60 protein-coding genes (2 of these 60 running past the window's edge) are annotated in these 56,184 nt (G+C 67.9%); 28 read left to right on the top strand and 32 right to left on the bottom strand.

The features are described from left to right. The 4 genes from pstC to G154_RS14315 form a co-directional block, all read right to left on the bottom strand. On the bottom strand, positions 1-781 hold the 5' portion of the coding sequence (pstC, locus tag G154_RS14330; protein WP_019511117.1) for a phosphate ABC transporter permease subunit PstC. It extends 293 nt beyond the left edge of the window; the window shows 781 of its 1,074 coding nt (coding positions 1-781); its start codon is at positions 779-781; the stop codon falls past the left edge of the window. Between the two features lie 50 nt (positions 782-831). Then, on the bottom strand, positions 832-1,935 hold the full coding sequence (pstS, locus tag G154_RS14325) for a phosphate ABC transporter substrate-binding protein PstS (protein WP_110807093.1): 1,104 nt from the start codon (positions 1,933-1,935) through the stop codon (positions 832-834). 123 nt (positions 1,936-2,058) lie between these two features. Beyond that, positions 2,059-2,913, bottom strand: coding sequence for a mycothiol synthase (mshD, locus tag G154_RS14320; protein ID WP_023986280.1), 855 nt, complete (start codon positions 2,911-2,913; stop codon positions 2,059-2,061). After that, complete coding sequence (locus tag G154_RS14315) at positions 2,913-3,710, bottom strand: response regulator transcription factor (RefSeq protein WP_019511114.1); 798 nt, start codon at positions 3,708-3,710, stop codon at positions 2,913-2,915. Before G154_RS14315 ends, mshD begins: the two co-directional genes overlap by 1 nt. Positions 3,711-3,916: 206 nt before the next feature. Between G154_RS14315 and lmeA the strand changes: the two genes are divergently transcribed. The 7 genes from lmeA to G154_RS14280 all read left to right on the top strand — a co-directional run bounded on the left by lmeA (position 3,917) and on the right by G154_RS14280 (position 7,846). Beyond that, a complete protein-coding gene (gene lmeA / locus G154_RS14310; protein WP_031601691.1) occupies positions 3,917-4,699 on the top strand; it encodes a mannan chain length control protein LmeA in 783 nt (260 codons plus the stop codon). Next, positions 4,696-5,130 (top strand): co-chaperone YbbN, encoded by a 435-nt coding sequence (locus G154_RS14305; protein ID WP_019511112.1) that lies wholly within the window; start codon positions 4,696-4,698, stop codon positions 5,128-5,130. Before lmeA ends, G154_RS14305 begins: the two co-directional genes overlap by 4 nt. Positions 5,131-5,150: 20 nt before the next feature. Continuing rightward, a complete protein-coding gene (locus G154_RS27395; protein WP_353618511.1) occupies positions 5,151-5,252 on the top strand; it encodes an Ms5788A family Cys-rich leader peptide in 102 nt (33 codons plus the stop codon). A gap of 92 nt (positions 5,253-5,344) precedes the next feature. After that, entirely contained in the window at positions 5,345-5,821 is a 477-nt protein-coding gene (locus G154_RS14300) for a DUF4395 domain-containing protein (RefSeq protein ID WP_019511111.1), read from the top strand. Positions 5,822-5,862: 41 nt separating this feature from the next. After that, the gene (locus G154_RS14295) at positions 5,863-6,696 is read left to right on the top strand and encodes a sulfurtransferase (protein ID WP_019511110.1); all 834 of its coding nucleotides are present in this window, start codon (positions 5,863-5,865) and stop codon (positions 6,694-6,696) included. Position 6,697: 1 nt separating this feature from the next. Continuing rightward, entirely contained in the window at positions 6,698-7,000 is a 303-nt protein-coding gene (locus G154_RS14290) for a DUF1416 domain-containing protein (RefSeq protein ID WP_023986283.1), read from the top strand. Between the two features lie 177 nt (positions 7,001-7,177). Next, a complete protein-coding gene (locus G154_RS14280) occupies positions 7,178-7,846 on the top strand; it encodes an FABP family protein (protein WP_019511107.1) in 669 nt (222 codons plus the stop codon). 289 nt (positions 7,847-8,135) lie between these two features. Here the strand turns inward: G154_RS14280 and G154_RS14275 are convergent, their stop codons facing one another. Then, entirely contained in the window at positions 8,136-8,930 is a 795-nt protein-coding gene (locus G154_RS14275) for an aminodeoxychorismate lyase (RefSeq protein ID WP_031601692.1), read from the bottom strand. A gap of 31 nt (positions 8,931-8,961) precedes the next feature. Here G154_RS14275 and G154_RS14270 point away from each other — a divergent pair, with 31 nt between their 5' ends. Together G154_RS14270 and G154_RS14265 are read left to right on the top strand one after the other, a co-directional pair. Beyond that, positions 8,962-10,032, top strand: coding sequence for a folate-binding protein YgfZ (locus G154_RS14270; RefSeq protein WP_019511105.1), 1,071 nt, complete (start codon positions 8,962-8,964; stop codon positions 10,030-10,032). Positions 10,033-10,174: 142 nt separating this feature from the next. Continuing rightward, positions 10,175-10,381: a DUF3073 domain-containing protein gene (locus tag G154_RS14265; RefSeq protein ID WP_019511104.1), complete on the top strand. Its 207-nt coding sequence runs from the start codon at positions 10,175-10,177 to the stop codon at positions 10,379-10,381. A 42-nt stretch (positions 10,382-10,423) separates the two neighbouring features. On the opposite strand, the gene purM is transcribed toward G154_RS14265, so the two are convergent. After that, the gene (gene purM, locus G154_RS14260) at positions 10,424-11,500 is read right to left on the bottom strand and encodes a phosphoribosylformylglycinamidine cyclo-ligase (protein WP_019511103.1); all 1,077 of its coding nucleotides are present in this window, start codon (positions 11,498-11,500) and stop codon (positions 10,424-10,426) included. A 119-nt stretch (positions 11,501-11,619) separates the two neighbouring features. Here purM and G154_RS14255 point away from each other — a divergent pair, with 119 nt between their 5' ends. Continuing rightward, positions 11,620-12,042 (top strand): cupin domain-containing protein, encoded by a 423-nt coding sequence (locus tag G154_RS14255; protein ID WP_045546361.1) that lies wholly within the window; start codon positions 11,620-11,622, stop codon positions 12,040-12,042. A 21-nt stretch (positions 12,043-12,063) separates the two neighbouring features. Here the strand turns inward: G154_RS14255 and purF are convergent, their stop codons facing one another. After that, positions 12,064-13,614 carry an amidophosphoribosyltransferase gene (gene purF, locus G154_RS14250; protein WP_019511101.1) on the bottom strand — a complete coding sequence of 517 codons (1,551 nt, stop codon included), beginning with the start codon at positions 13,612-13,614 and terminating at the stop codon, positions 12,064-12,066. Between the two features lie 147 nt (positions 13,615-13,761). On the opposite strand from purF, the gene G154_RS14245 reads away from it, so the two are divergent. Continuing rightward, positions 13,762-15,078 (top strand): hypothetical protein, encoded by a 1,317-nt coding sequence (locus G154_RS14245; protein WP_031601694.1) that lies wholly within the window; start codon positions 13,762-13,764, stop codon positions 15,076-15,078. Here the strand turns inward: G154_RS14245 and G154_RS14240 are convergent. Continuing rightward, positions 15,075-15,455, bottom strand: coding sequence for a sterol carrier family protein (locus G154_RS14240; protein ID WP_019511099.1), 381 nt, complete (start codon positions 15,453-15,455; stop codon positions 15,075-15,077). The genes G154_RS14245 and G154_RS14240 overlap by 4 nt on opposite strands. Positions 15,456-15,472: 17 nt before the next feature. On the opposite strand from G154_RS14240, the gene G154_RS14235 reads away from it, so the two are divergent. Next, the gene (locus G154_RS14235; RefSeq protein WP_019511098.1) at positions 15,473-16,681 is read left to right on the top strand and encodes an MCE family protein; all 1,209 of its coding nucleotides are present in this window, start codon (positions 15,473-15,475) and stop codon (positions 16,679-16,681) included. A 10-nt stretch (positions 16,682-16,691) separates the two neighbouring features. Here the strand turns inward: G154_RS14235 and G154_RS14230 are convergent, their stop codons facing one another. From G154_RS14230 to G154_RS14220, 3 genes are all read right to left on the bottom strand, one after another. Further along, positions 16,692-18,404, bottom strand: coding sequence for an alpha/beta-hydrolase family protein (locus tag G154_RS14230; protein WP_019511097.1), 1,713 nt, complete (start codon positions 18,402-18,404; stop codon positions 16,692-16,694). Next, positions 18,401-20,674 carry a phosphoribosylformylglycinamidine synthase subunit PurL gene (gene purL, locus G154_RS14225; RefSeq protein WP_162269060.1) on the bottom strand — a complete coding sequence of 758 codons (2,274 nt, stop codon included), beginning with the start codon at positions 20,672-20,674 and terminating at the stop codon, positions 18,401-18,403. The genes G154_RS14230 and purL overlap by 4 nt, the downstream gene beginning before the upstream one ends. Before the next feature lie 94 nt (positions 20,675-20,768). Beyond that, positions 20,769-21,119, bottom strand: a complete 351-nt coding sequence (locus G154_RS14220; protein WP_023986285.1) for a VOC family protein — start codon at positions 21,117-21,119, stop codon at positions 20,769-20,771. Between the two features lie 85 nt (positions 21,120-21,204). Here G154_RS14220 and G154_RS14215 point away from each other — a divergent pair, with 85 nt between their 5' ends. Then, entirely contained in the window at positions 21,205-21,807 is a 603-nt protein-coding gene (locus G154_RS14215; protein WP_019511094.1) for a hypothetical protein, read from the top strand. Between the two features lie 24 nt (positions 21,808-21,831). Here G154_RS14215 and G154_RS14210 read toward each other — a convergent pair whose 3' ends face one another. Continuing rightward, positions 21,832-23,085 (bottom strand): M18 family aminopeptidase, encoded by a 1,254-nt coding sequence (locus tag G154_RS14210; protein ID WP_023986286.1) that lies wholly within the window; start codon positions 23,083-23,085, stop codon positions 21,832-21,834. Positions 23,086-23,136: 51 nt separating this feature from the next. Between G154_RS14210 and G154_RS14205 the strand changes: the two genes are divergently transcribed. Together G154_RS14205 and G154_RS14200 are read left to right on the top strand one after the other, a co-directional pair. Next, entirely contained in the window at positions 23,137-24,162 is a 1,026-nt protein-coding gene (locus G154_RS14205) for a Dyp-type peroxidase (RefSeq protein ID WP_019511092.1), read from the top strand. Continuing rightward, positions 24,159-24,956, top strand: a complete 798-nt coding sequence (locus tag G154_RS14200) for a family 1 encapsulin nanocompartment shell protein (protein WP_019511091.1) — start codon at positions 24,159-24,161, stop codon at positions 24,954-24,956. Before G154_RS14205 ends, G154_RS14200 begins: the two co-directional genes overlap by 4 nt. Before the next feature lie 15 nt (positions 24,957-24,971). On the opposite strand, the gene G154_RS14195 is transcribed toward G154_RS14200, so the two are convergent. Genes G154_RS14195 through purS form a run of 3 tightly spaced genes read right to left on the bottom strand, consistent with a single transcriptional unit; the run spans position 24,972 to position 26,772 of the window. Continuing rightward, positions 24,972-25,820, bottom strand: a complete 849-nt coding sequence (locus G154_RS14195) for a DUF4436 domain-containing protein (protein WP_019511090.1) — start codon at positions 25,818-25,820, stop codon at positions 24,972-24,974. A gap of 26 nt (positions 25,821-25,846) precedes the next feature. Further along, positions 25,847-26,536: a phosphoribosylformylglycinamidine synthase subunit PurQ gene (purQ, locus tag G154_RS14190; RefSeq protein ID WP_019511089.1), complete on the bottom strand. Its 690-nt coding sequence runs from the start codon at positions 26,534-26,536 to the stop codon at positions 25,847-25,849. Further along, positions 26,533-26,772, bottom strand: a complete 240-nt coding sequence (purS, locus tag G154_RS14185) for a phosphoribosylformylglycinamidine synthase subunit PurS (RefSeq protein WP_023986287.1) — start codon at positions 26,770-26,772, stop codon at positions 26,533-26,535. Before purS ends, purQ begins: the two co-directional genes overlap by 4 nt. A 78-nt stretch (positions 26,773-26,850) precedes the next feature. Between purS and G154_RS14180 the strand changes: the two genes are divergently transcribed. After that, positions 26,851-27,504: an MBL fold metallo-hydrolase gene (locus G154_RS14180; RefSeq protein WP_019511087.1), complete on the top strand. Its 654-nt coding sequence runs from the start codon at positions 26,851-26,853 to the stop codon at positions 27,502-27,504. Positions 27,505-27,551: 47 nt separating this feature from the next. Beyond that, on the top strand, positions 27,552-28,133 hold the full coding sequence (locus G154_RS26020; protein ID WP_023986288.1) for a hypothetical protein: 582 nt from the start codon (positions 27,552-27,554) through the stop codon (positions 28,131-28,133). Here the strand turns inward: G154_RS26020 and G154_RS14175 are convergent. Genes G154_RS14175 through G154_RS14155 form a run of 5 tightly spaced genes read right to left on the bottom strand, consistent with a single transcriptional unit; the run spans position 28,046 to position 34,125 of the window. Next, positions 28,046-29,689: an FAD-binding dehydrogenase gene (locus G154_RS14175; RefSeq protein ID WP_019511085.1), complete on the bottom strand. Its 1,644-nt coding sequence runs from the start codon at positions 29,687-29,689 to the stop codon at positions 28,046-28,048. The genes G154_RS26020 and G154_RS14175 overlap by 88 nt on opposite strands. A gap of 16 nt (positions 29,690-29,705) precedes the next feature. Beyond that, the gene (locus tag G154_RS14170; protein WP_019511084.1) at positions 29,706-30,410 is read right to left on the bottom strand and encodes a DUF2334 domain-containing protein; all 705 of its coding nucleotides are present in this window, start codon (positions 30,408-30,410) and stop codon (positions 29,706-29,708) included. Between the two features lie 59 nt (positions 30,411-30,469). After that, positions 30,470-30,958, bottom strand: coding sequence for a glutathione peroxidase (locus tag G154_RS14165; protein ID WP_023986289.1), 489 nt, complete (start codon positions 30,956-30,958; stop codon positions 30,470-30,472). Positions 30,959-30,991: 33 nt separating this feature from the next. Continuing rightward, positions 30,992-33,196 (bottom strand): S9 family peptidase, encoded by a 2,205-nt coding sequence (locus tag G154_RS14160; RefSeq protein ID WP_023986290.1) that lies wholly within the window; start codon positions 33,194-33,196, stop codon positions 30,992-30,994. Positions 33,197-33,225: 29 nt separating this feature from the next. Then, positions 33,226-34,125, bottom strand: a complete 900-nt coding sequence (locus tag G154_RS14155; protein WP_019511081.1) for a phosphoribosylaminoimidazolesuccinocarboxamide synthase — start codon at positions 34,123-34,125, stop codon at positions 33,226-33,228. Positions 34,126-34,155: 30 nt separating this feature from the next. On the opposite strand from G154_RS14155, the gene G154_RS14150 reads away from it, so the two are divergent. Genes G154_RS14150 through G154_RS14135 form a run of 4 tightly spaced genes read left to right on the top strand, consistent with a single transcriptional unit; the run spans position 34,156 to position 37,684 of the window. Then, entirely contained in the window at positions 34,156-34,767 is a 612-nt protein-coding gene (locus G154_RS14150) for a hypothetical protein (RefSeq protein ID WP_019511080.1), read from the top strand. 46 nt (positions 34,768-34,813) lie between these two features. Beyond that, positions 34,814-35,833 carry an iron ABC transporter permease gene (locus G154_RS14145; protein WP_019511079.1) on the top strand — a complete coding sequence of 340 codons (1,020 nt, stop codon included), beginning with the start codon at positions 34,814-34,816 and terminating at the stop codon, positions 35,831-35,833. Continuing rightward, positions 35,830-36,873 carry an iron chelate uptake ABC transporter family permease subunit gene (locus G154_RS14140; protein ID WP_019511078.1) on the top strand — a complete coding sequence of 348 codons (1,044 nt, stop codon included), beginning with the start codon at positions 35,830-35,832 and terminating at the stop codon, positions 36,871-36,873. The genes G154_RS14145 and G154_RS14140 overlap by 4 nt, the downstream gene beginning before the upstream one ends. Positions 36,874-36,880: 7 nt before the next feature. Further along, positions 36,881-37,684 (top strand): ABC transporter ATP-binding protein, encoded by an 804-nt coding sequence (locus tag G154_RS14135; protein ID WP_019511077.1) that lies wholly within the window; start codon positions 36,881-36,883, stop codon positions 37,682-37,684. Here the strand turns inward: G154_RS14135 and G154_RS14130 are convergent. From G154_RS14130 to G154_RS14105, 6 genes are read right to left on the bottom strand one after another with little or no spacing between them, the layout of a single operon-like run. Continuing rightward, a complete protein-coding gene (locus tag G154_RS14130) occupies positions 37,681-38,646 on the bottom strand; it encodes an ABC transporter substrate-binding protein (RefSeq protein WP_019511076.1) in 966 nt (321 codons plus the stop codon). The genes G154_RS14135 and G154_RS14130 overlap by 4 nt on opposite strands. Before the next feature lie 23 nt (positions 38,647-38,669). After that, positions 38,670-39,260: a DUF1707 domain-containing protein gene (locus G154_RS14125; RefSeq protein ID WP_019511075.1), complete on the bottom strand. Its 591-nt coding sequence runs from the start codon at positions 39,258-39,260 to the stop codon at positions 38,670-38,672. Between the two features lie 17 nt (positions 39,261-39,277). Next, positions 39,278-40,495, bottom strand: coding sequence for a cytochrome P450 (locus G154_RS14120; protein WP_019511074.1), 1,218 nt, complete (start codon positions 40,493-40,495; stop codon positions 39,278-39,280). Further along, positions 40,492-41,910: an adenylosuccinate lyase gene (gene purB, locus G154_RS14115; RefSeq protein ID WP_023986295.1), complete on the bottom strand. Its 1,419-nt coding sequence runs from the start codon at positions 41,908-41,910 to the stop codon at positions 40,492-40,494. The genes G154_RS14120 and purB overlap by 4 nt, the downstream gene beginning before the upstream one ends. An 11-nt stretch (positions 41,911-41,921) precedes the next feature. Beyond that, the gene (locus G154_RS14110) at positions 41,922-43,340 is read right to left on the bottom strand and encodes an APC family permease (RefSeq protein ID WP_023986296.1); all 1,419 of its coding nucleotides are present in this window, start codon (positions 43,338-43,340) and stop codon (positions 41,922-41,924) included. Between the two features lie 19 nt (positions 43,341-43,359). Then, entirely contained in the window at positions 43,360-43,989 is a 630-nt protein-coding gene (locus G154_RS14105) for a TetR/AcrR family transcriptional regulator (RefSeq protein ID WP_019511071.1), read from the bottom strand. Positions 43,990-44,085: 96 nt separating this feature from the next. Between G154_RS14105 and G154_RS14100 the strand changes: the two genes are divergently transcribed. After that, positions 44,086-44,910 carry an alpha/beta hydrolase family protein gene (locus G154_RS14100; RefSeq protein WP_023986297.1) on the top strand — a complete coding sequence of 275 codons (825 nt, stop codon included), beginning with the start codon at positions 44,086-44,088 and terminating at the stop codon, positions 44,908-44,910. Here the strand turns inward: G154_RS14100 and purD are convergent. Next, a complete protein-coding gene (gene purD / locus G154_RS14095) occupies positions 44,900-46,168 on the bottom strand; it encodes a phosphoribosylamine--glycine ligase (RefSeq protein ID WP_023986298.1) in 1,269 nt (422 codons plus the stop codon). The two genes, G154_RS14100 and purD, sit on opposite strands and share 11 nt — an antisense overlap. 118 nt (positions 46,169-46,286) lie before the next feature. On the opposite strand from purD, the gene G154_RS14090 reads away from it, so the two are divergent. Then, positions 46,287-47,522 carry a cytochrome P450 gene (locus G154_RS14090; protein ID WP_023986299.1) on the top strand — a complete coding sequence of 412 codons (1,236 nt, stop codon included), beginning with the start codon at positions 46,287-46,289 and terminating at the stop codon, positions 47,520-47,522. A 17-nt stretch (positions 47,523-47,539) separates the two neighbouring features. After that, on the top strand, positions 47,540-48,133 hold the full coding sequence (locus G154_RS14085; protein WP_019511067.1) for a TetR/AcrR family transcriptional regulator: 594 nt from the start codon (positions 47,540-47,542) through the stop codon (positions 48,131-48,133). 78 nt (positions 48,134-48,211) lie between these two features. Here the strand turns inward: G154_RS14085 and G154_RS14080 are convergent, their stop codons facing one another. The 5 genes from G154_RS14080 to G154_RS14060 form a co-directional block, all read right to left on the bottom strand. Then, positions 48,212-49,438 carry a hypothetical protein gene (locus tag G154_RS14080; RefSeq protein ID WP_019511066.1) on the bottom strand — a complete coding sequence of 409 codons (1,227 nt, stop codon included), beginning with the start codon at positions 49,436-49,438 and terminating at the stop codon, positions 48,212-48,214. Further along, complete coding sequence (locus tag G154_RS14075; protein WP_023986300.1) at positions 49,428-49,880, bottom strand: carboxymuconolactone decarboxylase family protein; 453 nt, start codon at positions 49,878-49,880, stop codon at positions 49,428-49,430. The genes G154_RS14080 and G154_RS14075 overlap by 11 nt, the downstream gene beginning before the upstream one ends. Positions 49,881-49,882: 2 nt before the next feature. Then, positions 49,883-50,725: an NAD(P)-dependent oxidoreductase gene (locus tag G154_RS14070; RefSeq protein ID WP_019511064.1), complete on the bottom strand. Its 843-nt coding sequence runs from the start codon at positions 50,723-50,725 to the stop codon at positions 49,883-49,885. After that, positions 50,722-51,477 carry an SDR family oxidoreductase gene (locus tag G154_RS14065; RefSeq protein ID WP_019511063.1) on the bottom strand — a complete coding sequence of 252 codons (756 nt, stop codon included), beginning with the start codon at positions 51,475-51,477 and terminating at the stop codon, positions 50,722-50,724. Before G154_RS14065 ends, G154_RS14070 begins: the two co-directional genes overlap by 4 nt. 74 nt (positions 51,478-51,551) lie before the next feature. Next, positions 51,552-53,021 carry an aldehyde dehydrogenase gene (locus G154_RS14060; protein ID WP_019511062.1) on the bottom strand — a complete coding sequence of 490 codons (1,470 nt, stop codon included), beginning with the start codon at positions 53,019-53,021 and terminating at the stop codon, positions 51,552-51,554. Between the two features lie 184 nt (positions 53,022-53,205). Here G154_RS14060 and G154_RS14055 point away from each other — a divergent pair, with 184 nt between their 5' ends. The 4 genes in view from G154_RS14055 to G154_RS14040 are tightly spaced (at most 25 nt apart) and all read left to right on the top strand, a layout consistent with a single transcriptional unit that may run on beyond the window. Then, the gene (locus G154_RS14055; protein WP_019511061.1) at positions 53,206-53,817 is read left to right on the top strand and encodes a TetR/AcrR family transcriptional regulator; all 612 of its coding nucleotides are present in this window, start codon (positions 53,206-53,208) and stop codon (positions 53,815-53,817) included. Between the two features lie 22 nt (positions 53,818-53,839). Further along, entirely contained in the window at positions 53,840-55,042 is a 1,203-nt protein-coding gene (locus tag G154_RS14050; RefSeq protein WP_019511060.1) for a cytochrome P450, read from the top strand. 25 nt (positions 55,043-55,067) lie between these two features. Continuing rightward, the gene (locus G154_RS14045) at positions 55,068-55,898 is read left to right on the top strand and encodes an SDR family oxidoreductase (protein WP_019511059.1); all 831 of its coding nucleotides are present in this window, start codon (positions 55,068-55,070) and stop codon (positions 55,896-55,898) included. Next, positions 55,891-56,184, top strand: the 5' portion of a protein-coding gene (locus G154_RS14040; protein ID WP_019511058.1) for a cytochrome P450. 1,065 nt of this gene lie beyond the right edge of the window; 294 of the gene's 1,359 nt are visible here — the first part of the coding sequence; it begins with the start codon at positions 55,891-55,893; its stop codon lies off the right edge, out of view. Before G154_RS14045 ends, G154_RS14040 begins: the two co-directional genes overlap by 8 nt.

Here is a 56,184-nt window from a genome sequence, read left to right as displayed (position 1 = left end):
GCAGCACCGTGGTGCGCACGACCTCCCAGCGGGTGGCACCGAGGGCCAACGCCGCCTCGATCTGGCCGCGCGGGGTCTGGACGAAGACCTCGCGGGTGACCGCGGTGATGATCGGCAGGATCATCACCGCGAGCACGATGCCCGCGGTGAAGATGGTGCCGCCGCCGGCCACCGAGGCGTTGCCGGTGGAGAACAGGAACAGCCAGCTCAAGTTCTCGTTGAGCCACACCGCGACCGGTTTGATCGCCGGTGCGAGGACATACAGGCCCCACACGCCGTAGATGATCGAGGGAACCGCGGCCAGTAGATCGACCATGTAGGCCAGCGGGCCCTTGACCCGCTTGTGCGCGTAGTTGGTCAGATAGATCGCGATACCCAGCGCGATGGGCATCGCCAGCACCAGCGCGAACACCGAGACGAACACCGTCACCTGGAGCAGGTCCAGGATGCCGAAGCTCATCGCCGAGGTGTCCGTGGTGACCCAGTTGCCGCCGAACAGGAAGAAGTTCTGCTCGTTGCGCTGCAGCGCCGGGATGGCGCGCCACAGCAGGAAGAAACCGATGGCGGCGATGATCGCGATGACGAGTACACCCGAACCGGTGGCGAGACCGCTGAAGATGCGGTCGCCGGGGCGGACCTTCGTGTTCCTCGACGGGTTCGTCGAGATGGGTGAGGGCTCGGGGAACGGTGCGGCCAATGCCTCACCCGACCCCGAGTCGGCTGGATTCGGAATAGTCACTGAGTTCCCGTCTGAACCCTTGTCGATACCTTTGTACGTCATTCGGTCCCCGCACCCATCCTCGCGTCGAATTCGCCGATGTGCCAGTGCAACTAGGAGGCGGGTCCGATTGCCTCGATGGAGGTCAGCAGACGCTCCTTGAACTTCTCGGGCAGCGGGACGTAGCCGGCGGAGGACAGCCCCTGCTGGCCGTCGTTGGCGGCCACCGTCAGGAAGGACTTGACGGCCGCGGCGGTATCGGCGTCGTAACCGTTGGAGCAGACGATCTCGTAGGTGGCCAGCACCAGCGGGTACGCACCGGCTTCGGAGGTGCCGTACAGCGAGGCGAGATCCAGGGTCAGGTCGTTGCCCTCGGCGGCGAACTTGGCGGCGTCGATGGCCTTGCCCGCGGACTCGTCGGTCAGTTCGACCGCGCCGCTGCCGTTGTCGATCTGGGCGTAGGGGATGCCGGCCTGGTCGGCGAAGCCCTTCTCGACGTAGCCGATGGCACCAGGGGTGGCCTGCACGGCCTGCGCGACGCCTGCCGACTTCTGGGCGCCCTCACCGGCGCCGCCCTGGAACTCGCTGCCGTCACCCTTGGTCCAGACACCGCCCGAGGCGGCCCCCAGGTACTTCTGGAAGTTGTCGGTGGTGCCCGAGGAGTCGGAACGGAAGATCGGGGTGATGGCGGTGTCGGGCAGGGTCTTGCCCGCGTTGAGTGCGGTGATCGCGGGGTCGTTCCACTTGGTGACCTGGCCCTGGAAGATCTTGGCAAGGACGTCGCCGTTGAGCACCAGGCCGTCGACGCCTTCGACGTTGTAGGCCATCGCGATGGGGCCGAAGACCAGCGGCAGGTTCCACACCGGGTTGCCACCGCAACGCTCGGCGGCCTGCTGCGCCTGATCGCCCTTGATGGCCGAATCTGATCCGGCGAAGTCCACGTTCTTGGCGACGAACTGCTCGCGGCCTGCGCCGGAGCCGGTCGGGTTGTAAGACAGGTTCTTGCCCTGACACTTCTGGCTCCACACCTGGTTGAACAGCGCGATGGCGTTCTGCTGGGCGGTCGACCCCTCCGCGGTGATCGAGTTCTTGCCGCCGCAGTCGGCAGCCGAGGCGGATCCGGTCTCCGAACCGCTACCGGCGGAGGTGCCCGCGTTGTTGTCGCTGCCACACGCGGTCAGCGTGAGGGCGGCGATCGCGGTCGCCGACAAGGCCATGCCGATGTTGAGCTTCACGAATCCCACTTTCCGAGTTTTGACGGCTTCAGACTCCGTGGCAACGTATTCGGCTGCCATGGCCGGTCCGCGGACGGAAAGTGAACGCGAGGTGAACAGGTACAGCTAGTTCACAGTTGGGCGGGCATAGGCGATATCGGCGCTGAAAACCTCGAACCCCAGGCGGCGATAGGTTTTGACCGCGGCGGTGTTGTCGCCCTCGACGTACAGCGTGACATCGGCCTCATCACCGAGCCGGTCGGCCAGATGATGCAGGCCCAGCAAAGTCAGCTCGGCCCCGAGACCGCGCCCCTGGGCGGCCGGGTCCACACCGACGACGTACACCTCACCCAGCGACGGGCCGTGCACCTTGGTCCAGTGGAAGCCCAACAGCCGGGCGCCCTCGAAGGCCAGGAACAGTCCCTGCGGGTCGAACCAGGGTTCGGCGCGCCGTTCGTCGATATCGGCCTCGGTCCAGCCGCCCTGCTCCGGATGCCAGGAGAACGCGGCGTTGTTGACGCGCAACAACTCCTGATCGTCGGTCGGCCCGGCGTAGGTGCGGGCCTCATGCCGGGGTTGCAACGGCGGCAGATCGGCCAGCGGGCGGCGCATCTGGAGCAGCTCACGCACGGCATGCAGCCCCAGCGCGGCGGCGGTGGCGCGCGCCGACGGGAGGTCGCCGTGCGCCCAGATGCGTGTGTCGGCGCTCCCTGCGTCGAGACCGGTGCCGATCAGTCGTGCCCCGATACCGCGACGACGGAAATCCGGATGTACCACCGCCTCGGCCATGCTCGCACTCAGATTCAGATAGCCGACCACGTCGTCGCCCTCGACGGCCAGCAGGTGCCGGGTGTCGTCACGGCCGAGCTCACGCAACACCTGGTCCCCCACCGGAGCCACGCCGTCACTGGCCGTGGCGACAGCGATCAGCTCGGTGATGCGGGACCGGTCGTCGACGGACAGACCGCTGCGCCATTCGATCACTGGCCACGCAGGGGTCCGAACGACCCTGCCGCGGAACCGAATTCGGACTCACCGAGGTCGGCGTCGAGTTCGCCGCCGAACTCCTCGTCCAGATCATCCTCGGCCGCGGGAGCCGCGGCGCGGCCGCGGGCCGGCCGGACCGCCTTGTACCCGACGTTGCGCACGGTACCGATCAGCGCCTCGTACTCGGGACCGAGCTTGGCGCGCAGTCGACGGACGTGGACGTCGACGGTGCGGGTGCCACCGAAGAAGTCGTACCCCCACACCTCCTGGAGCAACTGCGCGCGGGTGAAGACCCGACCGGCGTGTTGGGCCAGATACTTCAGCAGCTCGAATTCCTTGTAGGTGAGGTCCAGCGGCCGTCCGCGCAACCGCGCGGTGTAGGTGCCCTCATCGATGACCAACTCCCCGAGGGTGACCTTGCCCACGCTCTCCTGGTCGGCGACACCGCCGCGGCGGCCGATCAGCAGCCGCAACCGGGCATCGATCTCGGCGGGGCCGGTACCGGGCAGCAGGATCTCGTCCAGCCCCCATTCGACATTGACCGCGACCAGCCCGCCCTCGTTGACCACGGCCACGACCGGGATGGAGGTGCCGGTGGTGCCGAGCAGCCGGCACAACCCACGGGCGGCCGCCAGATCGCTGCGCGCATCGACGATCGCGATATCGGCGGTTCCTGCCTCCAGCAGCGAGGACACCTCGGTGGGAGCGGTGCGCACGTTGTGGGCCAACAGCGACAGTGACGGCAACACGGTATCGGGATGCGGATCCACGGTCAGTAGTAAGAGTTCCACGGTGCCCTCCCGTCATCGCCTTGCGGTGTCGTGGACTTCCCCTGGACAACGGTGTCGGAGGTCATCTTCCAGATTCATGACTGACACGTGGCCGTTACGACCGACGATCGCCCCACAATACCGTGCCACCTGGCAGTTAGCAGACCGGAACCGACGGGTGCCCGCCCCGGCGCACGGGTGTGCGCCAGAATGTGGCGGTGCGCAAGATGCTGATCGGGGCCATCTCGACCGTCGTGGCGGTGGTTGTCGGGGCCGTCGGCACCGATTTCGGAGCCGCCATCTATGCCGAATACCGGCTCGCCCGCAGCGTGCGGACAGCCAATCACCTGGACTTCGATCCATGGGTCAGCATCCTGGGCTTCCCGTTCGCGACCCAGGCCCGCGCACACCGATACCAGGAGTTGGAGATCCGGGCCGCCGGCGTCGACCACCCGGTCACCGGGAAGGTCTCGCTGGAGGCCACGCTGCACGACATCGACATCACCGACACCGGATGGCTGATCGGGCCCGACGCGCGCCTGCCCGTCGGCAAGGTGGAAAGCCGGATCATCCTGGACTCCACCCATATCGGCCGGTACATCGGCATGAAGGACCTGTTGGTGGAGGCACCCACCCGCGAGACCGAGGACGGATCCCCTGGGGTGACCGAGTCCGGCATCTCCAGCGGACAGGATCTGGTGTTCACCGGTACGCCCGACGGTCTGGACAAACGCGTCAGCGTCGCGGTGGACCTGTCGCTGGCCGACCCCGGCGACACCACCCTGGTCATGACGCCCACCGGGGTGCTGACCGGCCCCGGCACGGCCGACGAGGCGGTGCCCGAGGACAAGACCGCCGATGTGCTGGACGCGTTCGCCGGCCGCATCCCCGGCCAGCGATTACCGTTCGGTCTGCAGCCCACCACCGCGGGGGCACGCGGCTCCGATCTGATCATCGAGGGCATCGCCGAAGGACTAACCATCGACCTGGACGGGTTCAGACAGTCATGAACACTTCGATGGCGATCGTGATCGTCGTGGTGATCGCCGTGCTCGGGCTCGGTTATATCGTCGGCAAGCTGATCTCGTTACGGTCGGGGATGTTGCGCGCCGCCGACGAGGCCGCCTCGATCGACACCGGCGGCCTGGGCCTGTCCAGCGAAGAGCCGACAATCCTGCATTTCACCGCGACCTGGTGCGGTCCGTGTGCGGCGGTGCGACGGGTGGTCGACCAGGTGGTCGCCGACCTGGCCGATCAGGGAAACACTGTCGCCCATGTGGAGATCGACATGGACGACAATCCCGAGGCGGCGCGGCGGCTTTCGGTGCTGTCGCTGCCGACCACGATCATCTTCGACGCCGGCGGGCATCCGCGTTACCGCACGACCGGTGTCCCCAAGGCCGCTGACCTGCGCTCGGCCCTGCAGCCTCTATTGGCCTGACGACGGTGTGAACGGGTACCATGTCGGTCGTGACCGCCCGTCTTGAGCTGCTGCTCACGAAACGCCGCGCAGTTGATCTGTGCCGCACGGCCGGTTGTTGCTGTTGTTGTCGTAGCTGCTGAGTAGCCGCGCCCCCTTTCTTGGTGCGCATGCTCGCGGAGGCGCCCTCGTGGTGTGCCCCAGCCCAGTCCAGCCAAGCAACAGGAGCACTCACATGCCAACAGACCACATCGATCAGGTCGACGTCCGCGGCCCGCGGTTCGTCGCCTGGGTGACCACCGCCGTGCTGATCATCACGCTGCTCGTCTCGGCGGTCAGCGTGCCCGCGGCAGCGGTCATCCTCGGCCTGCAGACCGTGGCGTTCGCCATCGGCGCCACCGCAGGACCGCGTCGCCATCCCTACGGCCGGATCTACGCCGCGCTGATCGCGCCCCGCCGCGGACCGGTCACCGAACGCGAACCGGTCACCGAACGCGAACCGGTCCCGCCGTTGAAGTTCGCACAGCTCGTCGGGTTCGCCTTCGGGTTGGCCGGCACCCTCGGCTTCGCCGCCGGATTCCCGACGGTCGGCCTGGTGGCCACCGCTTTCGCCCTATTCGCCGCGTTCCTGAACGCCGCCTTCGGCATCTGCCTGGGCTGCCAGATCTATCCGCTCGTCGCGCGGTTCCGCCGCGTTCCCGCCCGCCCCTGACTCACCAACGACACGCTTCACCAACCGAAAGGAACCACTTCATGGCACGCTCCGACGTCCTGGTCTCCACCGACTGGGCCGAGAGCAATCTCGACGCACCGAACACGGTGTTCGTCGAGGTCGACGAGGACACCTCCGCCTACGAGGGCGGGCACATCGCCGGCGCCGTCCGCATCGACTGGAAGACCGAGCTGCAGGACCAGGTCAAGCGCGACTTCGTCGACCAGCAGCAGTTCTCGAAGCTGCTGTCGGACAAGGGCATCGCCAACGATGACACCGTCATCCTCTACGGCGGTAACAACAACTGGTTCGCCGCCTACGCCTACTGGTACTTCAAGCTCTACGGCCACGAGAACGTCAAGCTGCTCGACGGTGGACGCAAGAAGTGGGAGCTCGACGGACGCCCGCTGGTCACCGACGTGCCGAATCGTCCCGCTACGTCGTACACCGCCAAGGCGCCCAACAACGACATCCGCGCCTTCCGCGACGAGGTGATCGCCGCCATCGGTGAGAAGAACCTGGTCGACGTGCGCTCCCCCGACGAGTTCTCCGGCAAGATCCTCGCCCCGGCGCACCTCCCGCAGGAGCAGAGCCAGCGCGCCGGCCACATCCCGACCGCCATCAGCGTGCCATGGAGCAAGGCGGCCAACGAGGACGGCACGTTCAAGTCGGATGAAGACCTGGCCAAGCTATACGCCGATGCCGGCCTGGACGGCGACAAGCTGACGATCGCCTACTGCCGCATCGGCGAGCGGTCCTCGCACACCTGGTTCGTGCTGCAGGAGCTGCTCGGCCACAAGAACGTCAAGAACTACGACGGTAGTTGGACGGAATACGGCTCCCTGGTGGGTGCCCCGATCGAGTTGGGAAGTTGATATGTGCTCTGCCCCTAAACAAGGACTGACGTTGCCCGCCGGCGTCGACCTGGAGAAGGAAACCGTCATCACCGGCCGTGTGGTCGACGGTTCCGGCCAGGCCGTGGGCGGTGCCTTCGTCCGGCTGCTCGACGGCTCCGACGAGTTCACCGCCGAGGTCGTCGCATCGGCCACCGGTGACTTCCGCTTCTTCGCGGCGCCGGGCAGCTGGACCCTGCGTGCTCTCTCGCCCGCCGGAAACGGCGATGCCAGCATCAGCCCGACCGGTGCCGGCATCCACGAAATCGACGTCAAGGTCGCTTAGTCAAGGCTCAGTCGACGTGCGGTGGCACCGCGCCCGGGCCTCGGCTCGAGCGCGGTGCCCATCGGCGGTTAGGATCATCGACGTGGTTCTGTTCTTCGAATTCCTGCTCGTGGTGGCCGTCGTCGTCATCACGTGGTTCGCGCTCTACGCCGTCTACCGGCTCGTCACCGACGAGGGGTGAGCGGTCCGAGGCCTTCGGACGGCGAGTCCGTTGCCCCCGGGTCGGGTGACCGGGCGGTCGCTGCTGCGGCCGAACGGGCCAAGATCACCGCGGCCCGCAACATCCCTTCCTTCGACGACCTCCCGATTCCCGCCGACACCGCGAATCTGCGCGAGGGCGCCGATCTCCACGACGGTTTGTTGGCGCTGCTTCCCCTTGTCGGGGTGTGGCGCGGCACCGGCGAGGGCCGCGACGGCGCGGGTGACTACCACTTCGGGCAGCAGATCATCGTCTCGCACGACGGTGGGGACTATCTGAACTGGGACTCCCGCTCGTGGCGACTGTCCGAGACCGGTGAGTACGTCGGCCCCGCGCTGCGCGAGACCGGTTACTGGCGGTTCGTCAGCGACCCCGCCGATCCCGACGAAACCCAGGCCATCGAGCTGCTGCTGGCCCATGCGTCGGGTTATATCGAACTCTTCTACGGCACTCCCCTGAATCAGGCGTCCTGGGAGCTGGCCACCGACGCATTGGCTCGCAGCAAATCCGGGCAACTGGTCGGCGGGGCCAAGCGGCTCTACGGCATCGTCGAGGGCGGCGATCTGGCCTATGTCGAGGAACGCGTCGACGCCGACGGCGGGCTGGTACCGCATCTGTCGGCGCGGCTCACGCGCTTCATCGGCTGAGCGCCTTCACTGCACCGATAGCGGGGCCGCCCGTGAAACGGAGCAGCCCCCGAGCCGTTTGATCTCGGTTGGACCAACCAAGGGCTCGGGGGCCGGGTGGCTACTTGGTATTCGCCAGCGCTCGCAGGGTGCGCGAAACGCGTGTGCGAAGAGCCAAGACGCTCATCACACTCCTGGTGCTGCTAGCTAGCAGCCACCTCACTTGTCCGTATGTCACTCAATTTCTCGGACCACCTCCCTTCCTGTGTACGAGCGACCGTACTCCCAGAAGCCGGGTCCGACAACCGATTTAGCCGGTGATCGCGCTCTCGACCAATCGGGCCAGGTCGTCGGCTCCGGGAGCAGGCGCGAGCGCCACTCCGTCCAGGGTGTGCACCCTGGCGGCGAGAGTCACCGCCGAGAGCAGCCAAACACCTTGCGCCGCAACAAGATCGGCGACCGTCAACGAGCGGTAGGCGCAGCGCGGGGCGATATCGAACAACGCGGCCACCGTGGTGCCCGCCAGGATCGGCAGGGTGGGCGGCGGACTGAGCAGAGTTTCGCCCACAGCGATCACGACCGACGACCGCGGCCCCTCCAGCACGGTGCCCGCCGCATCGACGAAGACGACATCGTCGGCACCACGGGCCTGCGCATGCCGCAGCGCCGCCGAGTTCACGGCGTAGGACAGCGATTTCGCACCGGAGATCCGCCCCCGCGGCCCGGGATCCAGCGTCAGTGCGGCCACCCCGTCGCGGCGCGACCGCAGGGCACGCTCCGGCACATCGGAGACCGTCACGAAGGAGACCCGCGGTCCGTGCACCAGTCGCAGGACACCGTCGCCCGGCCGATGCGCCAGGGCCACCTCGACGGTGTCCCGCCAGCGCTGCAGGTCAGGCGCGGGCAGCCCGACCAGCGCGGCGGACACCGCGAGCCTGCCGAGGTGGGCATCCAACAGGCAAGGTTCACCGGCGCGCAGCAGCACCGTCTCGAAAACCCCGGTGCCACGGATCAACATGGGGTCGGTGGCACCGACCAGCGGGGCGGACGGGGACCGCACCACCCCGTCCAGGGTCACCACCACGTCGGCGGATCGAGGGGGCATCCGGGCAGCGTAGCGGTCGTAGCATGGATGCATGTCTGCCGTTCCCGCCCCCGAATCAGGTCCCGACGCCGGCGCGGTCTGGCACTACGGCGATCCGCTCGGCGAGCAGCGGGCCGCCGCCACCGCCGCGGTCGTGGTGGACCGCTCCCACCGGGCCACGCTGCAACTCACCGGCGCCGAGCGTAAGAGCTGGTTGCACACCATCTCCAGCCAGCACGTCAGCGATCTCCCCGACGGCGCGGTGGCCGAGAACCTGAGCCTCGACGGCCAGGGACGTGTCGAAGACCACTGGCTTCAGACCCAGCTCGACGGCGTCACCGTGCTGGACACCGAACCCTGGCGCGGCCAACCGTTGCTGGACTTCCTGCGCAAGATGGTCTTCTGGGCCGATGTCGTCGTCGAGCCCGCCGACCTGGCGGTGCTCTCGCTCATCGGTCCCGCGGCGCCGAAGGCCTTGGCCGATCTCGGCCTGGTGGTGCCCGCCGCACGGTGGACCGCGACACCGCTACCCGGTGGCGGCTTCCTGCGCGCGGTGTTCGCCGACGAGTTCGACCTGGTGGTTCCCCGCGCCGACAAGGACGCGTGGCTGTCCAGGCTCGACGGCGCGGGTGTCCGGCCGGCCGGGGTGTGGGCCTACGAGGCGCACCGGGCGAGCGCGCGGCGCCCGCGCCTCGGTGTGGACACCGACGAGCGCACCATCCCCCACGAGGTGGGCTGGATCGGTGGCCCCGGTCAGGGTGCGGTGCACCTGGAGAAGGGTTGCTACCGGGGCCAGGAGACCGTCGCCCGGGTGCACAACCTCGGCAAGCCGCCGCGGATGCTGGTGCTCGTGCAGCTCGACGGTTCTGTCGACCGACCGGCCACCGGTGATCCACTGCTGGCCGGCGGCCGCGCGGTGGGCCGCCTCGGTACCGTCGTCGACCATGTCGACGACGGCCCGATAGCGTTGGCGCTGGTCAAGCGAGGTATACCGGCCGATACGGCACTGGTCACCGGGGGCGAGGTCGAGGTGGCCGCCGCTATCGAAGCCGAGTCGATGCCGCACACCGAGCATGTCGGCGCGGGCAGGTTGGCGGTCGAGAAGCTGCGCGGCAGCCGCTGATGGAGCGCTGACACCGCTGGTAGGTAGGGCCTACCAGCGGTCCGCCCCGAGGCACGGTAAGGTATCGGCAGGACAATAAACACACTCAGATCGGAGCCGCCTGCACGTTGGGCCGCTCCGTTATTGCGCGAGGGGGTCCCCTATGGGCCGCGGCCGGGCTAAGGCAAAGCAGACCAAGGTTGCTCGAGACCTGAAATACAACACGCCAGAGACTGATTTCGAGCGGCTTCAGCGCGAACTGTCCAACGGCGGTCGCAGCAGCGGCGGTGCCGACGACTTCAACGGCAGCGCCGATGATTTCGGTGGACCCGCCGATCGCTATGCCGACGAGGACGACTGGCGTCGCTGACGCCGGCCGGCGTCCCCGCGGCCGGCGACCCTCGACGGGTCCCTAGAACCGCGGGTGACGCCCGACGAGCTGAGCTCGAACCCCATCCTTTGCGCCCTTGGCCACTGTCCCCACCGGCCAGCACGCGAGGTGGCGAGCGGTGAGAATCGCCAACGCGCGGTCGGTGTCCTCCGGCGCGACGATGGCGACCATACCGACGCCCATGTTGAACGTCCGTTCCATTTCGGCACGCTCGATGCGCCCGCGCTGGGCGATCATGCCGAAGACGGGCGCCGGGGTCCAGGTGCCACGATCCAGCTCGGCCACCAGGCCGGGCGGGATGATGCGCTCCAGGTTGCCCGCGAACCCGCCACCGGTGATGTGGCAGAACGTGCGTACCTGTGTCTCGGCAGCCAGCGCCAGGCAGTCCTTGGCGTAGATGTAGGTGGGCTCCAGCAGCTCCTCACCGAGGGTGCGGCCGAACTCCTCCACGTGGCCCGAGAGATCCATCCGATCGATCTCCAGGAGGACCTTGCGCGCCAGCGAATAGCCGTTGGAGTGCAGGCCGGTGGATGCCATCGCGATGATCACATCGCCGGGCTTGACCCGGTCCGGACCGAGCACGTTGTCGGCCTCCACGACGCCCACACCGGTGGCCGAGATGTCGTAGTGGTCGGGTTCCATCAGGCCGGGATGTTCGGCCGTCTCACCGCCCAGCAGCGCGCAACCGGCCAGTACGCAGCCGTCGGCGATACCCGAGACGATTGCGGCGACCCGCTCCGGGACGGTCCGTCCCACCGCGATGTAGTCCTGCAGGAACAGCGGCTCGGCACCACACACCACGAGATCGTCGACCACCATGGCGACCAGGTCCAGACCGACGGTGTCGTGCTTGTCCATCGCCTGGGCGATGGCCAGCTTGGTGCCCACCCCGTCGGTCGAGGACGCCAGCAGCGGCTCGCGGTACCCGTCGCGCAGCGCGAACAGCCCGGCGAACCCGCCGAGACCCCCGCGTACCTCCGGCCGGGTCGCCCGCTTGGCAAGGGGTTTGAACAGCTCGACGGCGCGATCGCCCGCCTCGATGTCCACGCCGGCCGTTGCATAGGAAATACCGTGTTGTTCGTCGTGTCCCTGACCCATGTCAGCGACCCGCCCGTTGAAGCTCGCTCATCGGGCCCAAGGCTACCCGGTCTGCGTCCACCGATCGCATCCTGCAGACCGGTCCCGCTCACGCCCCGGCTGTGAGAGCGTGACCAGTCATGACCAGATTGTGTGGGGCGCTGCTCGTCGGGATGGTGTCGTTGGGCTGGACGGCTCCCGCGGCAGCCACCCCCGGGGAGGGTGTGCAGGGGACCATCCTGGTGCAGTCCACCGGTGACGGCCAGGACTATGTCACCAAGGAGCTCACCATCGCCCCCGGCGGCAGCACCGGCTGGCACTGGCATCCCGGCCAGGTGTACGGCGTGATCCGCTCCGGCACGCTGACCCATTACTCGGCCGACTGCTCCGTCGACGGGACCTACCCGGCGGGCAGCGCCATCACCGAGACCGTCGGGCCGGGCTATGTGCACGAGGGACGCAACCTGGGACCCGACCCGCTGGTGATGTGGGTGGGCTACATCGTGCCCGCAGGCTCCCCGCTGGCCAATTCGGTGGACAACCCGGGCTGCCCGTTCCAGTGATCCGCCCCGCGGGGCCGGAAGTCACGGCCGCCGGACGGCGTCCGCGTTGTCCCCGCCGGCGTTCGTCGACTCCAGCGGGAGGCCGTTGCGTGCGGCACTGGCCAGCATGTGCTCGATGACGTTCTTGCCCAGCGCGGACTCGCCGGGAAGTTCGATCGGGTAGTCACCGTCGAAACATGCCGAGCACAGCCGCGATGCGGGCTGTTCGGTCGCGGCCACCATGCCCTGGTGGCTGATGTAGCCCAGCGTGTCGGCGCCGATCGCCCGCCGGACCCCTTCGAGCATCTCCGACTCATCGGCGGAGTTGCTGGCGGCGTTGGCGATCAGTTCGGCAGGCGTGGCGAAGTCGATCCCGTAGAAACACGGCCACTTCACCGGCGGCGAGGCGATCCGTACGTGGACCTCCACCGCCCCCGCCTCACGCAGCATCCTGATCAGTGCCCGCTGCGTGTTACCGCGCACGATCGAATCGTCGACGACGATCAGACGCTTTCCGCGGATGACCTCTTTGAGCGGGTTGAGCTTGAGCCGGATACCCAGCTGACGAATGGTCTGGGACGGCTGGATGAAGGTGCGGCCCACATAGGCGTTCTTCATCAGGCCCTGGCCGTAGGGAATGCCGGAGCCCTGTGCGTAACCGACGGCGGCCGGGATGCCCGATTCGGGGACGCCGATCACCAGGTCGGCGTCGACGGGATTCTCGGCGGCCAGCCGACGGCCGATGTCGACGCGGGTGGCGTGGACGGAGCGGCCACCGATGACGCTGTCGGGCCGGGCCAGGTACACGTACTCGAAGACGCAGCCCTTGGGGGTCGGGTTGGCGAAACGGGTGGACCGCACGCCGTCGGCGTCGATCGCCAGGAGTTCACCGGGCTCGATATCGCGCACGAAGGAGGCGCCGACGATGTCGAGGGCGGCGGTCTCCGAGGCGACGACCCAGCCGCGGTCGAGGCGGCCCAGCGACAGCGGGCGCACACCATGCGGGTCGCGGGCTGCGTAGAGGGTGTTCTCGTCCATGAACGTCAGGCAGAACGCACCGCGCACGGTGGGCAGCAGCGCCAGCGCCGCCTGTTCCAGGGTGGAGTCGGCGGCACCGTGCGCCAGCAGCGCGCCGAGGATGTCGGAGTCGGTGGTGGCGGCTGGGGCGCCGCGGGTGTCGATCAGGCCCGCCGCCCGCGCACGTGTCGCCAGTTCGGCGGTGTTGACCAGGTTGCCGTTGTGCCCGAGGGCGACTCCGGTGCCCGCGGCGGTGTTGCGGAAGACCGGCTGGGCGTTCTCCCACGTCGTGGAACCGGTGGTCGAGTACCGGCAGTGCCCGACGGCGACGTGTCCGTGCATGGCGGCCAGGGTCTGCTCATCGAACACCTGGCTGACCAGACCCAGATCCTTGAAGACGAGGACCTGAGCACCGTCGGCGACCGCGATACCGGCCGCCTCCTGGCCGCGATGCTGCAACGCGTACAGGCCGTAGTACGTGAGCTTGGCCACGTCCTCGCCGGGAGCCCAGACGCCGAAGACGCCGCACTCCTCTTTGGGGTCGGTCTCGTCAGGCTCTACCGGCGCGGAGGTCACGATGGCTGCTCCCTGGGGGCTGGGGGTGACGCCGCCAGTCTACGGTCATCGGTGCCGAAAAACTCAACAGCAAGATGGTTTTCACCACCCCCGGGTGGGGGTTGACCCCATTCCGCCGCCGGTATCCGGCAACTACCGTCAGCTGATGTGTGGAATTTAGTGACGAAGGTCGCATTCCGTTTCTGCGTCATCTACTTCGGATTGTTCTGTTTGTGGTTCGCGCAGATCACCTACGCGTTCGCCGGCGTCATCGCGCTGTGGCTGCCGCCCGGTGCGGTGATGTGGCAGATGCTGTTGACCGATCCGGTCAACATCTGGGTGGGCCGCACGGTCTTCGGTATCGATGCGGCGATCCGCCGGGACTCGGGCAGCGGCGACCAGGCCGCGATCTGGGTATCGATCCTGTGTCTGCTGATCATCGCCGTGCTCGGCACCGCGCTGTGGTCGGTCCTGGACCGGCGGCGGACCGATTACGCCCGGCAGGCCGTCTGGTTCACGGTCTTCCTACGGCTGTGTCTCGGCGGGCAGATGCTGTTCTACGGGTTCGCCAAGCTGATCCCCACCCAGATGCCGACCCCGCCGCTGCCGGCTCTTGTGCAACCTCTCGGCGAGTTCAGCCCGATGTCGATGCTGTGGCTGCAGGTCGGCACCTCCCATCCCTACGAAATGGCCCTCGGTGCGGTGGAGGTGACGGCAGGCCTGCTGCTGTTCTGGCCGCGCACCGCCGTGCTGGGCGCATTGTTGAGCCTGCTCAGCATGGGCCAGGTGTTCCTGCTGAACATGGCCTTCGACGTCCCCGTGAAGATCCTCTCGTTCCACCTGCTGCTGATCAGCATCGTGCTTCTCGCCCCGCATCTGCGGCGTCTTGCCGATGTGCTCGTGCGCCACCGTGCTGTGCAAGCGGCGCCGACACCACGGCTGTTCGCATCGGATCGCTCGAACCGCATCGCCACCGCCGTGCAGATCGGTCTCGGGGTATGGATCAGCATCGGGCTGGCCGTCATGGGCTGGCAGGCGTGGCACCAATACGGTGACGGACGGGCAAAACCCGAACTCTACGGAATCTGGACGGTAACCGACTTCCGCGTCGACGATCGGCAGGCACCGCCACTGACCACCGACCGATTCCGCTGGCAGCGAATGATTTTCGACACAGAGGGGATGGTCACGATCCAGTGGATGGACGGCGGTCTGCGTGACGCGCCGCTGCAGTTCGATGCCGAGCAGCGGCGCCTTGAGATCACGACCCCGCTCCCGAAGCCGGACGGTGAGACCGCTCCGGCGGCGGATCCGGCCGAGTTCGCCGAGTTCGATGTCACCAGACCCGCGCCGGATCGCCTGGAGCTGACCGGCACGCTGCAGGGTCGCCCGGTCACCATGGAGCTGGAATCGGTTGACCTGGAGAGCTTTCCGCTGCGCAGCCGGGGGTTCCACTGGGTGCAGGAGTATCCCTACATGCGCTAGCCGGGCAGGGTGACCAGGGGCAGCGCGTCGGCGATCTCGGCGGCCCGGGAACCCGACAGGTGCAGGCGGGGGTCGGTCATCGCGGTCAGTCCGGTGACCAGACGCAACCAGGTGTGGGCGTCGGTCTCCACCACATTGGGCGGTGTGCCACGGGTGTGTCGGGGCCCGGCGATGCACTGCACCGCGACGAACGGCGGCACCCGCACCTCGACGCTGGCGCCGGGTGCGGCCGCGGCGAGGGTGCGGGCGGTCAACCGCACCGCGGCGGCGATATCGGCCCGGGCCGGCGCGGGTTGGGTGTCATCACGTAACCAGTGCGCCACGGCCAGTACCGCGGCACGTGTCTCTGCCGGATCGGCAGTGCGGCGGGCCACCATCGGAATAGTGTCGCAAAGTGGCTTTCGTCGACCGGTCGGCACCGCCGTACCGGGTGGCGGGTGCGGTGGCCCTGGTGCTGCTGGCCGCCGCCGGTGTGCTGCTCTATCAGCAGTTCCGCGGTGAGTTCCGCTCACGTGTGGAGCTCACGTTGCTCTCACCGCGCGCCGGTCTGGTGGTGGACCCGGGCACCAAGGTCACGCTCAACGGTGTCGAGATCGGTCGCGTCAGCCGGATCGCGCCGACGCCGGCCGGCCAGGCCCGGCTGACCCTGCTGGTCGATCCGCGGTACCTGGCGTTGCTACCGGCCAATATCGGGGCAGAGATCAAGGCCACCACCGTGTTCGGCAACAAGTACGTGGCGCTGGCCGCACCGGGGCATCCGGTGGGACCGCACGCCCGCGCGCACGACGAGATCACCGCGACCTGGGTCAGTACCGAATTCAATTCCCTGTTCGAAACGGTGCTCACCATCGCCGAGCGGGTGGATCCGGTGCAGTTGAACCAGACGCTGACCGCGGCCGCCCAGGCGCTGGGCGGCCGCGGTGGCACCTTCGGCGCGTCCCTGTCCGACGGCAACGCGATCCTGGCCGCGCTCAACGAGCGACTGCCCCAATTCCGCCGCGACGTCCGCGCGGTGACGGCGCTGGCCGACCGCTACGCCGAGAATGCACCGGACCTGTTCGACGGCCTGGCCGACGCCGCCACCACGGCGGACACCCTCGATGATCAACGCGGCCACCTGGACGCTGCCCTGTTGGCCGCCGTCGGTGTCGGTGGTACCGGCACCGACATCATGGAGCGCGCCGGACCGTATCTGGTGCGCGGGGCCCACGATCTCCTTCCCACCGCGACGCTGTTCGACTACTACAGTCCGCAGCTGTTGTGCACCCTGCGCAACTATCACGATGCGGCACCGCTGATGGCCCAGGTGTTCGGTGGGGACAACGGTTTCTCGTTGGACTCGGCAGGCACCATCTTCGGCCTCGGCGGGGTCGGCAATGCCTACGTGTTCCCGGACAACCTGCCGAGGGTGAACGCCCGCGGCGGTCCTGGCGGCCGTCCCGGCTGTTGGCAGAAGATCACCCGGGAGCTGTGGCCCGCACCGTATCTGGTGATGGACACCGGGCTGTCCATCGCGCCGTACAACCATGTCGAGCTGGGATCCCCGATCTTCACCGAGTATGTGTGGGGCCGTCAGATCGGCGCGCCGACCATCAACCCCTGATCCGTTCGCACTAGCCGCGATCCCAACCGCGTTCCAGCCCGGCCCTGACCCGCTCGGTGTCCGCGGCCGTCCAGCCCGGCGGCGGTGCCACCGCGGCCCAGCCGTCGAGCACGGTCTCGCCGTAGTTGTGCCCGTGCCCGTCGGGCACGCCGGACGCATTCGTCATATCGGCGCTCACCTGCCAGAACGTCACGATCGGGTACCAGCGCATCGAGGCCGTGCGGTCGGCGCCACGCGGTTCTGTCAACCAATCGGGCCGGGAGAACACGAGATTCGGCGACCACCAAACCACCGGATCGGAGGCGTGCTGCAAGAACAGCACCCGGGTCCCCTCCCAGCGCGGTGCGGCGGTCCTGGCCACCTCGGCCGGATCGTAGGCCGGGGAGAAACGCACCGTCCGGCCGTTGTCGTAGCGGGGTTCGACCTCGGTGGTCCCCGGGTCCCGGCGCTGCACCAGACCGCTCCACAACGAACTCTCGTGCGGCGGACCGACCCACAGCACGGCGGAGAAATCCATCTCCGCGATATCGGGTAGCCAACCGAACGCACCCTGCCCGCCGTAGGAGCCCAAACTCTCGCCGTACAGAAGCAGTTTCGGGCGACGGTCTTCGGGCAGCGCGGCCCAGCGGCCGTGCACACCGTCGATCATGGCCCGCGCCGAGTCGACGGACTTCTCCCGGTCACCGAGGAACGAGATCCAGCTGGGCAGATACGAATACTGCATCGCCACGAGCGCGGTGTCACCGTTGTACATGGCCTCGATGGCGTCGGCGGCCACCGGATTCACCCAGCCCGTGCCCGTGGTGGGGATCAGGACCAGCACCGCGCGGTCGAAGGCATCGGTGCGTTCGAGCTCGCTGAGCAGCACCGCCACCCGCTGCTCATCAGTGTCCGCGGTCTGCAACCCGGCGTACACCCGGATCGGTTCGCGGGCCGGACGTCCGTTCAGAGCGGTCAGGTCGGCCGCGTCCGGACCGCCGGCCACGAAGCTGCGGCCCTGGTAACCCAGGGAGTCCCAGGACGCGAATGAGGCCGGGCTGCCGGATCGCTGGCTCGCCGCGGGTTGGCTGACCCCGGGGGCGGTGGTCGCGTTCTGCGGTTGGAACACCTGGCCGGCGCCGGCCAGGAAACCCCGGTAGAGCACACCATTGGCCAGCATGACGCACAGCACCACCACGACGGCGGTGCCGATGAAGAACGCCACCTCGCTGTGCAGGTGCCAGCGCCGGATCAAGGCACGGGCAATGAGTTTGACCAGATCGACCAGCACCCGCCAGGTCGCGATGCACGCCGCGGCGACCAGCACCGCCAGGAGCAGCGTGCGCATGTAGCCCGGGGTCTCGGGTCCCTCGATACCCATCAGCGCCGATACCTGGCGCTGCCAGCGGGCCGCGGGCACCAGCATGGCCACCGGGGCGATCAGCGCACCGGCGACCGTCGCGATCTTCATGATGTGCAGGACCGGGGTGCGCGGGGGCCACCATGCGCGACCCCGAAGGACGAAGCGCCGCAGCAGCTTTGCCAGCAGAACACCGATGCCGTAGCCGATGGCGGCGTTGATACCGCCGATCAGTCCGGCGAACAGCCAGTCCCTCGGCAGCAATGACGGTGTCAGCGAGATGCAGAAGAACAGTGCACCGACGGCGACGCCGACGAAATCGAGTCGGACCAAGCTCCAGCCCCATACCAGTACGGGGTGCCGGACCGAGGTCCGCTCGATCACCCGAACAACCTGGGCAGCACGCCCTCCGAGGTGGCTCGCAGTTCGTCGAGCGTGATGCTGAACTGGCCCTGGACGTCCAGTGAGTCGCTGCCCTCGTCCGAGACGCCCACCCGGTCCACCGGAAGCCCGCGCGCCTCGCACATCGACCGGAACCGGCTCTCCTCGGTGCGCGGCACCGCAACCAGGACCCGGCCGGCAGATTCGGAGAACAGGAAGACGAAGGGATCCACTCCCTCGGGCAGCACCACCCGAGCGCCGGTCTCGCCGGCCAGGGCGGCCTCGACGATCGCCTGGATCAGACCGCCTTCGCTCAGATCGTGTGCCGCCGAGACCAATCCGTCCCGCGAGGCCGCGGTCAGCACCTCGGCGAGCAGCTTCTCCCGCGCCAGGTCGACCCTCGGCGGCACGCCGCCGAGGTGATCAGCGGTGACCTGCGCCCAGATCGACCCGTCGAACTCATCACGGGTGTCACCGAGCAGCAGCAATGTCTCACCGGGCTCGTTACCCAGTCCGGTGGGGATGCGCCGGGCCACATCGTCGATCACGCCGAGCACACCGACCACCGGGGTCGGCAGGATCGCGGTGCTGCCGGTCTGGTTGTAGAAGCTCACGTTGCCGCCGGTGACCGGGATACCAAGGGCCGCACAGCCGTCGGCGAGTCCGCGCACAGCCTGGGAGAACTGCCACATCACACCGGGGTCCTCCGGCGAGCCGAAGTTCAGGCAGTTGGTCACCGCGACCGGGGTGGCCCCGGTGACCGCCACGTTGCGGTAGGCCTCGGCGAGCGCCAGCTGTGCGCCCGTGTACGGGTCGAGCTGGGTGTAGCGGCCCGAGGCGTCGGTCGAGATGGCGACACCGCGGCCGGTCTGCTCGTCGATCCGCAGCACACCGCCATCGGCATGCTCGGCCAACACGGTGTTACCGCGCACATAGCGGTCGTACTGCTCGGTGATGAACGCACGGCTGCACAGGTGCGGGCTGCCCAGCAACGCCAGCAGGGTCGCCTTGAGCTCGTCGCCGGTGGCCGGGCGGGCCAGCTTGGCCGAGGTGTCGGCGATCAGGGCGTCCTGGGTGTCCGGGCGGGCGACGGGACGCTGGTACACCGGGCCCTCGTGGGCGACGGTGCGCGGCGGTACATCCACCACGGTCTCACCGTGCCAGGTGATCTCGAGGCGATCACCATCGGTGACCTCGCCGATGACGCTGGCCAGCACATCCCATTTGCGGCAGACGGCCAGGAACTTCTCGACGTTCTCCGGCGTGACGACCGCACACATCCGTTCCTGCGATTCGGAGGACAGGATCTCCGCCGGGGTCATATCGGCAGCGCGCTGCGGCACATTCTCCAGCTCGACGCGCATGCCGCCGTCACCGGCCGAGGCCAATTCCGAGGTGGCGCAGGACAATCCGGCACCACCGAGATCCTGGATACCGACCACCAGATCGGCGGCGTAGAGCTCCAGGCAGCACTCGATGAGCACCTTCTCCATGAAGGGGTCACCGACCTGCACGGCGGGCAGCTTCTTACGGCCCGGGCCGGAGCCCTCGTCGCCACCGAAGGTCTCACTCGCCAACACCGACACACCACCGATACCGTCCAGCCCGGTGCGGGCACCGAACAGGATGATCTTGTTTCCGGTGCCGGACGCGAAGGCCAGGTGCAGGTCCTCCTTGCGCAGCACGCCAACACACAGCGCGTTCACCAGTGGGTTGCCCGCGTACGACGGGTCGAAGACCGTCTCGCCGCCGATATTGGGCAGACCCAGGGAGTTGCCGTAACCGCCGATACCGCGCACCACGCCGTCGAGCACGCGGCGGGTATCGGGCGCATCGGCCGCACCGAAGCGCAGCTGGTCCATCACCGCGACCGGGCGGGCGCCCATCGCCATGATGTCGCGGACGATGCCGCCGACACCGGTGGCCGCGCCCTGGTAGGGCTCCACATAGGACGGGTGGTTGTGCGATTCGACCTTGAAGGTGACCGCCCAGCCGTCGCCGATGTCGACGACGCCGGCGTTCTCGCCGATCCCGGCCAGCATGCCTGCGCGCATCTCGTCGGTGGTCGTCTCACCGAAATAGCGCAGATGCACCTTGGAGGACTTGTAGGAGCAATGTTCGCTCCACATCACCGAGTACATGGCCAGCTCGGCGTCGGTGGGGCGGCGGCCGAGAATCTCGCGTATCCGCTGGTACTCGTCGTCCTTGAGGCCCAGTTCCCGGAAGGGCTGGGGTTGGTCGGGCGACGCTGCGGCGCGCTCGACGGTATCGATTTCCTGCGGGTGCGCGGATGTCACCAGGACAGTTTATTCGCTCCGCGTCACCGGCGGACGCCGCGCCGCCACCGGGCACCTCACCCGCCGGGTATCAGTGCCCGCCGGAGACGCAGAATGCGTTGCCGTCCGGATCGGCCAGCACGACCCAGCGGTACGCGTCGCCGATATCGTGCCTGCCGGTCTCGGTGGCACCGAGACCGATCAGCCGCGTCACCTCGACCTCCACGTCGGGTGCCGAGAAGTCCACGTGCACCCGGTTCTTGCCCGCGGTCGGGTCCGGCACGCGCTGGAATCCGAGCCGGGGCCCGCTCGGCAGCGCCACCATGACGAATTCGCCGGGCATCTCGGCGTTGAGGGTGCCGCCGGTGGCCTCGGTCCACCATTGGGCGAGGCGGTCCGGATCGGTGCAGTCGAACGTGATCATTTCTGGGCTGAGCGTCATGCGCGCACCATAGAGCAGTGCTCTGACATTTCCGGCGACATTTCCGCGCCGCGGGATCGCCGCGGGAAACCGGCACAATCGTCATATGCAGCGGCTGGTCTTCAGTGGTCATATCGCGGGCTTCGGCACCGACGCCGGGGTCCGGTTCGTCATCGGAGCCTGGCACTCCTCACCGTTCGGCCGCTTCGCCGATGTGATGGTGCAGACCCGCGATGACACCCGCATCCTGTTGGCACCCAGCGCCGAGATCGCCGAGTTCGTCTCGGCCACATACTCCTTCGACGAGATCAGGGTCGCCCCGGTGGCCGCCGATCTGGACGACGACCGGTTGCGGGTGCACACCGACGACCTCGACGTCACGGTGCGCCTCGGCGGCGCCGCCCGGTTCGACGGGCTGCTGCGGCTGGTGCCCGCACCGCTGGCGCGGGCACCGTGGTGGCTGCGGCTGATCAACCCCGTCGCCGCGGTCCTGGTGCCCGGCGTGCAGACCGCGGGCAGTGCGGGCAACGGCAGACGCGAGTACTACGGGGTCCGGCGCACGCGGCAGATCGACTCGGTGTCGGGGACATTCGGGGGCATCACCCTCGGCGGGCCCGCCGACCTGCACCCGCCGGTGCGGTTCGGGTTCTCCTCGGCACCGACCGACCCCCAACTGGTGACGGTCACCACCACCATCGACCTGCCGTGACGGGTCGGGCCCGGCTGTCGCGACTCAGGCCGGTGCCAGGAACGCCTGCAGGGCGGCCGCGTAGTCGGCAACGTCATGGGCGCCCATGATCTCGCGGGCCGAGTGCATGGCCAGCTGGGCGGCCCCGACGTCCACGGTGGGGATGCCGGTGCCCGCCGAGGTCATCGGCCCGATCGTCGACCCACACGGCAGATCGGCGCGGTGCTCGTAACGCTGCAGCGGAACCCCGGCTTGGGCACAGGCCAGCGCGAACGCCGCCGCGGTGCGCCCGTCGGTGGCATAGCGCAGGTTGGGGTGCACCTTGAGCACCGGGCCGCCGTTGACCTCGATCAGGTGACCGGGCTCGTGCCGCTCCGGATAGTTCGGGTGGGTGGCGTGCGCCATATCGCCGGAGGCGACCATCGACTGCGAGAGCCGGCGCAGGAAGTCCTGCCGGTCACCACCGGCGGCCAGGGTGATGCGCTCCAACACACTGAGCAGCAGATCGGACTGGGCGCCGTGATCGGACTGCGAACCGACCTCCTCGTGATCGAAGAGCGCGAGCACCGGCACGTGCCCGCTCGGCCGCGCGGCCAGCAGCGCCTGCACCCCGGCATGGCAGGTGACCTGATTGTCCAGCCGTGGTGCGCTGACGAAATCTCCGTCCACCCCGGTCACCGCGGACGGCGTCAGGTCGTGGGTCATGAGGTCGAAACCGAGCACATCGGCCTCGCGCACCCCGGCCTGCTCGGCGACGTAGCCCACGAAGGAGCGTCGCTCACCGATGCCCCAGACGGCGTTGACATGCCGCTGCGGGTCCGGGCTGACACCCTTGCGGTCCTCGGAGAGGTGGATGGCCAGTTGCGGGACCCGCAGGATCGGATCGTCGATCCGCACCAGCCGATGCGCCACCTGGCCGCCGTCCACGACGGACAGCCGGCCGCTGATGCCGAGATCGCGGTCCAGCCAGGAGTTCAGCCAGGCACCGCCGTAGGGCGCCAAGGCGACCACCTGCCAGCCGGCCACGATCCGGTCCGGGTGCTGTTTGACGCGCAGGTTGGGGCTGTCGGTGTGCCCCCCGACGATCCGGAACGGCATATCGCCGGACGTCGAATCCCAGGCCACCAGCGAACCGGCCCGCACGACGAAGTACGTGCCGGGTGAGTCGGGCCAGCTGTCGGATTCGGAGAGTTCGGTGTAGCCGGCGGCCTCCAGCTGCCGCGCGGCCGTCGCGCACACGTGGAACGGGGACGGCGAGGCGTCGATGAACTCACACAGGCTCTGGGGGGTAGCAGGCATCTTTTCATCTTGACCGGTGCGACGCCGTCCGGCCGCGCTAGGGTCTGCGATGTGTCCGATCTTGTTCCGCAGGCGGTGCTCGCGCCGCTGACCCCGGCGGCCATCTTCATGGTGGCCACGATCGACGACGGCGGTGAACAGACCGTCCACGATGCCCTCGGCGACATCTCGGGGCTGGTCCGCGCCATAGGGTTCCGCGATCCGACCAAACATCTGTCGGTGATCACGTCGATCGGATCGAAGGCCTGGGACCGGTTGTTCAGCGGCCCCCGCCCGGCCGAACTGCATCCGTTCATCGCGTTGGAGGGGCCGCGGCACACCGCCCCGTCGACGCCGGGTGATCTGTTGTTCCACCTCCGCGCCGAATCACTGGACGTGTGTTTCGAGTTGGCCGGCAAGATCGTCGCCGCGATGGACGGCGCCATCACCATCGTCGACGAGGTGCACGGCTTCAAGTTCTTCGACAACCGCGACCTGCTCGGCTTCGTGGACGGTACGGAGAACCCGGACGGCCCGGTGGCGGTGAGCGCCAGCCAGATCGGCGACGAGGATCCCGATTTCGCCGGCGGGTGTTACGTGCACGTGCAGCGCTACCTGCATGACATGTCGACGTGGAACGCGCTGTCGGTCGAGGAACAGGAGCGGGTGATCGGGCGCACAAAACTCGACGACATCGAACTCGACGACGCCGTGAAACCGGCCAATTCGCATGTGGCGCTGAATGTCATCTCCGACGAACAGGGCAACGAGCTCAAGATCCTGCGCCACAACATGCCCTTCGGCGAGATCGGCAAGGGCGAATTCGGGACCTACTACATCGGGTATTCGCGCACCGCCGCGGTCACCGAACGGATGCTGCACAACATGTTCATCGGCGATCCGCCCGGCAACACCGATCGGATCCTGGATTTCTCCACCGCGGTGACCGGTTGCCTGTTCTTCACCCCGACGGCCGATTTCCTCGATGACCCGCCGCCCATGCCAGGTGCGGCCGAACCCGCCCGCGCAGCAGCCACCAGCACACCCACCTATTCCGGTTCACTGTCGATCGGCAGCCTGAAAGGACAACCCCAATGAACAACCTGTACCGCGAACTGGCGCCGGTCACCGACGAGGCGTGGGGTGAGATCGAACAGGAGGCCACCCGTACCTTCAAGCGGCATATCGCCGGACGCCGGGTGGTCGACTGCACCGGCCCGACCGGCGCCACCACTGCTGCGGTGTCCACCGGCCATCTGCTGGACGTCACCTCCCCTGGCGACGGGGTGATCGCCCACCTGCGCGACAGCCGCCCGCTGGTGCGACTGCGGGTGCCGTTCACCATCACCCGCGACGCCATCGACGACGTGGAGCGCGGCTCGCAGGACTCGGACTGGGATCCCGTCAAGGACGCGGCCAAGAAGCTGGCGTTCGCCGAGGACCGGGCAATCTTCGAGGGTTACGCGGCGGCCAACATAGAGGGCATCCGGGCGGGCAGCTCGAATCCCGGCCTGGCGCTGCCCGAGGATCCGCGCGGCTATCCCGACGTGATCGCCCAGGCGCTCTCGGAGCTGCGGCTGGCCGGTGTCGACGGTCCCTACTCGGTGCTGCTGTCGGCCGACGCCTACACCAAGGTCAGCGAGACGACCGAACACGGCTATCCGCTGCGCGAGCACCTCAACCGGGTGGTCGACGGGGACATCATCTGGGCTCCGGCCATCGATGGCGCCTTCGTGTTGTCCACCCGCGGAGGCGATTTCGATCTACAGCTGGGCACCGACGTGTCGATCGGCTATTCGAGCCACGATGCCGACACCGTGCAGCTGTACCTGCAAGAGACGTTCACGTTCCTGAACTACACCGCCGAGGCGTCGGTCGCGCTGTCCGCCTGATCCCGGCTCCGCCCGTCATCGCTTGTCGTCGGGCTCGGGTTTGAGGTGCCGCCACCAACAGGCGATGTAGATGCTCATGGAGGTGACCAGGGCCACCACCACCCAGAGCACCACGGTGACGTCCACCCACGCCCCCATGGGTGGCCCGTCGGGCAGCGCGTTGCGCAGCGGCACGACGGCGAACAGCATCGCCGCGAACCACGTCGTCATCGGCGGCTGGAATTTGCGCCGGTTGCGCAAGGTCTGCACCGCGACGACCACACCGAGCACGGCAATGGTGATCAATGCGCCCACGATGATCGCGGCGAACGCGGCGGTGCTCGGCGCACGGTGCAGGTTCACCCGGTACACCGACGATGCGTCTGACTCGCCGCGCGCCGGGATGCTGAACATCCATCCGGGCACCCGGTCGACGAATGTGGCCCAGGTCGACTCCGGGATCCGGTCGTCGCCGCTCACCACCGAGACGGTGATGGGTCCGGATCGATAACGGTCGAACGGGTACGCACCGGGGTCGCCGCCGATGGTCAGCGCGACGGGGAAGACACCGGGCACGGTGCCCGCGGGCCAGCTGCGAGTGGTCGGCGTGACGGCCGAATAGATTGTGACGCTGAGGTCTTCGGTCAGGCCCTGAGTATCGGGATCGATCAGCCCCGGCCCAGGGGTGACGGTCACGTTGGCGACCATCTCGCCCTTGACCGCGTGTACCTCCTCCAGGTCGAAGGTGACCGAGGTCTGGTCCGCCACGGGCTGATCGACGGGTATCTCCGCAGGACCACCGAGTCCGGTGGCCGCGTACAGGACGATCGTCGTGACGTATGCCGCGATGATCGCTAGGATCCCGAGCACGACACGAAACTTCATATGGGCCTTCCCGGTGGAGCGACAGTTCAGGCCGTGAGCACCGCATCGAGCGCGGAGTAGAAAAGGCCGAGACCGTCATCGGAGGGACCCGTCAACGGCTCGGTGGCGTGCTCGGGATGAGGCATCAAGCCGACGACGCGGCCGTTGGCCGAGCTGATCCCGGCGATACCGCGCATCGAGCCGTTGAGGTTCTCGCGGTACCGGAAGACCACGCGGCCCTCCCCCTCGAGCTCGTCGAGCACCTCCGTCGACGCCACATAACGGCCCTCGCCGGACTTCAACGGCACCAACAGATCCGCGTCCTGCTCGTAGCGGGTGGTCCACGCCGTCGAGTTCGACGCCACCTGCAGCCACACATCGCGGCAGATGAAGTGCAATCCCTCGTTGCGCGTCAGCGCCCCCGGCAACAGCCCGGATTCGCACAGCACCTGGAAACCGTTGCAGATCCCCAGCACCGGCAGCCCCTTGGCCGCCGCATCGACGACCGACCGCATCACCGGCGCGAAGCTGGCGATGGCGCCGGCGCGCAGATAGTCACCGTAGGAGAAACCGCCGGGCACCACGACCGCGTCGACACCCTTGAGATCGGCGTCGGCGTGCCACAGGCTGACCGCTTCCCCGCCGGCCAGCCGGACCGCGCGGGCGGCGTCGACATCATCGAGCGTGCCAGGGAATGTGATGACGCCGATCTTGCCGGCGGCCCCGGCGCCGCTCACGAATTCTCCCGGCTCACCGAGAACTCCTCGATGACGGTGTTCGCCAGCAGCGACTCGGCGATCTCGTTGAGCGCCTCGTCGGACACCGAATCGTCGACCTCGAGCTCGAATCGCTTGCCTTGGCGCACATCGGACACGCCGCCGTGGCCGAGCCGGCCCAGCGCGCCGACGATGGCCTGTCCCTGCGGGTCGAGGATCTCGGCCTTGGGCATCACGTGCACTACGACGCGGGCCACGGGCGCTCCTTCTCGGGTTCGGTACGGGTCGTGAACGGTCATAACTGTACCGGCGCGCCGTCGGGCCACAATGGACCCATGCAACTGACGCACTTCGGCCACTCGTGCCTGCTCGCGAGCTTCCCGGATGGCACCGGAAAACAGACCACGGTGCTGTTCGACCCGGGCACCTTCTCGCATGGCTTCGAGGGCATCACCGGACTCGACGCGATCATGATCACCCATCAGCATCCCGACCACGCCGATCCCGCCCGGCTACCGGCGCTGGTGGAGGCAAACCCGCAGGCCGCCCTGTACGCCGACCCGCAGACCGCGGCGCAGCTCGGCGGCGGCTGGCGGGCCGTGCACGCCGGGGACAGCTTCGCCCTAGGGCACCTGTCGGTGCGCGGGGTCGGGGGCACCCATGCGGTCATCCACCCCGAGCTGCCGGTGATCGACAACACGTCGTATCTCATCGGCGATGCCGACCACCCGGCCCGGTTGATGCATCCCGGCGACGCGTTGTTCGTCCCCGGCGAACCGGTCGACGTGCTGGCCACGCCGGCGGCCGCACCCTGGATGAAGGTGTCCGAGGCGGTCGACTACCTGCGCGCCGTCGCGCCGACCCGGGCGGTGCCCATCCATCAGGGCATCATCGAGCCGGCCGCGCGCGGAATCTTCTACGGCAGGCTCTCGGAGATGACCGACACCGACTTCCAGGTGCTCGATCCGGAGAACGGGACCCAGTTCTGATCCCGCGCCGGATCCTGCTGTGGTGGCCGCCGATCGGCATCACGGCGATGGTTGTGCTCGGGCTCGCCGTCGGCAACGGGCCGACGGCCTTCGATGATTCGGCGCTGACGGTGCTGCAGCGCATCTTCGGTCGCGAGCCGATCTGGATGCTCTACTTCAGCTGGTCGCTGACGATGATGGTGACGCTGGCCATCGCGGTGCTGATCGCGCTGATCCGACGGCGGTGGCGGCTGGCGGTGGTGGTGGCCCTCTGCCCGCTGGTGTCGGTGCTCATCACCCGGCTGCTCAAACCGCTGTTCGGCCGCTACAAGGGCGATGCGTTGGCCTATCCGAGCGGGCACACCACGGTCGCGATCACCGTGACGGCGATGCTCGTGGTGGCCACCGGTTATGTGCTGTGGGTGACCCTGCTGGCCGGGGTGGTCGGGGTGATCGGTGCCCTGAGCATGGCGACCACCGATCTGCACTACCTGACCGACAACATCGGTTCGGTGTTCTTCGCCACCGCGATGGTGTGCCTGGCCATCCTGGCCGCCGGGCCTCAGGCCGTGGCGTCCGCGGCGGCCCGGCCCGCGGCCCGGCCGGAGAACACGCAACCGCCGAGGAACGTGCCCTCCAAGGAGCGGTAACCGTGCACGCCGCCACCGCCGAATCCGGCGGCTTCCCCGGCGGCGTAGAGCCCGTCGAAGACCGAGCCGTCCGGGCGCAGCGCGCGGGCCTGCAGGTCGGTTTCCAGACCGCCCAACGACTTCCTGGTCAGGATGTGCAGTTTCACCGCGATCAGCGGCCCTGCCTTCGGGTCGGTCAGCCGGTGCGGCGCGACCACCCGAGCGATCCGGTCCGGCAGATACTCGCGGGCACCGCGGATCGCGGTGATCTGGCTGTCCTTGCTGAACTTGTTGGCAACCTCCCGGTCGCGCGCGGTGACCTCGGCCTCGACGGTGGCGTAGTCCAGCGGTTCGACGTCGGGCACACCGTTCATCGCGGCAACCAGCTCTCGCAACGTGTTCCCGGTGACGAAGTCGACACCCTTGTCGACGAAGGCTCGCACCGGCGCCGGTCCGCCGTCGCGTCCGCGGGCGAGCACCGCCCGGATACTGCGTCCGGTCAGATCGGGGTTCTGTTCCTGGCCGGACAGCCCGAACTCCTTGGCGATGATGCGGGCGTTGAGCACGAACCAGGTGTAGTCCTGGCCGGTGGTGGCGATGTACTCCAGCGTGCCCAGGGTGTCGAAGCCCGGGTACAGCGGCACCGGGAGGCGTTTGCCGGTGGCGTCGAGCCACAGCGACGACGGGCCGGGCAGGATGCGGATGCCGTGGTCGGGCCAGATCGGGTCGTAGTTGGTGATGCCCTCGGTGTAGTGCCACATCCGGTCGCTGTTGATGATGCTCGCGCCTGCGGACTCACTGATCTGCAGCATGCGGCCGTCGACGTGGGCGGGCACCCCGGACAGCAGCTGCTTGGGCACCCGGCCCATCCTGGCCGGCCAGTTCTTGCGCACCAGCTCGTGATTACCGCCGATACCGCCGCTGGCCACGATGACAGCCTGGGCGCGGAACGCGAACTCGCCGACGGTGTTGCGTGACGACGGCGCACCGCGGGGTGCGTCGGAGGGCTCCAGTACCGCGCCGCGCACCCCGACCACCGACCCGTCCTCGACGATCAGCTCGTCGACGCGGTGACGGTGGGCGAACGTGGCCCGCGGTTGGCGATGCAACCGGCGCGCGAACACGTCGACCAGCGCGGGCCCGGTTCCCCAGGTGATGTGGAAGCGGGGCACCGAGTTGCCGTGGCCGAGCGCGCCGTAGCCGCCGCGTTCGGCCCAGCCGACCATCGCGAAGGTCTGCAACCCGCGCTCACGCAACCAGCTGCGCTTCTCGCCCGCGGCGAAGTCGACATAGGCGTGTGCCCACTGGCGGGGCCAGTGGTCCTCCTCGCGGTCGAAACCCGCGCTGCCCAGCCAGTCCTGCAGCGCAAGTTCGTGGCTGTCGCGGATACCGAGGCGGCGCTGCTCGGGGCTGTCGACCAGGAAGAGCCCGCCGAAGGACCAGTACGCCTGGCCGCCGATGTTGGCGGCGTTCTCCTGATCGACGATCAGTACGCGGCGTCCGCGTTCGATCAGCTCCGCAGCGGCGACCAGTCCGGCCAGTCCTGCACCCACCACGATCACATCGGCATCAGCCATGCCGACAAACCTAGCCTCAGGCGGCGGCGGTGAGGGCGGGATCGGCCTCCCACCGGTAGATGTCGGGGCGACAGCCCTGGCCGAGGGCACGATCGATGGCGTCGAAGACGGCACGGCGCGGGCCGGTCTCGGCCAGCTGGCGGGCCGAGACCACCAGCCGCACGGTGCCGCCCCGGCGAGCGGTGCGTTCGGCGGAGAGCACCAGCGTGCGACACCACCACGGCTCGGTCAGGAAGCCGGCACCGATGCCGAGCACCCGGGTCCGCTCGGTGCGGCCACGGACCAGGTCGGTGACACCGGTGAGGCCGGCCAGCAAGCGGAAGCCGTTGCGCGGCAATGCCGCGACGGCGCCGTCGGATACCGTCCACCCGGGTGCGGCGAACAGTCGGGTGCGTAGCCCGAGGTGTTCCATCGCCCGGTCGGCGCCCAGCAGCCGCAGATTCGCCTCGTGTGCGGGCAGCGTGGCGAACTCGCTGCGGCGCTTCTTGGTGGCGGCCTCGTCGAACCCGTGCAGCACGATGGCGTCCCCGGCGGCGCGCCGCTCGGCCAGCCAGCCCACCGTCCGCGGATCGTGCTCCAGCCGGTAGCCGCCCTTCAGGCGCGGAGCGACCAGCAGCGACACCGGGATGCCGCGGTTGTCGAGGTCCTCGCAGAACTCATCCGCTGCGGCCAGGGTGCGGTCCCTGATCCCGGAGATCGAGACGATCAGTTCGGCAGTCACACCCGCAGTCTGGCAACGTCAGGTGTCGCGACGGTTGCGAACACCCGGACGCCAGTTGGCTATCTGGGGAGCACGGCCTCGATGGCGCTGAGCACCTCGGGGTCATTGGGTTCGGTGCGCGGCCGGAACCGGTTGACCACCGTGCCGTCCGGCCCGATCAGGAACTTCTCGAAGTTCCACTGGACATCACCCGCCGTTCCCTCGGCATCGGCGGACCTGGTGAGCTCCGCGTAGAGCGGGTGCCGGTCGGCACCGTTGACATCGGTCTTGGCCAGCAGCGGGAAGGTCACCCCGTAGGTCGAGGAGCAGAAGGATTGGATCTCCTCGGCGGTGCCGGGCTCCTGTCCCATGAACTGGTTGCACGGCACCCCGACCACGGTGAGACCGCGCGCGGCGTAGTCGCGCGCCAGCCTCTCCAGGGCGGCGTACTGCGGGGTCAGACCGCATTTGGAGGCAACATTGACCACCAGCGTTGCGCCGTCGGACAATTCGCTCAGCGTCGCGGTACCGCCATCGAGCATGGTCAGCGGGATGTTGTGCAGGCTCACCATCTCGACGCTAGCGGCCGATCCTGCCCGACGCTAGAGTTTGGGTCCGCCGAACAGGCTGTGCACCTGTCCCTGCCCGTGGTTGTCCGGGTCCGCGGTGGCCAGGATCCAGGCGTACTGGAAGGCCGCTTCCTTCCAGCGCTCGTACCGGCCGCTGATCCCGCCGTGCCCGGCGACCATCTCGGTCTTGAGCAGCACCCTGGCGGTATCGGGAGCCAGTTGCGCGTGCCGCAGGGCGGCGACCCACTTGGCCGGTTCGGTGTAGTAGACCCTGGTGTCGTTGAGCGAGGTCATCGCCAGCACGGCCGGGTAGTCCAGGGACGCGACGTTCTCGTACGGCGAGTACGCCTTCATGTACTCGTAGACATCCTTGTCCGCCAGCGGGTTTCCCCATTCGTCCCATTCGGTGACGGTCAGCGGCAGGGACGGATCCAAGATGGTGGTCAGCGGGTCGACGAACGGCACCTGGGCCAGCACCCCGGCGAACAGGTGCGGGGCGATGTTGAGCACCGCACCGACCAGCAGACCACCGGCGCTGCCGCCGAGTGCGACCAGATTGCTGGGCCGGGTCAGGTCGGTGGTGATCAGGTGCTCGGCAACGGCGACGAAGTCGGTGAAGGAGTTGGTCTTCTTGAGCAGCTTGCCGTCCTCGTACCAGGGCCGCCCCAACTCGCCACCGCCGCGGACATGCGCGACGGCGAACACCATGCCGCGGTCCAGCAGCGACAGCCGCGCGATGGAAAACCGCGGGTCCTCGCAGGATTCGTAGGCGCCGTACCCGTACAACAGCGTCGGCGCGGGGAAAGCCAAGCCGGCCCGGTGCACGATCGAGATCGGGATCCGCGCACCGTCGGCGGCGACGGCCCAATCGCGGCGTTCGACGTAATCCTCCGGCCGGTAGTCCCCGAGCACGGGTTGCTCGCGCAGCAGCGTCCGCTCGCCGGTGACCAGATCCAGGTCGTAGATGCGCACCGGGATCACCCAGGACACCGCGCCGACCCGCAGCTTCGGCGAGGACCAGTTGGGGTTGCCGCCCAGCCCCGCCGACATCAGCTCGGATTCGAACGCGATCTCGGTCGGCGCTCCATAGGAGCCGTCGGATCCGATGGGCCACAGCTGAATACGGGGTAACGCCTCGCGGCGGTAGCTGACCACCAGATGCGTCGAGAAGGCGTCGACCCCGTCGAGGCGGACATCGTCGCGGTGCTCGATCAGCGTCCTGAACGCCGTCGGGTCGCTGACCGGTGCGTCGACGAGGGTGAAGTTGACCGCGCCGTCGTTGTGCAGGATCAGGAAGCGATCCTCACCGCCGACCACCGCGTGCTCGACGGAGTACTCCACGCCGTCGCGCCGCGGCAGGACGACCGTGAACGGCGCTTCCGGATCGGCGGCATCGGCGTAGCGGATCTCGGTGGTGATCGCACTGCCCGCGGCGATGATGACGTACTTGTCGCTGCGGGTGCGCCCGACGCCGAGCCAATACCGTTCGTCTGCCTCGTGATACACCTTCTGGGCGGGCAACCCGGAGCCGAGGCGGTGCCGCCACACCGTGTCCGGACGCCATGCGTCGTCGACGGTGACGTAGTACACCGACTGGTTGTCCGCACCCCAGGTCGCCCCGGAGCCGATGCCGACGATGGTGTCCTCGTAGAGCTGGTTGGTGCGTAAGTCCTTGAACCGCAGGGTATACCGCTCGTCACCCTTGACATCCACCGAGTAGGCCAGGATGTTGCCGTCGACGCTGACGCTGACCGCGCCGAGGGAGAAGAACTCGTGGCCTTCGGCCTCGACGTTCTCGTCGAGCAGGATCTGCTCACCGGCGACGGCGGTGTTCTCGTCGAGCTCGGGGGGCGTCCAGTCATCCGGATCGCTGATCGGGCAACGGCAGTGCACGCCGTACTGCTTGCCCTCGAAGCTTCGCGCGTAGTACCACCAGTTGCCGCGCCGGGTCGGGATGGAGAGATCGGTCTCCTTGGTGCGCGCCTTGATCTCGTCGAATATCCGCTGCCGCAGCGGCGCCAGGACCGCGGTGGCCGCCTCGGTGTGTGCGTTCTCGGCCTCCAGATGCGCGATGACCTCTGGGTTGTCCTTCTCGCGCAACCATTCGTAGGGATCGATGAACACATCCCCGTGGTGCTCGCGGCGGTGCTCGACCCGCTTGGCCACCGGGGCCGGTGCGGCGGCCAGGTCGCGAGCGTCGCTCGCCGGCTGTTGATTCGCTCCGCGAGCGTCGCTCATCGGCTGTTGATTCGCTCCGCGAGCGTCGCTCATGCGCCAATCCAATCGGAGAAACTCAAACCCGAAATCCTCTCGTAGGCCTCTATATAGCGGGCCCGGGTGGCGGCCGCGATCTCGGCGGGCAGCGGCGGCGGTGGCGCGTCACCGTTACGGTCCCACCCCGAGTCCGGCCCGGTCAGCCAGTTGCGGACGAACTGCTTGTCATAGCTGGGCTGCACCACGCCCTCCTGGTAGGAGTCCGCGGGCCAGTAACGCGACGAGTCCGGGGTCAGCACCTCGTCGGCGAGCACCAGTTCACCGGCGGTGTCCCCACTGGTCGATATGCCGAACTCGAACTTGGTGTCGGCGAGGATGATGCCCTTGCTCAACGCGTGCTCGGCGGCGCGGCTGTAGATGTTCAGCGTCGCCTCACGCAGCCGGTCGGCGCGCTGCGCGCCCACCAGCTCGACGACCGCGTCGAAGGAGACATTCTCGTCGTGGGCGCCGATCTCGGCCTTGGTCGCCGGGGTGAACAACGGCTCGGCGAACTTGCTGGCCTCGACCAGACCGGTGGGCAGCGCGATCCCGCACACCGACCCCGAGCGCTGGTAGTCCAGCAGCCCCGAACCGGTCAGGTAGCCGCGCGCCACACACTCCACCGGCAGCATCTCCAATGCGCGGACCACCAGGGCGCGGCCCAGCACCTCCTGGGGGATGCGCTCGTCGTCCGGCGGTCCGGCCAGGTGGTTGGGCACGGCGAGGTGGTCGAAGAAGAAGACGCTCATCGCGGTGAGGATCCGGCCCTTGTCCGGAATCTCGGTGTCCAGGATGTGGTCGAACGCCGAGATGCGGTCGGAGGCGACGAACAGCAGGTGGTCGGCGTCGATGCGGTACAACTCGCGTACCTTGCCGCTGGCCAGGTGCTGGTAGTCGGTCAGAGCTGGGCGCATTGACCCACCCTATGTGCTGGGATCAATTCCATGAGACTGCGGTACCTGCCCTATGCCACCAAGCCCGGCCGGTTGCTGGCCCAGATCGTCAGCGATGTCGTCGTCATCGGATGGACCGTGATCTGGGTGCTGGTGGGCAGCGCGGTGTACGCCGCCGTGGCCACCATCGCCGAGGTGGGCCGTCAGGTGCACGACGGCGCCGACGGTGTGTCCGGCAGCCTGGACTCCGCCGGGAACAGCGTCGACGGTGTGCCGCTGATCGGCAACGGGTTGAGCGGCCCGCTGCGGGCCGCCGGCGATGCCGCCGCCGAGATTGCCGGTGCCGGTCAGAATCTCGATTCCACGGCAACCTGGCTGGCCTGGGTGCTGGCGGTCGCGGTTGCGGCGACACCGATCCTCGCAGTGGCGATGCCGTGGCTCTACCTGCGGATTCGGTTCTTCCGCCGCAAGTTGACGGTGCTCACGCTGGCCTCGACGCATGCCGGGCAGGAACTGTTGGCCATGCGGGCGCTGGCCAACCGCCCGCTGGCGAAGCTGACGGCGGTGGATCCCGATCCGATCGGTGCGTGGCGCCGTGACGACCGCCCCGCCATCCGCGGTCTGGCGTTGCTCGAACTACACGCGGCGGGCGTGCGCCTGTAGGGAGGTGGGCCCGCACGGCCACCGGACGGTGAGTTAGCGTGCCCTTATGTCGTCGGCCGTCGCAGTCAGCGTGCGCGACCGCCGGCCCGCCGGTCTGCTCCTGGCCATCGCGGCGCTGGGGCTGATGTGCGTGCTCAGCCTGGCGATCGGCACCGAGAGCGTCGCGCTCTCGACGGTATGGCAGGCCGTGACCGATTACACCGACACCGGCAATCAGTGGATCGTGCACGACCTGCGCATCCCGCGCACCGTGCTGGGCATCGTGGTCGGCATCGCACTCGGCCTGTCCGGGGCCTTGATCCAGGGCCTGACGCGTAATCCGTTGGCGGACAGCCAGATCCTGGGCATCGACGCCGTCGCCGGACTGTTCGTCGTCGCAGCGATCGCGTTCCTGCACATGAGTTCGCTGCTGACCTACGTCTGGTTCGCCTTCCTCGGCGCGGCGGTCGCCATGGTGCTGGTCTACCTGGTCGGAGCCGCCGGTCGCGCCGTCGTGACCCCGGTGCGGATGCTGTTGGCCGGCGTCGCGGTGGGTGCGGTGGCCGACGGCGTCTCCTTCACCATCCGGTTGCAGAACCCGCGGGCCTTCGACTCCATGCGATTCTGGGACGCCGGCGCGCTCGACGGTCGTGGACTGGACACCATCTGGGTCGTGACGCCGTTCATCGTGGTGGGCGCGGTGCTGTGCTTCTACGTCAGTCGCGGACTCAACGCGATCGCACTCGGTGATGATCTGGCCGTCGCCATGGGCGGCAACATCACGCGGACCCGGGTGCTCGGGCTGATCGCGGTGACGCTGCTGGCCGGGGCGGCCACCGCCGCAGCCGGTCCGATCGGCTTCGTCGGGTTGATGGTCCCCCATGCGGTGCGCTGGTTCACCGGCCCGGACTGGCGGTGGATCTGCGCCTTCTGTGTGGTCGCCGGGCCCGCGCTGCTGCTGGCCGCAGATATCGTCGGGCGCGTGGTGGTGCCGCCCGGCGAGCTACCGGCCGGCATCGTCACCGCGTTCCTCGGCGCCCCGGTCCTGATCTGGCTGGTGCGCCGCACCCGGGCGAGCGCCCTGTGAGTATCGATTTCGGCCGCCCCCAGCTGGTGCTGCGGCGCGGCACCGCGGTGGCGTTACGGGCGTCGTGGCGCAGCATCGCGGTGCTGTCGGCGCTGGGCGCCGCCGCGCTGGTGTTGGCGGTGCTGGCCCTCGGCGTCGGTGAGTACCCGGTCTCCCCTGCCGAGGTCATCGCCGTGCTCACGGGTTCCGACCGCAGCTTCACCAGCGTCGTGGTGCTGCAGTGGCGCATGCCGCGCATCGTCGCGGCACTGGTCATCGGCGCGGCATTGGGGGTGTCCGGCGCGATCTTCCAGGCCCTGACGCGCAATCCGCTGGGCAGTCCCGATGTCATCGGATTCGGGTTCGGTTCCTACACCGGCGCGTTGGTCGCGATCGCCCTCTTCGGTGGGGGCTACTACCTCACCGCCGGCGGTGCGGTGATCGGCGGCCTGCTGACCGCGGTGGCGGTCTATCTGCTGGCCTACCGCAACGGCATTGCCGGTTTCCGGCTGATCATCGTCGGCATCGCGGTCAGCGCCGTGCTCAGCTCGCTGAACCAATGGATCATTCTCAAGCTCAAGCTGCACCAGGCGGTGACGGCGGCCATCTGGCAGCAGGGCACGCTCAACGGCCTGCGATGGGAGCAGGTGGGCCCGGTGCTGGTCTGCGTGGCGGTCGCGCTGCTCGGTGTCGTGGCCATCGGCCCGCAACTGCAGGTGCTGCAGATGGGTGACGACGTGGCGGGCGCGCTCGGGATCAGCCCGGAGCGCGCCAGGCTGGCCTACTTCGGGGCCGGGGTGGTGTTGATCGCGGTGGCGACGGCGGCCGCCGGGCCGATCTCGTTCGTCGCGCTGGCCGCCCCGCAGTTGGTTCGCCGGTTGACCGCGACACCCGGGGTCGGACTGGTGTCCTCGGCGGTGATGGGCGCCGTCCTGCTGCTCGCCAGCGATCTGATCGCGCTGCGCATCTTCGCCCCCGCCGAGCTTCCGGTGGGTGCGGTGACGGTGGTGGCCGGCGGGTTGTATCTGGTCTGGCTGTTGATCATTCAGGCACGGCGATAGGGAGAACATGGCAACGTTGCGCGCGCAGGACCTGACTCTGGGCTACTCGGACACCCCGATCGTGGCCGGTTTGAACGCCGAGATCACCGAGGGTGCCATCACCGCGATCGTGGGGCCCAACGCCTGCGGGAAGTCGACACTGCTGCGCGGGCTGGCCCGGCTACTGCGTCCCGCCGGGGGGCAGGTGCTCCTCGATGGTGCCGACATCAGTTCGCTGCGCACCAAGGATGTCGCCCGCAAGCTGGGCCTGCTCCCGCAGTCCTCGATCGCGCCGGAGGGCATCACGGTCGCCGATCTGGTTGCCCGGGGCCGATTCCCACATCAGCGGGCGCTTCGCCAGTTCACCCGCGACGACGAGGTGGCGGTGGCCGAGGCGATGGCGGCCACCGGTGTGACTGCCCTTTCCGGACGGGCCGTCGACGAGTTGTCCGGCGGTCAGCGGCAACGGGTCTGGGTGGCGATGGTGCTGGCCCAGCAGACCCCGCTGATCCTGCTGGACGAGCCGACGACGTTCCTCGACATCGCCCACCAGATCGAACTGCTGGACCTGTTCGCCGAACTCAACGACACCCAGGGCCGCACCATCGTCGCGGTGCTGCACGATCTCAACCATGCGTGCCGCTTCGCCGATCAGATCATCGCGATGAAGGCCGGCCGCATCGTCGCCCAGGGCGAGCCGGCGCGGGTGATCACCGCGGACCTCGTCGAGGATGTCTACGGCATGAAATGCCAGATCATCGACGATCCGGAAACCGGCACACCACTGGTGGTTCCGCGGGCCTCGCCGCGCGACCGCGCCCGTCGTCGCTAAGAGTCCGACAGGTCGGCGACCGGCCTGCCGGCCACGGCGTTGCTCAGCTGCGGAACCAGCAGGTCGATGGCGTAGAGCAGGGCGTTGGGCCCGCCGTAGGCCAGGGCGCCGCTGAGGGTCGACTCCGATCCGGCGTAGAGGGTGCGGTCCTCGCGCACCACGGCCAGTCGCTGGAATGCCGGTGACCCCGCCAGCTGCTGCTTGGTGACCCCGTTGACGAACAGCACGTCCCCCTCGAGCAGGCTCAGCTTCTCCTGGGAGACCTCACCGACGGTGTCCTGGGCGCCGAACCCGAGCTCGTCGAACAGGGCGCGGCGCGGGTCGCCCTTGCCGATCAGGTAGGGCGCGTCGACCTCGGAGCTGAAATCGGCGACCAGGGTCTTGCCCGCGAAGTCCGGATGATCGCTGGTGGCCTGCGCGATCTTGGCCTCGACCTCGTCGACGAGTTCCTTGGCCCGCTGTTCCTTGCCCAGCGCCTTGCCGGTGGTCAGAAGCTGGACGTCCCAAGGGGTTTCCTCGTCCGGGTAATCGGCGGACTGGATCACCGTCGGCGCGATCTGAGACAGCTGGTCGTAGGTTTTCTGGTCGATGGTCTCGTAGATGGCGAAGATGACGTCGGGCTTGGCCGCGGCGACGGCCTCGAAGTTGATGGTGTCACCCTCGATGACCGGCACGCCCTTACCGTCGGTCTCGGCCTTGACCCAGGGGAAGTCGTTGTAGTTGTCGTACCAGGCGCGGGTGCCCACCGGGACGACGCCGAGGGCCAGCACGAAGTCCTGGTCGTTCCAGCCCATCGTGACGATATTGCGCGGATTGGCAGGCACCGTCGTCTCGCCGAACTTGTGGGAGATGGTGACGGCATCCCCGGCGGCCCCGGGATCGGCCGGCTCGTTGTTCGCGCATCCTGCGAGGACGCCGACGGCCAAGACGAGGGTGGCCAGCATGGCCGTGACACGCAGCATTAGGCCAGCCTAACCTAGGCGAGTCAGCCTCCGCCGCCGAGTCGGCGCAACCAACTCCCGAACGGATGCCGCACGGTCACCGAACCCAGTCGGATCCGCCCGCGCACGATGACGTGCAGCTGATCCGAGGGCGGGGTCCCCCGCACCTTGACCGTCGAGCTGCCCATCAACGCGTCGACACCGTTGACATCTGCGGTCGCGCCCGTGGGCAGGATGAGCTCGGTGGAGCTGCAGTAGTCGTCGATGACCACCTGGACCACCGGTCCCGGCAACACCGCCGAGGTGAAGTCCAAGGTGGTGCTGCACATCCGGGTGTGCAGCACGAGCATTGGCGCGACGGTCCAGATCCCCCGGCGGTCGATCGATGTCATCCAGCCGCGCAGCTGATCGGGTGGCAGCTGCGGGCGGGCGGGCACCCCGAGCTGTTGGGCGGGCAGATCGGCGAGCACGGTGCGCAGTTCCCCCCGCGTGCGGGCGGCCAACACCGAATCCGTCCGGTCGGCGAACTCGTCGAGGGTCAGCATGCCCTCGGACACGGCGCGTTCGAGCAATCCGTTCACCCGGGACCGGTCGGAATCGGAGATGCGTAGGTGATCGTCGGGACTCGAAACCATATCTGCGAGGGTAACGATCAGCCGAACTCGACGTACATGTGCCGCATCCCGGTGTGCCGGTTGCTGCGGGTCCACTCGACCGGCGCGACCAAGCGAGCGGCGCCGAACCGGGCAAGCAGTTCCTCGAACAGCACCCGCAGCTCAAGGCGGGCCAGGTTGGCACCGAGGCAGTAATGAACACCTTGGCCGAATCCCAAGTGCGGGTTCGGTTTCCGGGTGATGTCGAACCTGTCGGGGTGGACGAACACCGCCGGGTCGCGATTGGCCGAACCCTCCCAGATCTGCACCTTCTGCCCGGGTTCGATCCGACATCCGCCCAGTGTCGCCGCGGCGGTAGCGGTGCGTCGCTTCGACGGCGACGGGGTGGTCCAGCGCACCATCTCCTCGATGGCCGACGGCAACAGCGACAGGTCGCCGCGCAGCAGGTGCAACTGCTCGGGATGCTCGATGAGCGCCAGCAGACCGCCCGCGACGGCGTTGCGGGTGGTTTCCGCACCGGCACTGAACAGCAGGCTGAAGAACAGGTAGAGCTCGACCTCGGAAAGGGGAGCGAGCGAGTCATCCAGCTCGGCGTTGGCGACCACCGAGAGCATGTCATCGGTCGGCGTGGCCCGTTTGGCGGCGATCAACTCCATCCCGTAGCTGTACATCCGCGAACCGGCCTCTTCGGCGCTCAGCTGCCCCACCGCCGCGCTTCGCGCCTTGCCGAAGTCGAACTGCGGTTCGATCGCCTCGAACAACCAGTGCCGTTCGGAATCGGGCACCCCCAACAGGATGCAGATCATCTGCATCGGCAGTTCGGCGGCCACGTCGACCAGGAAATCCAGCGGCTCGCCCGGGGTGACCGCATCCAGCAGGGTGCGAGCACGGGCGCGCAGATCCTCTTCGACGCGGGTGATCATCCGCGGGGTCAAGCCGGAGCTGACCAGTCGCCGGATCGTGCCGTGGCGCGGGTCGTCCATCATGTTGAGCACCTGACCGGCAACGGCGAGGTCCTGTAACAGCGTTCCCCCGAAGCGGCGCGTACCTCCGGTCACCGAAGAGTAGGTCTGCGGATCACGCAGTACGGCAAGGGTTTCGGCGTAGGTCGCCACCGACCAGAAGCCCTCGCCGTCGGGGGTGTGCACGGTCGGTTCGTGCCAGTAGACCGGGGCCTCACGACGATGTAGCGCGAACAGTTCGTGCGGGAATCCCTGCGCGAAATTGTCCAGATCGGTGAGGTCGGCCAGTGTCACAGAATGGCGCCCGAGGTGTACTTCGCCGCGTCGGGATAGCGGCCGATCAGTTCCCCGACGGCGGCGACGACACCGTCGACCTGGTCACCGGCGGCGCCGGTGAACGCCGCCTTGTCGGCCAGTGCGTCGTCGAGGGCGATCCGATCCAGCGGCAGCCGCGGATCGGCGGCCAGCCGGTCCAGCAGATCGGGTTCGGCACCCTTCTCGCGCATGGCCAGCGCGACGGCCACCGCGTGCTCCTTGATGACCTCGTGCGCGGTTTCGCGGCCGACGCCGGCGCGCACCGCCGCGATCAGGATTCGGGTGGTGGCCAGGAACGGCAGGTAGCGGTCGAGTTCGCGCTGGATGACGGCCGGATAGGCACCGAACTCGTCCAGCACGGTCAGGAACGTCTCGGTCTGTCCGTCGATGGCGAAGAATGCGTCCGGCAGTGCCACCCGGCGTACCACCGAGCAGAACACGTCACCCTCGTTCCACTGCGCGCCGGCCAGTTCGGCGGCCATCGATGCGTAACCGCGCAAGACCACCTGCAGCCCGTTCACGCGTTCGCAGGAGCGGGTGTTCATCTTGTGTGGCATGGCCGAGGACCCGACCTGTCCCGGCGCGAACCCCTCGGTCACCAGTTCGTGGCCGGCCATCAGGCGGATGGTGTGCGCAAACGAGGACGGTCCCGCACCGAGCTGGACGAGGGCGGACACCACATCGTGGTCCAGCGACCGTGGATACACCTGTCCAACGCTGGTGAAAACATCGGTGAAGCCCAGGAACTCGGCAACCCGGCGTTCCAGCTCGGCAAGTTTGCCCGCGTCGCCACCGAACAGATCGAGCATGTCCTGGGCCGTGCCCATCGGGCCCTTCACCCCGCGCAGCGGGTACCGGTCGATCAATTCACGCAGCCGCGTCAGCGCCACCAGCGTCTCCTCGGCGGCCGAGGCGAATCGCTTGCCCAAGGTGGTCGCCTGGGCCGCGACGTTGTGACTGCGCCCGGCCATCACCACATCGCGGTAGAGCACCGCCCGCTCGGCCAGCCGCGCGACGACCGCAACACCGTGGGTGAACACCAGTTCCAGCGATTGCCGGATCTGCAGTTGCTCGACGTTCTCGGTCAGGTCCCGGCTGGTCATGCCCTTGTGCACATGCTCGTGGCCGGCGAGGGCGTTGAACTCCTCGATCCGGGCCTTCACATCGTGGCGGGTCACCCGCTCACGCGCCGCGATGGAGCCCAGATCGACGGTTCCGATCACCCGCTCGTAGTCCTCGACGACCCCGTCCGGGAGCGGAATGCCCAGCTCGGACTGGGCACGAAGAACGGCCAGCCAGAGCCTGCGCTCGGCAATGATCTTGTTCTCCGGCGACCAGATCTCGGCCATCTCGGCGCTTGCATAGCGGTTGGCCAGAACATTCGGGATCGTCACGGACACACAGCTTAGGGTGCGTCCTCGAGATGGCTCGGATCGGTGATGCCCTCACCGCGGATCCCCAGCTGCCGATTGATCAGCGTGGTCACGCCGTAGAGGACGACACCGGTGACGACAAGCAGGCCCGCCAGCACGTACTGCTGTGTCGGCCGCCCCGACAACGGGGTGACCAGATAGGCCGAGGCCAGCGCCCCGATGACCGGCAGCACGGTCGGCGTCCGGAAGTGCGCGCCGTCGGCCTTCACATCGCGGCGCAACACCAACACCGCGATGTTGACGATCGTGAAGACGGCCAGCAGCAGCAGTGATGTCGTGCCGCCCAGGATCGAGATGGCCTTGCTGCTGGCGAAGGCCGACACGTAGAAGATCAGTCCGAACGCGATGACGGTGGTGAAGGCGATCGCGACATAGGGGGTGTGGCGGGTGCGGTGCACCTGGCCGAACACCGGCGGCAGCACATGCTGGCGCGCCATGCCGTAGATGAGCCGGCTGGCCATCAGCATGTTGATCAATGCGGTGTTGGACACCGCGAACATGGTGATGAACGGGAACAGCGTGTCGATGGGCAGCCCGGGCGCGGCGGCCTCGACGACGTCGACCAGCGGGGTGGAGCTCTCCTTGAGGTCACCGATCGGCACCAGGGCGACCGCGATGATCGACACCAGCACGTACACGACGCCGGCGATACCCAGCCCGGTGAGCAGAACCTTGGGAAAGATGCGGACCGGGTCCTTGGTCTCCTCGGCCATGTTGACCGAGTCCTCGAAGCCGACCATCGCGAAGAACGCCAGTGAGGTCGCCGCCGTCACGGCGACGAATGTGCTTCGGTCACCTTCACTTTCGAACACGGTCACCCGGGAGAAGTCGACGTCGCCGCCCTGGGTGAAGGCCCACAGCCCGACCAGGATCACCACGCCGAGGCCGGTGATCTCGACGATCGTGAGGACCACGTTCAACTTGACGCTCTCGCTGACGCCGCGAAAGTTGATCGTCGCCAGAATCGCCATGAACGCCAACGCGATCGCGGCGATGCCGAACTTGCCCCAGTCCAGTCCGAAACCCTTGACGAAGTTGGCGGCGAAGGCCTGCGATGCCGTGGACGCCGAGGTGATGCCCGAACACATCACCACGAATGCGACGAGGAAGGTGACGAAGTGGATGCCGAAAGCCTTGTGCGCGTACAGGGCTGCGCCGGCCGCCTGCGGATACTTGGTGACCAGCTCCAGGTAGGAGAAGGCGGTGACGGTCGCGATGAGGAAGGCGATCAGGAACGGCAGCCATGCCGCGCCGCCGACCTCGCCGGCGACCTGGCCGGTGAGCGCGTAGACCCCGGTGCCCAGGATGTCGCCGACGATGAACAACAGCAGCAGCCCGGGTCCCATGACCCTTCGCAGCTGCGGTTCGTCGTTGGTTTTCGGCTCTGACACTGCCGCCCCCTCACTGGTCTCAGACGTGCGCGACCCGGTCGTCGACCGGCGCGAGCACATCGATCACATCGATCAACGTCGCTCGTGCGGTTGCGCGGGGACCCTCCCCTTCATCCACCAATGAGGCAACCACAGCTCCGTCCACCGCGCACACCAGGGCGGTGACGAGCTCGCTGCGCACCGCACGGCCCGACCGCTCGACGACTTCGACCACCGCATCGGTGCGCTGCCGCAGGATGCGACGCTGGATATCGCGTAGTTCCGGCTGCCGCGCACATGCGATGAGACGTTCGTAGCGCGAGATCAGTTGCTCGGGCATACGCGCTCCCGGGGCGTCACCCACCAGCAGGTCCACCAGCAGATCCGCCGTCGACTCGGCGCCGCGACGGCGCCGCGACAGGGTGGCTACCTGCGCCCGGAGTTGCTCGGCTTCCCGCATCCCCACGTACTCCACCGCCTTGGCGATGAGGTCCTCCAGCGACGAGAAATAGTAGGTGGTCGATGCCAGTGGCAACCCGGCGCGGGCGGCGACCGCACGGTGGCGCACCGCGTCGATGCCACCCTCGCAGAGCAGATCGGCGGCGGCGCTGACCAGAGCGCCCCGCCGTCGCTCTCCCTTGGGGGTCACCGCCGCCGTCACGCATTGCATCGTGCCAGCGAAATCCCAGTTGCATGGGGTTTTTCGGCAATCATTACGGCGTTACACATGTATCGCCGCGCCATAAGATCAAACGCCGATGGCAGGATGTCGCACATGCCCGCACCGAATCGCCGCGCCCTGTTACGGATGGGTCTGGGCGCTCTCGCCGGTTACGCAGTGGGATCCGCGACTGCGCCGGTCGCACACGCACAACCGGCACCGACATACCAATCGGGTTCGTTCCGCTCGGCCGCCCGCGGCGGGCTGGCGACCAACTGGGCGATCGCACGACCGCCGGGCCAGACGGCGCCGCTGCGACCGGTGATCGCCTTGCACGGCAAGGGCAGTGATGCCGCAACGGTGATGGCCGGCGGTGTGGAGCAGGGCCTGGCCGAAGCGGTGGCGGCGGGCCTGCCGCCGTTCGCGGTGGTCGCGGTCGACGGTGGCGGCGGCTATTGGCACAAACGGGCGTCCGGTGACGATGCCGGGTCCATGGTTCTCGACGAACTGCTGCCGATGCTCACCGACCAGGGTCTGGACACCTCGCGCGTCGGATTCATCGGCTGGTCGATGGGTGGTTATGGGGCGCTGCTGCTCGGTGCGCGGCTGGGACCGTCCCGCACCGCGGCCATCTGTGCGGTGAGTCCCGCGCTGTGGACCTCGCCGGGGGCTGCCGCACCGGGCGCCTTCGACGATGCGGCGGACTACGAGGCCAACAGCGTATGGGGCCTGCCCGCACTCGGGGAGATTCCGCTGCGCATCGACTGCGGCAACAGTGACCCGTTCGCGTCAGCGACGCGGCAGTTCATCGCCGGACTCCCCACCCCGCCTGCCGGCGGATTCTCCCCGGGTGGCCATGACGGCGGGTTCTGGAGCGAGCAATTGCCTGCCGAGATCTCTTGGCTGGCACCGCTGTTGGTCAGAGGCTGATCCGGCCTTCGGCTGCCGCGAGCCCGATGTCGGTACGGAAGTGGCTGCCGGGCAATTTGATCGAGCCGATCAGCTGATATGCCGCGGCCCGCGCGGCATCCAGATCGTCGCCGGTTCCGACAACCGACAACACCCGCCCGCCCGCGGAGACCACGGCACCGTCCTCACGCCGGGCGGTTCCGGCATGCAACACGCCCGGCGCCTCCGCACCGACGATCACATCACCGGTGCGGGGGCGGCCGGGATAGTTCTCGGCGGCGATCACCACCGTGACGGCCGCACCGTCGCGCCACTGCAGATCACCGAAGGAGGCCAGCGTGCCGGTGGCGGCCGCCTGCAGCAATCCGCCCAGCGGGGAATCCAGCAGCGCCAGCACCGCCTGGGTTTCCGGATCGCCGAACCGGCAGTTGAACTCCACCACGGACGGGCCCGTGGACGTGATCGCCAGACCCGCGTAGAGCAGTCCGGAGAAAGAGCTACCTCGCGAGACCATCTCGGCGGCAACCGGTTTGACGATCTCGTCGACGATCTGGGTGACCACCTCGGCCGGTAGCCAGGGCAGCGGGGTGTAGGCACCCATGCCGCCGGTGTTGGGGCCGCTGTCATTGTCGCCGACGCGCTTGAAGTCCTGCGCGGGCAGCAGCGGGACGACCGTCTCGCCGTCGACGACACAGAACAGCGACACCTCGGGGCCGTCCAGGAAGGATTCGAGCAGCACGGGGTGACCGGAGTCCAGCAGCGCGGCGGCATGCGCCCGGGCGGCATCCCGGTCCGCCGTGACGACGACGCCCTTGCCCGCGGCCAGCCCGTCGTCCTTGACCACCCAGGCGGCCTGGCCTGCGGGCGGGCCGAATCGGTCCAATGCCGCGTCCAGGTTGGCGGGATTGTCGACGATCTCGCTCGCTGCGGTGCGCACGCCGGCGGCGGTCATGACGTCCTTGGCGAAGGCCTTGGACCCCTCGATGCGGGCGGCATCCTTGGACGGCCCGAAGCAGGCGATCCCGGCGGCGCGCAGTGCGTCGGCCACACCCAGTACCAGCGGGACCTCCGGACCGATCACCACCAGGTCGGCGTCCACCTTGCGGGCCAGCGCCACCACGGCGGGACCTGAGGTGATGTCGAGGTCGCACTGCTCGGCCACGGCGGAGGTGCCGGCGTTACCCGGGGCCACCCCCAACCAATCGACCTGCGGGTCGCGCCGCAGCGCCAGCAGCAGGGCGTGTTCACGGGCTCCGGATCCGATGACGAGGACGCGCACGGACGACAAGCCTATCCGCATCGCGACCGACCGCGTGCCGCGACCGTGGCCATACACTTGACATCAACATGTATGGTCGGTGTGACGAGTGCGGTAGGTCACAGAAACGAGGCTGTCGATGACGACGATGGATGCGTGTCCGTTCGGTGCGGGGTACGACTTCACCGACCCCGAGGTGCTGCTGCAGGGGCTTCCGGTCACGGAGTTCGCCCACCTGCGCAAGACCGCACCGATCTGGTGGAACGCCCAGGGTGAGTCGATCTTCGATGACGGCGGCTATTGGGTGATCAGCCGGCACGAAGACGTCAAGACCATCTCCCGCAACTCCCGCGACATCTGGTCCACCAATGCCAAGGGAGCGGTCATGCGGCTGCCCGACGGCATCACCGCCGACCAACTCGACCTGACCAAGGCCCTGCTGATCAATCACGACGCCCCGGAGCACACCCGGCTGCGCAAGCTGGTCTCGCGCCTGTTCACGCCGCGCTCGGTGGCCGCGCTCGAGGAGAAGCTGGCGGTGGCGGCACGCGAGATCGTGGCACGGGCCGCCGAACGCGGCTCCGGCAATTTCGTCGATGACGTGGCGATGCCGCTGCCGCTACAGGCCATCGCCGACCTGATCGGGGTGCCCGAGGCGGACCGGGAGAAGATATTCCACTGGTCGAACTGCATCATGAACACCGACGACCCCGATTTCGACAGCGACCCGACGACCGCCAACGCGGAGCTGATGGGTTACGCCTACAACATGGCCGAACAACGCCGGAAGTGCCCGGCCGATGACATCGTCACCCGCCTGGTCCAGGCCGATCTGGGCGGAGAAGAGGGCATCACCGAAGTGGAGTTCGCCTTCTTCGTGATCCTGCTGGCCGTGGCAGGCAATGAGACCACCCGCAATGCGATGACCCACGGGATGAACGCCTTCCTCGAAAACCCGGATCAATGGGAACTTTTCAAGCGTGAGCGCCCCGATACCGCCATCGAGGAGATCATCCGGTGGGCCAGCCCGGTGCACTGCTTCCAGCGCACGGCGCTCCAGGACACCGAGATCGGCGGGGTCACCATCAAGCAAGGCCAGCGGGTCGGGCTGTTCTACAGCTCGGCAAACTACGACGAATCCGTGTTCACCGACCCGTTCCGGTTCGACATCCTGCGCAACCCGAATCCGCATCTGGCCTTCGGTGGCAACGGCGCACATTTCTGCATCGGCGCCAACCTGGCCCGCATGGAGATCAAGCTGATGTTCAACGAGATCGCCAACCAGATCCCGGACATCTCCAAACTGGCTGAACCGCAGCGCCTTCGATCCGGCTGGATCAACGGCGTGAAGGAACTGCAGGTTTCCTACTCCTGATCGCTACAATTCTGCGCGTGCGAACCCACGGGTGGTCGGGTGCGGCGCCGGCCAGTGACGAGGAGGCCGTCGCCCGCATTCTGGCCGCCGCGGGCCGCGCGATCGACGAACGCGGAGCCGATTTCTCCATCGCCGATGTGGCCAGAACCCTCGGGGTCACCCGACAGACCGTGTACCGCTACTTCCCGAGCACCGACGCGCTGCTTATGCAGGCCGGTGTGGTGGCCGCGACCGATTTCCTGGAGCGGCTGGCCACCCACATCCGCGGCATCACCGATCCCGCCGACGCCGCGACCGAGGCCATCGCGACGGCGCTGGAATGGCTCCCCAAGGACAAACACATCGGACTGCTGCTCACCCCGGAACGATCACCATCGCTCAGCGGATCGGTGACCTCCGATATCGGCCTGCAGTTCGCCCAGTCGGTCGTCCGGCGCTTCGATGTCGACTGGGCCGCAGCCGGTTTCGCCGATGACGAGCTCGACGAGCTCGCCGAGCACCTGCTGCGCATCATCCAGTCGTTCGTCGTCGACCCGGGACGGCCGCCGCGCACCGGTGAGCAGTTGCGTACCTACCTGCGACGCTGGGTCGCCCCGGCCCTGCGACCCTGACCCCCGCCACGCTGCCCTCCCCTGCGATTTGTGGAGTCTGGGCCGCACTCATTGCGGCCGCGGCTCCACAAATCGCGGTTACACCACGGTGAGCGGCAGCGACTTACGCTCCTCGAACACCCAGGACGCGCCGTGACTGAACTCGCACACCTCGACCTCGGGCAGTTTCTTGGCCGCCGTATCCGTTTCGATCACCCGAACGGTCCAGTCCGATTCGGTGCCCGATACCTCGGCACGCAGATGCGGGTCGACTGCGGCGACGACGGCCTGCAGCGGGGCGTCGGCGACCGGTGAGATCAGCGAGATCCAGGCCCCGTCCTCGTAGGCCGGGGATCGGCGCACATGCACGAAGCCCGGGTCGATATCGGCCGACACATAGGCGGCAGGGTTGAGCAGCGGGTGCAGTTCCAGCACCCGCAGGGCGCCGGCGGTGTCCTTCGACAGCTTGAGCGCCTTGTGGATGCGTTCTGCCGCCACGCCGGCGATGCCGATGAGCTGTTTGGTGCGGATCGACCGGGCCAGCTCGGTGTCCCCGCCCGCCCGTTTCTCCACTGCGATCTGGAACGATTTGACCAGCAGGTGCATCTGGAGGCACACCTCGTCGGCGATTCGCACCAACGCCGAATGGGAGAAGGCGGCGAAGTCGACGTCCGCGAGCAACTCACCGGAATAATCGCCCGCTCCGTCGTCATCCGGGTCGATCGGATCCAGCTCACACGCGTGCGCATGGGTCGCGGCGACGATGTCCATCTCGGGGATGAACGGGACCTCGGGGTAGGACTCGTCGATGATGACGGTCCACCGGCAGTGCGGGTGCTGATCGGCAGGGGTGCGCGGCGGCCGGTGGATCGGCCGGACCTGCGCCTTGCGGTTGGTCGCCAAGGCGGTGGCATCGAAGGTCGGGTCCTCGATGTCGTGGCACATGCCCTTGACGTAGTCGGGGCCCATCGGCTCGACGTCCAGCAGCGCCCCGCAATGGTCGAGGTAGAACTCGCCGTGCCAGCGGTCGTGCACGATATAGCGGAAATCCATGAACTGCGGCGGGGCACCGATATCGAGCTGCAGGCCCTTGAACAGGGTGTAGATGTCGACGCCCTCGTAGCCGAGCGCCTTCTGCATCCTGCGGGTGTACAGCGGACTCGATGCCGCCCACTCCTCGATGGCGATCTGCAGCATTTCTTCACGACCGAAACTGCTGATACACCAGGCCATTCCGGAGCGATCGATCAGCTGGCCGATGAGCAGCAGCTCGGGTACCAGGGTGGCCAGCTCGTCGCGCGAGAGCGCAGCATACCTACTGGTCATCGAGTGACTTCCCGGAGTGCATCCGCAGTGCGGCATCGACATTCGCCCGCTTGTCCTCCGAGCCTGCGCCCTGGGCCTTCTCGGCGGCCTTGCGGCGTTGGCGCACCACCTTGCCGACGGCACCGTCGAGCTTGGAACCGAGCGGGAATCCCAGGTAATGCGTGATGAACACGGCCACCTCCTTGAGTTCCTCAGCGGTGAGTTCCTCGTTGTGCAGGGCGGCATTGATCTGTATCTCGGCCAGATCGGAGTTCCCCACCGCCGTCACCGCCGCCAGGGTCAACAGCCGCTTGTCGCGCATCGACAGGCCGGGCCTGTTCCAGATGTCACCGAAGAGGTGCTCGACGGTCAGGTCGAAATATGGATCACCCTGGATATCGGGCATCTCCCAGCCGTAGACCTCATTCATCTTCTGCAGGCCCTGCTGCCGACGGTCGGTCATCCTCATCGCTCCTTCGTGTGTGGCACTCCGAGGCCGTCGGCCAGGTTCTGCAACGCCACCTGCGCCAACGGAAGTTCTACTCCCACAGCCTCCCCGAGCCCGAGCGCCAGCGAAAGATCCTTCTCACCGAGACCGCGGGTGTGGGTGAACATGTCGAACAGCCAATGATCGGGCTCGAGCGGCCTGGTGTCATCGCGCAGGATGATCGCGCCGGGCCCACCGCTCTGGGCATCGCTGTGGCGGACGACCCGGCCCAGCTTCTGCAGGTCGATGCCCGACGCCTCGGCCAATGCCATCGCCTCGCACGAGGCGGCGAACCCGATGAAGGTCAACATGTTGCGCGCCAGCTTCATCCGGGTGCCCGCGCCGGGTTCACCCGCGCGCACGACCAGCGAGGCCCACTTCTTGAACACGGGCTTGACCGCGGCGTAGGCCTCCTCCGAGGCACCTACCATCACCGCAAGCTCACCCTTGTCCGCTGCCCCGGCTCCGCCGCTGACCGGGGCGTCGACGACGTGGATCCCCTTGGCGGCCAGTCGTTCGGCAAGCTCGGGTGCGGTGCCGGGCTCGATCGTGGAGTGGATGGCGATGACGGTGCCCGGTGCGGCGTGCTCACCCAGTTCGGCGACCACGTCGCGCACCTGGGCATCGTTGAGCACCGTCACGCTGATGACGTCGGCCTTGGCCACATGGGCGACACTGTCGGCAAGTTGCGCGCCGAGCTCCGCCAACGGCGTCATCGCCTCGGTGCGGACGTCGAAGACGATCAGGCCGTCCGGCCAGTCGGCGAGCCGCTTGGCCATCGGCGCACCCTGGTTGCCCAGCCCGATATACCCGAGCTTCATGACCGGATGATCTGTCCGCCGTCGACGTTGAAGATCTGCCCGGTGATCCACTTGGCCTGATCGCTGAGCAGGAAGAGGCACATGCCCACCAGGTCGTCTGGCTGGCCCATCCGGGAGAGCGGGATGGCCTTGACGATATCGGCGACCATCTCCTGCGGGGTGGTGGTGCGGTTGGCCTCGGTGTCGATCGGACCGGGGGCGATCGCGTTGATGCGGATGTTCTGGCCACCGAGTTCCCGGGACAGCTGCTGGGTCAGACCGTTGACGCCCACCTTGGCCAGTCCGTAGAAGTTCGCGTACAGCCATGCCGCCGTGGAGGATTGGTTGACGATCGCCCCGCCGCCGCGCTTGGCCATCTTCTTGTACACCGCGCGGGTGCACCACAGCGCACCGTCGAGGTTCACGCTCATGAACTTCTTGTAGTACTCGGGGTCCACGGTCACCAGGAAGTCGAGCTTCATGCCGCCGAAGATGGCGGCATTGTTGACCAGGTAGTCGATCCCGCCGAACTCCGAGAGCGTCTGCGCCGCCATATCCCTCGCCGATTCGGGATCGGACACGTCGACCCGCACCGCCAGCGCGTTACCACCCTCGCCCTTGATCCCGTCGGCCACCTTCTGAGCGCCCTCGAGGTTGATATCGGCGACCACCACGGCCGCACCCTCACGGGCCAGCGCCTCGGCATAGGCCTGGCCGATACCGCCGCCGGCGCCGGTGACGATGCCGACCTTGTCCTTGAATTCCGGGTACATGTTCTTCCTCTCGGCCGAGTGGCCAGTTATTGCACGGTATGACCGTTATTGCGTGTCGTAAGTGGCCAGTCGACTCAGGTCGCGAGCGTGGCGATGAGCTTGGTCTCCAGATACTCCTCGAAACCGGCCACACCCATCTCGCGGCCGATCCCGGACTGCTTGTAGCCGCCGAACGGGGCGTCCGCGGAGTACCAGACGCCGCCGTTGACGTTGACGGTGCCGACCCGCAGCCGTGTGGCGACCGCCTGGGCGCGGGCGTCGTCACCGGAGAAGACGGTGCCTGAAAGCCCGTAGGGCGAATCGTTGGCGATGCACACCGCGTCATCGTCACCGTCGTGGGCGATGACCGTCAGCACCGGGCCGAAGATCTCCTCACGGGAAACCTTGGCCGAGTTGTCCAGTCCGGCAATGACGGTCGGCTCGATGAAGAAGCCGCGATCCAGGTCCGCGGGGCGGCCTCCGCCGCAGGCGAACCGGCCGCCCTCGGCGATCGCCGAATCCAGGTAGCCCTGGATGCGGTCGCGTTGACGCGCCGAGATCACGGGTCCGCAGACGGTGCGCTTGCTGTTCGGGTCCCCCGGCTTGATCCCACCCAACGTCGCGGCAGCGGCCTCGACGGCCTCGTCGTACTTCGCGCGCGGCACGACGAGGCGGGTGGTGATCGCACAGCCCTGCCCGGCGTGCATGGCCACGGTGAAGGCCGCCATCGAGCACGCGCCGGCCAGGTCGGCGTCGTCGAGCACCACGAACGCGGATTTCCCGCCGAGTTCCAAGAACACCTTCTTGATGGTGACCGCGGCATCGGTCATCACGGCGCGACCGGTGTTGGTCGAGCCGGTGAACGACACCATGTCCACCCGCGGATCCTTCGACAGCAACGCCCCCACCCCGTGATCGTCGGAGGTGACGATATTGATGACACCGGCCGGGAAATCGGTGTGCTCGGTGATGATCTCGCCGAGCACCGCAGCCGCCCACGGGGTGTCCGGCGCCGGCTTGAGGATCAGCGTGTTCCCCGCGGCCAGCGCCGGTCCGATCTTGGCGAGGTTGATCTGGTGCGGGAAGTTCCACGGGGTGATGGCGCCGACGACACCGATGGCCTCGCGGGCCACCACGCGGTTGGTCGGCATGCCCTGCGGGGTGGCGTGCCCGAGATCGGTGCGCCACTGATAGCCCGCCGCCGTATCTGCCGAGAAGGCCAGATCGTCGACGGGACCTTCCAGTTGGGCACCGGCGGTGAGCATCCGCGGCGCACCCACCTCGGAGATCGTCAACTCCCGCAGGTCTTCGATGTTGGCCTGCAACGCCTCTCGCAGCTGGCGCAGGCAGCGCACCCGCAGCTCGGTGTTGGTCGACCAATCGGTGTCGTCGAAGGCGACGCGCGCGGCGCCGATCGCCGCACTCATATCGGACTCGTCGGCGTCAGCGACGACACCCAGCACCTCCTCGGTGGCCGGGTTGACCGTCTCGAAGGTCCCGCCGCTGCCGTCGACGAGCTTGCCGTCGATGAGCAATCGGCTTTCGCGATCGGCCAGAATCGACATCCCACTCCTAGCGATTTCCTGGACAACTGTCCGGCGACATTTCAACGAACCATAGCCGCACGGCCATGACGGTGGCAAGAGCGGCCGCCACCAGCGGGGCGAAGTGGTCGCCATTAGTGGCTCTGTAGTGCATATTTCGATCCAGAGCTTGCTCACCAGCCACCCCGTCGGATAACTTGGACATGTGTCCAGCGATTCGGTGGTGACTGTCACAGACAGCGTGAGCGGCGGTCCGGCGGAGACGACGCGCAACCGCCGCCAGGAGGAGACCTTTCGCAAGGTCATGACGGCCGGGATGGAGATGCTGCGCGAGACCTCCTATGCCGACCTGACGGTGCGTGCGGTCGCCGCGCGGGCCAAGGTCGCCCCAGCGACGGCGTACACCTACTTCTCGTCGAAGAACCATCTGATCGCCGAGGTGTACCTCGACCTCGTCAAGCAGGTGCCCTATTTCACCGATGTCAACGACGCCATGAGCACCAGGGTCGACAAGGCCGTGCGCGCCCTGACCCTCGTCGTCGCCGACGAGCCCGATCTGGCCGCCGCCTGCACCACCGCCCTGCTGAGTGGCAGCAGCGATCCCGCGGTCCGCACCGTCCGCGACCGCATCGGTACCGAGATCCACAAGCGCATCCGTTCGGCGGTCGGCCCCGACGCCGATCCCCGGATCGTCTCAGCCCTGGAGATGACGTTCTTCGGTGCGCTTGTCAACGCCGGCAGCGGCGCCTTCACCTACCACCAGATCGCCGACCGACTCACCTATGTCGTCGGCCTCATCCTCGGAGAGGATCAATGACCATGAGCCCAGGCGGCGCCAGATGAGCTCTCCCACGGTCGATCTGATACTCGACCCCTACAGCTACGACTTCCACGAGGATCCGTACCCGTACTACAAGCGGCTGCGCGACGAGGCCCCGATCTACCACAACGAAGAGCTCAAGTTCTGGGCGTTGTCACGCCATCAGGATGTCGTCGCGGGGTTCCGCAACAGCGTCGCGCTGTCCAACAAGCACGGCGTCGCACTGGACCCGATCTCACGAAACGACGAGGCGCACCGGGTCATGTCGTTCCTGGCCCTCGATGATCCCGGCCACCTGCGGCTGCGCACCCTGGTGTCGAAGGGATTCACCCCGCGACGCATCCGTGAGCTCGAGGGCCGGGTCACCGAGATCGCCCACCAGCATCTGGACACCGCCCTGCAGAGCAACACCTTCGACTACGTCGACGAGTTCGCCGGCAAGCTGCCGATGGATGTCATCTCGGAGTTGATGGGCGTTCCGGACTCCGACCGGGTCCGTATCCGCGCCCAGGCCGACGCGGTGATGCACCGCGAGGACGGGGTTGCCGACGTTCCCGATTCGGCCATCGCGGCCTCCGGCGAACTGTTGATGTACTACGCGGACATGGTCAAACAGCGCCGCAAGCGTCCCTCCGATGACCTGACCTCTGCCTTGGTCGAGGCGGAGATCGACGGTGACCGACTCACCGACGACGAGATCATGGCCTTCCTGTTCCTCATGGTCGTCGCCGGGAACGAGACCACCACCAAATTGCTTGCCAATGCCGCCTATTGGGGGCACAAGAATCCGAGCCAGCTGGCACCGGTCTTCGACAACCACGACCTGGTGACGCCCTGGGTCGAGGAGACCCTGCGCTACGACGCATCCAGTCAGATCCTCGCCCGCGCCGTCGTCGATGACCTCACCTTCTACGACACCACCGTCCCGGCCGGCGATGTGCTCGTGCTGCTGATCGGCTCGGCCAATCGCGACGAGCGGGTCTTCGAGAATCCCGACGAGTACCGCATCGACCGCGAGATCGGTTCGAAGACGGTGAGTTTCGGTAGCGGCGCGCACTTCTGCCTTGGCGCCCACCTGGCGCGCATGGAGGCCAGGGTGGCGTTGACCGAGTTGTTCAAACGAATCCGCGGTTACGAGGTCGACGAGGACAACGCCGTCCGCGTCCACTCCAGCAGCGTGCGCGGATTCGCCCACCTCCCGATGACCGTCACCCTCCGTTGAGCGGCTTGAAAGGTTCCTGACGTAGATGCCCAGATTCGATCCCCTGCCCGAACGGCGACCAGCGCTGGTGGCCGGCGCCTCCTCCGGCATCGGCGAAGCAACCGCGATCCGGCTTGCCCGCAACGGCTTTCCTGTCGCGCTCGGCGCCCGCCGGGTGGAGAAGCTCGACGAGATCGTCGGCAAGATCCGCGACGACGGCGGCGAGGCCATCGCGGTGCACCTCGACGTGACCGACCCAGACTCGGTGAAGGCGGCCGTCGAGAAGACCACCACCGAACTCGGTGATATCGAGGTCCTGGTCGCCGGTGCAGGCGACACCTACTTCGGCAAGCTCGACTCGATCAGCACCGAGCAGTTCGACTCCCAGGTGCAGATCCACCTGATCGGCGCCAACCGCGTCGCCTCCGCCGTCCTGCCTGGGATGATCGAACGCCGGCGCGGTGACCTGATCTTCGTCGGCTCCGACGTCTCGCTGCGGCAACGCCCGCACATGGGCGCCTACGGCGCGGCCAAGGCCGCCCTCGTCGCGATGGTGAACAACTACCAGATGGAGCTCGAGGGCACCGGCGTGCGTGCCTCGATCGTGCACCCCGGACCGACCAAGACGTCCATGGGCTGGAGCCTGCCCGCCGAGTTGATCGGGCCCGCCCTGGAGGACTGGGCCAAATGGGGCCAAGCCCGACATGACTACTTCCTGCGCGCGGACGACCTCGCACGGGCCATCACGTTCGTCGCCGAGACACCGCGCGGCGGCTTCATCGCCAACATGGAGCTGCAGCCCGAGGCCCCGCTGGCCGATGTGAAAGACCGCCAGAAGCTCGCCCTCGGCGAGGAAGGGATGCCGCAGAATGGCTGATCTGAAGGAAGTAGAACGTGTTTCAGGTGGCGAGGAAGAGCACGGTCATCTCGAGGAGTTCCGTACCGATCCGATCGGACTGATGCAGCGGGTCCGCGCGGAATGTGGCGACGTCGGGTGGTTCCAGCTCGTCGACAAGCAGGTCGTCATGCTGTCCGGCTCGGAGGCCAACGAGTTCTTCTTCCGCTCCAGTGACGCCGAGCTCAACCAGGCCGAGGCCTATCCGTTCATGACGCCGATCTTCGGTGAGGGTGTGGTGTTCGACGCCGACCCCGAACGTCGCGCC

Origin of the sequence: Mycobacterium sp. VKM Ac-1816D (genome assembly GCF_000416385.1) — a bacterium.
Taxonomy (GTDB): domain Bacteria; phylum Actinomycetota; class Actinomycetes; order Mycobacteriales; family Mycobacteriaceae; genus Mycobacterium; species Mycobacterium neoaurum_A.
The sequence above is the reverse complement of the archived record's forward strand: the minus strand, read 5'-3'. Positions and strand labels throughout refer to the sequence as shown.

Coding starts and splice junctions, on each gene's coding strand:
- G154_RS14175 (WP_019511085.1), bottom strand. CDS start 29,689: ATGGCTGATGCCGATGTGATCGTGGTGGGTGCAGGACTGGCCGGACTG.
- G154_RS14210 (WP_023986286.1), bottom strand. CDS start 23,085: ATGCCTGCTACCCCCCAGAGCCTGTGTGAGTTCATCGACGCCTCGCCG.
- G154_RS14240 (WP_019511099.1), bottom strand. CDS start 15,455: ATGGTGGCCCGCCGCACTGCCGATCCGGCAGAGACACGTGCCGCGGTA.
- G154_RS14160 (WP_023986290.1), bottom strand. CDS start 33,196: ATGAGCGACGCTCGCGGAGCGAATCAACAGCCGGCGAGCGACGCTCGC.
- G154_RS27395 (WP_353618511.1), top strand. CDS start 5,151: ATGTCGGTCGTGACCGCCCGTCTTGAGCTGCTGCTCACGAAACGCCGC.
- G154_RS14135 (WP_019511077.1), top strand. CDS start 36,881: ATGGCAACGTTGCGCGCGCAGGACCTGACTCTGGGCTACTCGGACACC.
- G154_RS14100 (WP_023986297.1), top strand. CDS start 44,086: ATGTCGCACATGCCCGCACCGAATCGCCGCGCCCTGTTACGGATGGGT.
- G154_RS14155 (WP_019511081.1), bottom strand. CDS start 34,125: ATGCGCCCAGCTCTGACCGACTACCAGCACCTGGCCAGCGGCAAGGTA.
- G154_RS14145 (WP_019511079.1), top strand. CDS start 34,814: ATGTCGTCGGCCGTCGCAGTCAGCGTGCGCGACCGCCGGCCCGCCGGT.
- pstS (WP_110807093.1), bottom strand. CDS start 1,935: ATGGCCTTGTCGGCGACCGCGATCGCCGCCCTCACGCTGACCGCGTGT.
- G154_RS14080 (WP_019511066.1), bottom strand. CDS start 49,438: ATGACCAGTAGGTATGCTGCGCTCTCGCGCGACGAGCTGGCCACCCTG.
- G154_RS14045 (WP_019511059.1), top strand. CDS start 55,068: ATGCCCAGATTCGATCCCCTGCCCGAACGGCGACCAGCGCTGGTGGCC.
- G154_RS14265 (WP_019511104.1), top strand. CDS start 10,175: ATGGGCCGCGGCCGGGCTAAGGCAAAGCAGACCAAGGTTGCTCGAGAC.
- lmeA (WP_031601691.1), top strand. CDS start 3,917: ATGCTGATCGGGGCCATCTCGACCGTCGTGGCGGTGGTTGTCGGGGCC.
- G154_RS14090 (WP_023986299.1), top strand. CDS start 46,287: ATGACGACGATGGATGCGTGTCCGTTCGGTGCGGGGTACGACTTCACC.
- G154_RS14105 (WP_019511071.1), bottom strand. CDS start 43,989: ATGCAATGCGTGACGGCGGCGGTGACCCCCAAGGGAGAGCGACGGCGG.
- G154_RS14195 (WP_019511090.1), bottom strand. CDS start 25,820: ATGAAGTTTCGTGTCGTGCTCGGGATCCTAGCGATCATCGCGGCATAC.
- G154_RS14150 (WP_019511080.1), top strand. CDS start 34,156: ATGAGACTGCGGTACCTGCCCTATGCCACCAAGCCCGGCCGGTTGCTG.
- G154_RS14050 (WP_019511060.1), top strand. CDS start 53,840: ATGAGCTCTCCCACGGTCGATCTGATACTCGACCCCTACAGCTACGAC.
- G154_RS14130 (WP_019511076.1), bottom strand. CDS start 38,646: ATGCTGCGTGTCACGGCCATGCTGGCCACCCTCGTCTTGGCCGTCGGC.
- G154_RS14180 (WP_019511087.1), top strand. CDS start 26,851: ATGCAACTGACGCACTTCGGCCACTCGTGCCTGCTCGCGAGCTTCCCG.
- G154_RS14125 (WP_019511075.1), bottom strand. CDS start 39,260: ATGGTTTCGAGTCCCGACGATCACCTACGCATCTCCGATTCCGACCGG.
- G154_RS14070 (WP_019511064.1), bottom strand. CDS start 50,725: ATGAAGCTCGGGTATATCGGGCTGGGCAACCAGGGTGCGCCGATGGCC.
- G154_RS14300 (WP_019511111.1), top strand. CDS start 5,345: ATGCCAACAGACCACATCGATCAGGTCGACGTCCGCGGCCCGCGGTTC.
- G154_RS14065 (WP_019511063.1), bottom strand. CDS start 51,477: ATGTACCCGGAATTCAAGGACAAGGTCGGCATCGTCACCGGCGCCGGC.
- G154_RS26020 (WP_023986288.1), top strand. CDS start 27,552: ATGGTTGTGCTCGGGCTCGCCGTCGGCAACGGGCCGACGGCCTTCGAT.
- G154_RS14305 (WP_019511112.1), top strand. CDS start 4,696: ATGAACACTTCGATGGCGATCGTGATCGTCGTGGTGATCGCCGTGCTC.
- G154_RS14270 (WP_019511105.1), top strand. CDS start 8,962: ATGTCTGCCGTTCCCGCCCCCGAATCAGGTCCCGACGCCGGCGCGGTC.
- G154_RS14220 (WP_023986285.1), bottom strand. CDS start 21,119: ATGACGCTCAGCCCAGAAATGATCACGTTCGACTGCACCGATCCGGAC.
- G154_RS14200 (WP_019511091.1), top strand. CDS start 24,159: ATGAACAACCTGTACCGCGAACTGGCGCCGGTCACCGACGAGGCGTGG.
- G154_RS14290 (WP_023986283.1), top strand. CDS start 6,698: ATGTGCTCTGCCCCTAAACAAGGACTGACGTTGCCCGCCGGCGTCGAC.
- G154_RS14255 (WP_045546361.1), top strand. CDS start 11,620: ATGACCAGATTGTGTGGGGCGCTGCTCGTCGGGATGGTGTCGTTGGGC.
- G154_RS14215 (WP_019511094.1), top strand. CDS start 21,205: ATGCAGCGGCTGGTCTTCAGTGGTCATATCGCGGGCTTCGGCACCGAC.
- G154_RS14275 (WP_031601692.1), bottom strand. CDS start 8,930: ATGCCCCCTCGATCCGCCGACGTGGTGGTGACCCTGGACGGGGTGGTG.
- purM (WP_019511103.1), bottom strand. CDS start 11,500: ATGGGTCAGGGACACGACGAACAACACGGTATTTCCTATGCAACGGCC.
- G154_RS14295 (WP_019511110.1), top strand. CDS start 5,863: ATGGCACGCTCCGACGTCCTGGTCTCCACCGACTGGGCCGAGAGCAAT.
- G154_RS14075 (WP_023986300.1), bottom strand. CDS start 49,880: ATGACCGACCGTCGGCAGCAGGGCCTGCAGAAGATGAATGAGGTCTAC.
- G154_RS14060 (WP_019511062.1), bottom strand. CDS start 53,021: ATGTCGATTCTGGCCGATCGCGAAAGCCGATTGCTCATCGACGGCAAG.